Here is a 55,006-nt window from a genome sequence, read left to right on the forward strand (position 1 = left end):
GACGTCCGGCTCGTGGTTGCGGATGGCGCCGGAGGACAGCTCGACGCCGTTGCAGACGATGTCGTACTGCCAGGCGAGGATGTCCAGCGGGTCCTAGGTCTCCAGCGCCTCCAGGCCGCCCTGCGGCATGGAGAACGGGTTGTGGGAGAACTCGATCTTGCCGGTGTCCTCGTCCTTCTCGAACATCGGGAAGTCGACGATCCAGCAGAAGCGGGAGTGCTCCGGTCCGCACGGCGCTCGCGTACGCCGTACCGCGCCGCACCTGGCCGCGTCAGAGGCGCCTCTGACGCCCGGCGCCTCTTACGGCTTACGGCTTACGGCTCGAATTTGTACCCCAGCCCCCGGACCGTGACCAGGTACCGCGGCGCGCCCGGGTCCGGTTCGATCTTGGCGCGCAGGCGCTTCACGTGGACGTCCAGCGTCTTGGTGTCCCCCACGTAGTCGGCGCCCCAGACGCGGTCGATCAGCTGCATACGGGTCAGCACCCGGCCCGCGTTGCGCAGCAGCATCTCCAGGAGGTCGAACTCCTTCAGCGGCAGGTCGACCTTGCCGCCGGAGACCGTGACGACGTGCCGGTCCACGTCCATCCGGACCGGCCCGGCCTCCAGGGCCTGCGGCGAGACCTCCTCGGGCTCCCCGCGGCGGCGCAGCACCGCGCGGATCCGGGCGACCAGCTCACGGGAGGAGAAGGGCTTGGTGACGTAGTCGTCGGCTCCTATCTCCAGGCCGACCACCTTGTCGATCTCACTGTCCTTGGCGGTCACCATGATGACCGGGACGTTGGAGCGGCCGCGCAGCTGACGGCAGACCTCGGTGCCGGGCAGGCCCGGCAGCATCAGGTCCAGCAGGACCAGGTCGGCGCCGTTGCGCTCGAACTCGTCCAGGCCGTCGGGACCGGTCGCCGCGACGGCGACCTCGAAGCCCTCCTTGCGGAGCATGTACGACAGGGCGTCACTGAACGATTCCTCGTCCTCGACGACGAGCACTCGGGTCACGGAAGGACCTCCGGGGCAGGGTGAGCAGGAAGCGGATCGTTGAAGGTCTCGTACGGGCGGTCCTCTTCGTCGAGGCCCTCCGCCGACGGGTCGGAAGCGGGACGTGCGCGATCGCGCACGGCACCGGCCTCCGGGAGACGCAGGGTGAAGGTGGAGCCCTGTCCCTCAGCGCTCCACACCGTGACCTCCCCGCCGTGCGAGGCGGCCACGTGTTTGACGATGGCGAGGCCGAGGCCGGTCCCGCCGGTGGCGCGCGAGCGCGCCGGGTCCACGCGGTAGAACCGCTCGAAGACGCGGTCCCGGTCCTTCTCCGATATCCCGATGCCCTGGTCGGTCACCGCGATCTCGATCAATCCCCCAGTGCCGAAAGCCTGGGAGGTACCCCCACCGCCGTGCGCCGGGACACGGCGGCCCGCGATACCGACCCGGGTACGGGCCGGGGAGTAGTTGACGGCGTTCTCGACGAGGTTGCCGAGGGCGGCGGCGAGCTGGCCGCGGTTGCCCCAGACGTGCAGGTCGGCGGTGCCGGCGGCGGCCATGGTGATCTGCTTCGTGCCCGCCTGCTGGCGGCAGCGGTCGATCGCCTCCGCGACCAGCTCGTCCACCCGGACCGGCTCGGCGTCCTCCAGCGGGTCGTCGTTCTGCACCCGGGAGAGGTCGATCAGTTCCTGGACGAGGTTGGTCAGCCGCGTGGCCTCGTTCTGCATCCGTCCCGCGAAGCGCTCGACGGCCTCGGGGTCGTCGCTGGCGTCCATGACGGCCTCGGACAGCAGGGACAGGGCGCCGACCGGGGTCTTGAGCTCATGGCTGACGTTGGCGACGAAGTCGCGCCGTACCGCCTCTATGCGCCGGGCCTCGGTCAGGTCCTCGACCAGCAGCAGGACCAGCCGCGACCCGAGGGGCGCGACCCGCGCCGAGACCGCCAGGGCGTCGCCACCCCGGCCCGTCCCTCTGCGCGGCAGGTCCAGCTCCACCTGGCGTATCTCGCCGTCGCGGCGGGTGTCGCGGGCCATCTGGAGCATCGGCTCGACGGCCAGCTTCCCGCCCCGTACCAACCCCAGCGCGTACGCGGCCGAGCTGGCCTTGACCACGGCGTCGGCCTCGTCCAGGACGACGGCCGAGGAACGCAGCACGGACAGAACCGTGTCCACACCGGGCGGCAGGACCGCGTCGGTGTGCAACGACGTACGCGTGGGCTTGGCCTGATCCCGCTCGCTCCAGCGGAACGCCAGCATGGCGAAGACGCCGGTGCACAGTCCGGCGATCGCTGCCACTGCGGCGACGGCCGCGTCCACGTTCATGACTCCAGGTTATGCGTCGGCTGTGACAGTTCCCCAGCCGTTCGAGGGCCTGCTCGAACATACGTCGCCCAGAGTTCACCTTGGTGTCGGCGCCGGTTCATTCCGGAGGTCAGAACCGGTCGCGTTCCGGCCGGAACGTGGGAGCGTGGGGACTCCGGCCCCCACTCCGTCAAGCCGAATGGCACTTCACCACCCCGAGCGACACGTCACCACCCGAACCGAGAGAAGGTCACTGATGCGGGACGCGTACCACGAGGAGCTGGATTCGATCGGCGAGAGCCTCGTCGAGATGGCCAGGCTCGTCGGCTCCGCGATCGGGCGCGCCACCACGGCGATACTCGACGCGGACCTGAAGCTGGCCGAGGCCGTCATCGCCGCCGACGAGAAGGTCGACGACCTCCAGCGGGACCTGGAAGCGCGGGCGATAGCCCTCCTCGCCCGCCAGCAGCCGGTCGCCACCGACCTGCGGATCGTCGTCACCTCCCTGCGCATGAGCGCCGACCTGGAACGCTCCGGCGACCTGGCCCAGCACGTGGCCAAGCTGGCCCGGCTGCGCTTCCCGGACACGGCCGTACCGCGGGACCTGCACGCGACGATATTGGAGATGGGACAGCTCGCCCAGCGCCTGATGGCCAAGGCCGCCGAGGTCATCATCACCAAGGACGTCGACCTCGCACTCCAGCTGGAGCAGGACGACGACGCGATGGACCTCCTCCACCGCACCCTCTTCCAGCACCTGATGGACGACCGCTGGAAGCACGGCATCGAGACGGCCGTGGACGTGACGCTGCTGGGCCGCTACTACGAGCGCTTCGCCGACCACGCCGTGTCGGTCGCCAAGCGGGTCGTGTACCTGGTCACCGGCGAACACGCGGACGAGATCGCCCCGCCGGCCCCGGTGGAGGGCGCGTAGCAGCACCCCACCGCGCACGGCACGGCACGTACGCCCCGGTCAAGAGCCGTACAGCGGCGGGCCGTGCCACCACGCGCCGTTGATGCGCCTCGCGAGGCGGGCATCCAATGGACACCGAACGACATTCGGATGGCCCTCTCCCCGAGGAGGCAAGTCATGACGCGTTCCCCTGCACCCAACCCGGCCCCCGGCAACTGCGCCTGCGGCCCCAGCTGCTCCTGCGGCTGCCAGTCCGGCGGCCCCTGCCAGTGCGGCGGCTGCAGCTGACCGACAGCGCCCGCCACCCGCGGTCGCACCCGACTTCCGGCGGCCACCAGAACCGCATCCGCAAGACGCACGGTGCCTCGCCCGGGAGACTGCCGGGCGAGGCACCGTGGTGGTCGGCACCCGACCCTGCCGTGCCCCGCACGACGGTCCGGCAGAAGCCCCCCACCGGCGGCGAAACCGCAGGTAGGGGGCTTGTGCGCGTGGGGCTTACTTCTTCTTGCCCTGGTTCTTGACGGCCTCGATGGCTGCCTTGGCGGCGTCCGGGTCGAGGTAGGTGCCGCCCGGGTTCACCGGGTGGAAGTCGGCGTCGAGTTCGTAGGAGAGGGGGATGCCGGTGGGGATGTTCAGGCCGGCGATGTCGGCGTCGGAGATGCCGTCGAGGTGCTTGACCAGGGCGCGGAGCGAGTTGCCGTGGGCGGCGATCAGGACGGTGCGGCCGGTGGCCAGGTCCGGGACGATGCTGTCGTACCAGTACGGCAGCATGCGGACGACGACGTCCTTGAGGCACTCGGTGCGGGGGCGCAGGTCGCTGGGGATGATCGCGTAGCGCGGGTCGTCGATCTGGGAGAACTCGGCGTCGTCGGCGAGGGCCGGCGGCGGCGTGTCGTACGAGCGGCGCCAGAGCATGAACTGCTCCTCGCCGAACTCGGCCAGGGTCTGGGCCTTGTCCTTGCCCTGGAGCGCTCCGTAGTGGCGCTCGTTCAGACGCCAGCTGCGGTGGACCGGGATCCAGTGGCGGTCGGCTGCCTCCAGGGCGAGCTGCGCGGTGCGGATGGCGCGCTTCTGGACGGAGGTGTGCACGACGTCGGGGAGCAGGCCGGCGTCCTTGAGCAGCTCACCGCCGCGGACCGCCTCCTTCTCGCCCTTCTCGTTGAGATTGACGTCCACCCAGCCGGTGAACAGGTTCTTCGCGTTCCACTCGCTCTCGCCGTGGCGAAGGAGGATCAGCTTGTACGGTGCGTCGGCCATGCCTTCGAGCGTAATCCACTTCCGGCCATGGGCTCGCCGCGGCCCGGAGGCCCCGGGGGGGGTAGGGCGTGGGCATGACAGGTTGCCGGCAGTGTCGGGGTAGCGGGAGGGCGACAGGGGTGCCGGCACGGTCGCGGTGTGCTCGGGGTTGCGGGAGCGTTGGGGGGAAGCCGAAGGACGGCGACGGGACGGGGAGGGGCGGAATGGTGGGTCGTACGCGGCGTGCTTGTGTGGTTACGGGGATGGGAGTCGTGGTGGCGGGGCTGGCTTTTGCTGGTTCCGGGAGCGGGAGTGCGGCGGCCGGTTCCGGGGGTAGGGGGACGGTGGCTGGGGCTGGAGGCGGGAGGGCGGTGGCTGGGGCTTCGGGCGGGGTGCCGGTCCGTATGGTGCTGCCGGCGCCGACTGGGCCGTACGGGGTGGGGGGCGTGGCCCTTCGCTTGGTGGACGAGGGGCGGCGGGATCCCTGGGTGGTGGGGCGGGCTTGCCGGGAGCTGATGGTGAGCGTGCGCTATCCGGCCGGGGCGGCGGGTGGGTGTGCGCGGGTGCCGCAGATGTTGCCCGGGGAGGCGGCCGCGTTCGCGGCTTGGAGCAACTTTTCGAAGGTCATTCCGGAGGGGATGGCCGACTGGGGTGCCACCCGTACGCATGCGTGGCGGGGCGCGCCGGTCGCGCAGCCAGGTGGGCGGGGTTTTCCGGTGGTTCTCCATTCGCCGGGTGCGGCGGATCCGCGCGGGCTCGGCAGCACGCTCTGCGACGAGTTGGCGTCCCGTGGGTACGTCGTCGTGAGCATCGACCACACGTATGAGGCGCCCGGGGTGCAATTCCCGGACGGACGGGTCGAGTACAGCCGGATGCGGGAGGAGGCCGGGAAAGCGCAGCGGCCGGAGCAGGTCGTCGCGCTGCTGAAGAAGCTGACGGCGGTGCGGGTGGCCGACACCCGGTTCGTGCTGGACCAGTTGGGCCGGGCGGTGGTGCTGCCGCGGATGCCGGGAGGGGTGCTGGACTTGCGGGCGGTCGGGATGTTCGGGCACTCCGGAGGTGGGTTCACCGCGGCGCAGGCGATGCATGACGACCGTCGGATCAGGGCCGCGGTGAACATGGACGGCGTGATGGGCTACACCCAGCGGGACGACGATCCGGCCAACCCGTCCACGGTCGGCACGGACGGACTGGACCGCCCGCTGCTCCTCATGGGCAAGGAGGGCGACGATCACCACACGGTCGCGTCCTGGAAGGCGGTGTGGGAGCGCAGTTCGGGGTGGCACCTGGATCTCACCCTGACCGGCGCCGGGCACGCGAGCTTCACGGACGCGCAGTCGCTGGTCCCGCAGTTGGCCCGGAAGGCGGGGCTCCCGCGCGAGGCCGTCGAGGAGCTGGTGGGTACGGTCGCGCCGGAGCGCTCGGTGGCGGCACAGCGGGCGTATGTGACGGCGTTCTTCGACCGGTGGCTGCGGGGGCGGGACAGCGGGCTGCTGGACGGGCCTTCCGGGCGCTTTCCGGAGATTCGGTTCGTACGGTGAGCGGGAGCAGGAGCGGTTCGTACGGTGGCCGGAGCGCGGTTCGTACGGTGCCGGAAGCGTTCCTGCGGCGGCGCGGTGGCGTTACGCCGACGGGCGCCGGGTCAGGTGGCTGAAGGCTTCGAGGTTGCGGGTGGACTCGCCCCGCGCGACCCGCCACTCGTACTCCTTGCGGATGGCGGAGGCGAAGCCCATCTCCAGGAGGGTGTTGAAGCTGCCGTCGGCGTTCTCCAGGACCGTGCCGAGGATGCGGTCGAGTTCGTCGGGGGTGACGGCCGCGAGCGGCAGTTTGCCGACGAGGTAGATGTCGCCCAGTTTGTCGATCGCGTAACTCACGCCGTACAGACGGGTGTTGCGCTCCAGGAGCCAGCGGTGCACGGCTTCGTGGTTCTCGTCCGGGTGGCGGACGACGAAGGCGTTGATGGACAGGGAGTGCTTGCCGACGATCAGGGAGCAGGTCGTGGAGAGCTTGCGGGTGCCGGGCAGGGTCACCACGTACGTGCCGTCGGTGGGCGACTCCCACGTCAGGCCGGCCTCGTCGAGAGTCGCCTCGATCACCTGTCGTGCCGCTTCGTCAGCCATGGGGCGATCGTAGGTGACGGCGTCGTTCCTGCATCGCGGCGGTGTACACCTCGGCGGTCGCGGCGGCCGCGGTGTCCCAGCCGAAGGACCGGGCGTGCCGCGCGGCGGCGGCGCCCATCCGGCCGGCCAGTGAGGTGTCGCGGGCGAAGCGGCCGAGGGCGCGGGCGTAGTCGGCCGGGTCGTGGCCGGATATGAGGAAGCCGCTGACGCCGTCGTGCACGGCCACCGGCAGGCCGCCGACGGCGGCGGCGATCACCGGGGTGCCGCACGCCTGGGCCTCGACGGCGACCAGACCGAAGGATTCGCTGTAGGACGGCATGACCAGGACGGACGCGGCGCGGTACCAGTCGGCGAGCTGCTCCTGGCCGACCGGCGGCCGGAACCGGACCACATCGGCGATGCCCAGGCGGGCGGCCAGCTTCTGCAGCCCTTCGGGCTTGGCCAGACCACTGCCGCTGGGCCCGCCGACCACCGGGACGACCAGGCGCGAGCGCAGGGACGGGTCCTCGTCGAGCAGGACGGCGACGGCGCGCAGCAGGATGTCGGGCGCCTTGAGCGGCTGGATGCGGCCGGCGAAGAGCGGGATCAGGGCGTCCTGGGGGAGGCCGAGGCGGGCGCGGGCGGCGGAGCGGGAGGCAGCGGTGTCGGACGGGGCCTCGTCGGTCACCGGGGCGCCCGCGGAGGGCGCGGCCGGTCCCGCGGGGCGGAAGCGGTCCAGGTTGACGCCCGGGTGCACCACGGCGACCTTGTCGGCGCCGGCCTCGTAGTGCCGCATCAGCTCGGCGGCTTCCTCGTCCGTGTTCGCGATCAGCCGGTCGGCGGCGCGCACGATCTGCGTCTCGCCGATGACGCGCGCGGCGGGCTCGGGGGTGTCACCCGCGGCCAGGGCGGCGTTCTTGACCTTGGCCATGGTGTGCATGGCGTGCACGAGCGGGACGCCCCAGCGCTCGGCGGCGAGCCAGCCGACGTGACCGGAGAGCCAGTAGTGGGAGTGCACCAGGTCGTAGTAGCCGGGCCGGTGGCCCGCCCACGCCTGCATCACGCCGTGCGTGAAGGCGCAGAGCTGGGCGGGCAGCTCCTCCTTGGCCAGGCCCTCGTACGGGCCCGCGTCCACGTGCCGGACGAGGACGCCCGGGGCCAGCTCGACGGCGGGCGGCAGGGTGCCGGTCGTGGCCCGGGTGAAGATCTCGACCTCGATGTTGAGGGAGGCGAGCTTCCTGGCCAGCTCGACGATGTAGACGTTCATGCCGCCGGCGTCGCCGGTGCCCGGCTGGTGCAGCGGGGAGGTGTGCACGCTCAGCATGGCGACCCGGCGCGGGCGGCGGGCCGCGCCCGGCAGGCGCAGCCCGGAGCGGCCCGGGAACGGACCGTGGGAACGGCTGCGGAGCCTGGACACGTATTGGCTCACTGCGGGCTACCTCCTAGCCGGTACGGCCTGGGCCGGGGCGTGCGGCGCCTCCGAAGCCCGTAACAACGGAACCCGCGCATCCATTTCCCTGTGAGCCCGCTCCCTCTTCACTTTGCCAAAGCGTGACCTCGTGGGGCGGGTGGTGGCAGAAGGCACGAAGGTCGGGTCGGGGTTGATGGGTACAAGGATTGGGACGAGGCCGGTAGGGACAGAGGTTGGGCTGGGTCTGACGGGCACAGAAGTTTGACTGTGGCTAGTGGGCACAGGGGTTGGGCCGGGGTCAGTGGGCGCGAAGGTGGAGCCGGGGCCGGTGACGCATAAGGTCAGGACATGGTCCGCAGCCCGTCCGCCTCTCCCCCGCCCTCCCGCCCCCTAGGGAACGCGACCCGCGGCACCACCAACCCGAACCGGCTGCGCCGCATGGACCGCTGGATCGCCGCCACCCACGCCGCCGTACTGCGCCGCGGCCCCGCCCCCGTCGCCGTGGACCTCGGATACGGGGCCGCGCCCTGGACCGCGGTGGAACTGCTGGCCCGGTTGCGCACGGTGCGGGCCGACGTCCAGGTGGTCGGCGTCGAGATCGACCCGGCGCGGGTCGCCGCCGCGGCACCGTACGCGTGCCCGGGGCTGGCCTTCGCCCACGGCGGGTTCGAGGTGCCGCTGCCGGGGCGCCGGGCGCCGGTGCTGATCCGGGCGGCGAACGTGCTGCGCCAGTACGCGGAGGACGAGGTGCCCGCCGTGTGGGAGCGGCTGTGCGCGCGGCTGGCGCCGGACGGGCTGCTGGTGGAGGGCACCTGCGACGAGATCGGGCGGCGGCACGTGTGGGTGGCGCTGGGCCCCGAGGGCCCGCGCACGGTCACCTTCGCGGCCCGCCTCGGCGCGCTCGAAACCCCGTCCGACCTGGCCGAACGGCTGCCGAAAGCCCTGATCCACCGCAATGTGCCGGGCCAGCCCGTGCACGCGTTCCTGCGCGACTTCGACCGGGCGTGGGCGGCGGCCGCCCCGTACGCCTCGCTGGGCGCGCGGCAGCGGTGGATGCGCAGTGTCCTCGCCCTGAGCACGGCGTGGCCGCTGGCCGACGGGCCCCGGCGGTGGCGGCAGGGGGAGGTCACCGTGCGGTGGGAGGCGGTCGCGCCGGTGTGAGGTGGCCGGCCTCGGCCCGGCCGCCGCTTCGGCGAGCCGGGCCGGTCCCGCACCTCAGTGGGAGATCTGCTTGCGCGAGCTTCCGCCCGCGATCTCGATCTTGCGCGGCTTGGCCCGTTCCGCGATCGGGATACGCAGGGTCAGCACACCGTTCTCGTACGCCGCGTCCACCCGCTCGCTGTCGAGCGAGTCACCGAGGAACAGCTGCCGGCTGAACTTGCCCGCCGTACGTTCGCTCGCGATCAGCTCGGCGCCCTCGGGGGCGGTGGGGGTTCGCTCGGCGCGGACGGTCAGCACGTTGCGCTCGATGTCCAGGTCGATGGTCTCCGGGTCGACTCCCGGCAGATCGAAGTGGATCACGAACTCGTCCCCGGACCGGTAGGCGTCCATCGGCAGTGCGGCGGGACGCGCCGTCGTCCCGAGCACCTGCTGGGTGAGGCGGTCGAACTCGCGGAACGGGTCGGTACGCATGAGCATCACGGGTCATCTCCTTCCGAAGGCACTGGGTGCGATGCCCTTCTGCCTTCTGTTGTAGCTCGGAGAAGGAAAATTGACAAGCCTGGACTCAAGGTTGCTGAGGCTCAGCGGAACGATGGCGTGGGGACGCCCCCGCGCCGTACCTCGCGCCAACCGAAGAAGCCCAGGTCAGGAAGGCACCCCGGGTCCCCGCTGGAGCGCCCCCAGCAGCGCGTCCACCAGCCGCCGGTCCCGCTCCTGCGTCAGGACACGGCGGGCCCGGTCCGGCGGGAGCCACAGGAGGCGGTCCACCTCGATGCTCGGGGTGAAGCTGCCGTGGGTGGCTTCGGCGGCCCAGTAGCGGACTTCCTTGGGACGACCGTTGGCGAGGTAGTGCGTGCTGGGGAGCCGGGCGCCGGGGTGGCACTGCCACCCGGTCTCCTCGGCCACCTCGCGGAGGGCGCCGGCCAGCCAGTCCTCGTCGCGTTTGAGTTTGCCTTTCGGGTGCGACCAATCGTCATATTTCGGGCGGTGTACGAGGGCGATCTCCAGGCCGTCGGCCGTGGCGGACCGGCGCCACAGGACGCAGCCGGCCGCGCGGACGGGTTTTGCGGGCACCGACATGTCCTCCGTCATCCCTTCCGTACCGGAGAGCCCGGCTCGGGTACGGGCGCGGGGAGCCAGACCCGCCCGAACACATAGCGGGCCGCTTCGGCCTCGTGGCGCTGGTCGGCGTGCAGGACGCCGAGGGCGTAGGCGGTGGCGGGGGCGATGCGCGGGGTGCGGGCCGCCGCGGCGGCCGCGGCGGCGGCTTCGGCGGCGTCCCGGTGGCGTTCCAGCGCGCGGCCGGCTTCCGCCAGGCGCGGGTCGGTGTCGTCGGGGTCGGTCACTTCCTGGGCGTACCGGCTGAGGCGGGCCAGCAGCCGTACCTGGTGCCAGGGCCCGTCCTGCCGGGAGTCGGCGGTGAGGGCGTCGCCGTTGTACGCCTGACCCGCGCGGGCGAGCGGCAGGGCCGCGACGGCCTCGGCGAGGCGCCGGTGGGCCTGTTCGGCCAGCGGGAGCAGCGCGTCCGGCGCGGGCCGGTCGGCCGTGGCGGTGAGCGGCGCCTCCGAGGCGAGTACGGCCACGGCGTCGGCGACGGCGTGGAAGCGGGAGGAGCCGAGCGCCTGGAGGGCGGCGGAGTGCGCGCGGGTGCGGGCGAGGGTGATCTGCCGTTCCAGCAGGGCGCCGGCGCGCGCGGCCCCGGTGGACAGCAGCGCTTCGGCCGCGTCGGGGTCCGGCGCGTCCCGGGAGGCGGAGGCGGCGGGGCTGCTGAGGTCCGTGGGGGCGGTGAGGCGCTGGAGGGCTCCCAGCAGCCGGTCCAGCCGTGCCGTTCCGGCGTGTTCGCGGGCCAGGGTGCCGGACAGCCAGGCCAGTTCGCCGCGCAGATGGTCGGCCCACCTCTCGTCCGTGAGCGGGCGGAAGGTGTGCAGTGCGCCACCGATCCGCCGGGCGGCGGACCGCAGTCGGCGGGCCGCCTCACGGGCGCTCTCCGCGTCCGGGCCGCTCTCCCCGTGGGCGCGCAGGCTGCGCAGGAAGTCCGTCGCCCGGTGGTGCAGATAGGCGGCGAGGACGTCGCGGGCGGTGCGTCCGGTCAGTGCGGAGCCGTCGGTTCCGTACGGGTGCGGGCCGCTGCCGGGGGACGTCGGCCCGCCGGGCCGCGCCGGTCCGTCGGCCAGGGCGGCAGGCGCGCCGCCGGGCCCCGCGGGCTCGTAGCGGAGCGGGGGGAAGTCATGTCGCTGAGCCACGCCTGCGCCTCCGGGCGTCAATGAGCAGTTCCTGTACGTTGCGCAGCGGCGCGCCGTCCGCGTCGACCGCGTGCCGGGTCCAGTCGCCGTCCGGGCCCAGGTGCCAGGACGAGGTGGCGTCCGACGTGCCGATCTCCAGGAGACGGCTGAGGGCGGCGCGGTGGGCCGGGTCGGTGACCCGTACCAGCGCCTCGATCCGCCGGTCGAGGTTGCGGTGCATCATGTCGGCGCTGCCGAGCCAGACCTCGGGTTCGCCGCCGTTGCCGAAGGCAAACACCCGGGAGTGTTCGAGGAAGCGGCCGAGCACGCTGCGGACCCGGATGTTCTCGCTGAGCCCTTCGACTCCGGGCCGCAGGGCACAGATGCCGCGTACCCACACATCGACCGGTACACCGGCCTGGGAGGCGCGGTACAGCGCGTCGACGACGGCCTCGTCGACCATCGAGTTGACCTTGACGCGCACGTAGGCGGGCCGCCCGGCACGGTGGTGCGCGATCTCCTTGGTGATGCGCTGCACCAGGCCGTCCCGCAGGGACTTGGGGGCGACCAGCAGCCGCCGGTAGGTCTCCCGGCGGGAGTAGCCGCTGAGCCGGTTGAAGAGGTCGGAGAGGTCCGCGCCGACCTGCGGGTCGGCGGTCAGCAGCCCCAGATCCTCGTACAGCCGGGCCGTCTTGGGGTGGTAGTTGCCCGTCCCCACGTGGGAGTAGCGGCGCAGCATCTCGCCTTCCTGGCGGACGACGAGCGACAGCTTGCAGTGCGTCTTGAGGCCGACCAGCCCGTACACGACATGGCAGCCCGACTCCTCCAGCTTGCGCGCCCACTTGATGTTGGCCTGTTCGTCGAAGCGCGCCTTGATCTCCACGAGGACGAGCACCTGCTTGCCGGACTCGGCGGCGTCTATCAGCGCGTCGACGATCGGCGAGTCGCCCGAAGTGCGGTACAGCGTCTGCTTGATGGCGAGGACGTCCGGGTCGGCGGCGGCCTGCTCCAGGAACGCCTGGACGGAGGTGGAGAACGAGTCGTACGGGTGGTGCAGCAGGACGTCACGGGCGCGCAGCGCGGCGAAGATGTCGGGCGCGGACGCCGATTCGACCTCGGCGAGGTCGCGGTGGGTGCCCGCCACGAACTTGGGGTACTTCAGTTCCGGCCGGTCCAGGGCGCCGATGCCGAACAGGCCGGTCAGGTCCAGCGGTCCGGGCAGCGGGTAGACCTCGGAGTCGGAGACCTTCAGCTCCTGGACGAGCAGGTCCAGCACGGCCGGGTCGATGGACTCCTCGACCTCCAGGCGGACCGGCGGCCCGAAGCGGCGCCGCATCAGCTCCTTCTCCAGTGCCTGGAGGAGGTTCTCCGCGTCGTCCTCCTCGACTTCGAGGTCCTCGTTGCGGGTGACCCGGAACATGTGGTGCGCCCGCACCTCCATCCCGGGGAACAGCTCCTCCAGGTGGGCGGCGATCACGTCCTCGATGGGCACGTACCGCTGCGGCGCGGCCTCCAGGAAGCGGGAGAGCAGCGGCGGGACCTTGACCCGCGCGAAGTGGTCGTGGCCGCTGACCGGGTTGCGCACCACGACGGCCAGGTTGAGGGAGAGGCCGGAGATGTACGGGAACGGGTGGGCCGGGTCGACGGCGAGCGGGGTGAGCACCGGGAAGATCTGCTGGCGGAACAGCGTGAACAGCCGGGACTGCTCCTTCTCGGTCAGCTCGGGCCAGCGGATCAGGTGAATGCCCCGGTCGGCTAGCTCGGGGGCGACGTCCTGCTGGTAGCAGGCCGCGTGCCGGGCCATGAGTTCGCGGGAGCGGGTCCAGATGAGGTCCAGCACCTCACGGGGCTGGAGGCCGGAGGCGGAGCGGGTGGCGACGCCGGTCGCGATGCGCCGCTTGAGGCCCGCGACGCGCACCATGAAGAACTCGTCGAGGTTGCTCGCGAAGATCGCGAGGAAGTTGGCCCGTTCGAGGAGCGGCGTGGCCGGGTCCTCGGCCAGTTCCAGCACCCGCTCGTTGAACGCCAGCCAGCTGCGTTCGCGGTCCAGGAAACGTCCGGCGGGCAGCTCCGCACCGTCGGCGCCCGCCGCGCCGGTCTCCTCGTAGTCGTCCAGGTCCGCGTCGAGGTCGGGTTCCAGCTCGGGCACCGGCACGGCGACCGCGTGCGGGCGGTGCGCCGCTATGGAGCCCACCGACGGCTGCGCGGACGGCGGCAGGTGGGCCGCCGTCCGGGACGTGGTCGGCTCGGTCCGGTCCGTGTCCTGGGCGCTGGGCTGCTGGTTCATGGCCTTATTCTTCCGCGCCGGAGGCTCTGTCAGCCCGTCGGACGGAGCCGGTACGGGTTCCGGTACGGGGCGCAGGCGGCGGCCGGCGGCATTCGGGACAGCGGGCTGCATCCAGTGATGCTCGCAAGCGACGTTGAATCGCCGGTAACGCGGACGTGGCGGCCAGGCAAGCGGGCCGCTACTCCCCGGTGTTTACATTCCCGTGCCTTGCGTTTCAGGGGGCGCGCCCCCTGGGGCGCGCAAGGGGGCGCTCGGTCGCTCTGGCGTGCGCCCTCGGCGTGCCCACGGCACCAAGGCGCTGGTGGCCCGGCACGCGGCGGGCAACACGGCCTGGCGGGACGGCGCCCGCACGCCGCGGCACTCCGTACAGCCTGCTTCACCGGGAGCGTGGGCACCAACTCGGTCGTCGTGTCCGCGTTGAGGAGGGCGTCGGGCACGAGGCCGACCGCTCCGCAGTGGTTGCAGGGCACGCGGGCCGGGGTCTGCGTGAGATCGCTGAGGGCCGGACCGGGGCCACGGAATCACCCGTTCAGCGGGGCCGCAGCACCCGCACGGCGGGCAGGGCCGGCCGCCGAGCCCGGCGCGGGCGTGCGGGGACATCACGACGGTGGTGCCGTGCTCGGCGGCCCGGGCCGTCAACGGACCGGCGATCCCGTACAGCGGCCCGGTGATCCCGTACAGCGGCCCGTCCTGCATTCAGTCCGCCGCGGACGCCAGTCGTACGCAGCACGTGACGACGGCGCCCCGCGGGCCGGGGCCGCTGCCCGGGCCGACCTCCAGGCCGTCCGTGAGCCGGCGTACGGTCCACAGTCCCCAGCCTGTGGACTCCGCCAGTCCGGGCGGCCGTTCGGGGATGACGGACGCGTCGAAGCCCGGCCCGCTGTCGGAGACGCGGCAGCACACCAGCGTCCCCCTGCGGTAGAGCTTCAGCAGACCGCCTCCTCCCGCGTGCCGGACCGCGTTGTCGGCCAGTTCGTTGGCGGACAGCAGCAGGGCGTTGTGGCGGTTCCCGGCCAGGCCCAGGCGTGCGGCGTACTCGCCGAGCGCGACGCGCAGCCGCGGCAGGTCGGCCGAGGTGAAGTCGGCCTCCAGGCAGTGGTCGGCGGCGAGGTGCACGCTCGGCCCTGGCGGCCTCTGCGGGCCCCCGGCGGGCGAACCCTGGGTCGTCGGTCCCATGCGTCACTCGCCTTCCACGGTCAGCTGCGGGATGTCGAGCGCCCCCAGAAGCAGGAACGTGTGGGCGTGTATGCCGTCGCACCGGATGACGACACGTCTGCCGCCCTCGGCGGCCAGCCGCAGTACGGCCCGTGCGCAGTAGACGTCCAGGAAGGACAGCTCGGTGAGGTCCAGGACGACGCGCGGCTCCGCCGAGTCGGCGATACGGCGCAGGGCGTTGTTGAACGGTTCACGGGTGGACAGGTCGGCCTCGCCGACGAGCCGCAGCCCGTACGTGCCGGAGCCGGGCTCCGTGATCGGCAGGGCCAGCAGCGTGCCGGGGCGTTTCAGCAGGGCGGTGGGGTGGCCGGCCGCCGCCCGGTCCAGGACGTCGCCGCTGAACCGGGTCTCGTCGTACGTGCAGATCTCGGTGTAGTGCGCGTCGGTGAACAGGTAGTGGCAGCCCTTGCTCTCCCGCCACAGGACCCGTTCGACGTCGGCGCCGAAGGCCGCCACCCAGGCCATGTCGATGGCGCTGCGGACCGTCGGGTACCCCTCGCGCAGCGCCTCCTCGACCTCCCGCCGCAGCCCGGCCATCTGCCGTTCCACCGAGATCTCCCGCGGCCGCCACATCCGGTCCATGGTGAGCAGCTTCAACTGGCCGCGCTCCAGCGGCGGTCCGACCGGCGGGCCGTACGCCTCCAGGTGCTCCAGCACGGTGGTTTCGGGCACCTCGGGGTCCGCGAAGAGCAGTACCCGCTCCCCGCGGGTGATGCCGGTCTGCGTGAACGAGCCGATCGTGGACCAGCGCGACTCCTCGTCCGCGTAACTCGCGAAGGCGTGGTCCCCCGGCCGCAGGCGCTCCACCGGCACGATCCGGGTGTGCTCTTCGGCATGGAAGGGCAAGGAACTCTCCTACGTCTGCCGCCGTTTCGGCCCGGCCGTGCCGGCGCTCCGCATTCGGGCGCGCCGAGTGCGGGCACTCAGCCGGGAGGGTAGCGGGACGTGCGGCGCCGCCGGGCCGGAGGACGGAACGGCGGCGCCCTTGGACCGCTTCACGGCGGCAAACGATCGGTTGAGTTCGAGGTCTGTCCCCGTAGGGAAAACGTAGCGCCGAGTTCTGTACGACAGGCGAGGACGTGTTCTGTGCGCTCACGTCGCCGCGCGCTCACGACCCGACGTGCTCACGCCTTCGTACGCTCACGTCTCCGTGCGGTACATCAGGTCCGTCTCGTGCGTGGTGAACCCGAGCCGCTCGTAGACGGTCACGGCGGGCACGTTGTCCGCGTCGACGTAGAGCATCGCCGTCGGTACGCCCTGCCCCGCCAGGTGCCGCAGCCCGATCGCGGTGAGCGCCTTGCCGAGCCCGCCGCCCTGCGCGTCCGGCCGCACACCGACCACGTACACCTCGCCCAGGCCCTCCGCGGCGTGGATCTTGGTCCAGTGGAAGCCGGTCAGCCGGCCGTCCCGCTCCGCGAGGAAGAAGCCCTTGGGGTCGAACCACGGCTCGGCCTTGCGGTCGTCCAGGTCGCGCTGGGTCAGCGAGCCCTGCTCGGGGTGGTGGGCGAAGGCCGCGGCGTTCGCCTCCAGCCACGCCGCGTCGTCGCTGCCCGGCTGGAAGGTCCGTACGGACACGCCTTCCGGGAGCACCGGCTCCGCCAGCTCCAGGCCGTTCAGCGGGCGGCGCATCTGCCGCAGCTCGCGGAAGAGCGTCATGCCGAGGGTCTGGGCGAGGTGGCGGGCCGCGGCGTGGCCGCCGTGCGCCCACACCCGCAGGCGGCGGCCGGACTGCTCCAGCAGTCCGGTGCCCAGCGCGCGGCCGTGGCCGTGGCCCCGGTGCGACGGGTGCACCACCAGTTCGGCGGCGGGCGCCTCCACGGGATCGGTGTCCTCCAACTGGGCGTACCCGGCGAGCACCCCGGCCTCGTCGTCCGGCCCGCCCGGTACGTACAGCAGCAGATGCCGTACGCCCTCGCGCCGCCCGCCGCGCAGCTGGAGGCGCCCCTGTTCGGACACGGCGGGCTGCCCGTCCGTCGCCGCGGCCTGCTCGATCAGTGCGAGGGCGGCGGCGGCCGCGTCCGGCGTCAGCTCGTCCGTGACCTCGACCCGCCGGCCCGTCCGGCCCTTGTCCTGTGCTGCGTCAGTCATGCTCCGAAGGGTACGGCCCGGGCTCCGGTACACCCGATGCACACCGGTCCGTCAGCTGTCACCCCTGTTCCGCTACGCGCGTTGACCGTAGGCTGCGTCCGCTCGGACACCAGCCCACAAGGGAGACCCTCCTCATGTCACCGAGACCGCAGCGGCGGCGCACGACGCGCAGACTGACGGTAGGAGCGGCGGTGCTCGCCGCCGCCGTCGGCATCACGGCCGCGGCACCGGCCGGCGCCGAACCCGCCGCCACCGCCACCGCCGCCCACGCCCGCCACACCGGACACGGGCACGGCCACGGCGGGGGCCACGCCTCCCGCACCGTCGACGTGCAGCTCCTCTCCTTCAACGACTTCCACGGCAACCTGGAGCCCCCGCAGGGCTCCGCCGGCACCGTCGAGGAGCAGCAGGCCGACGGCAGCCGGAAGAAGATCGAGGCGGGCGGTGTCGAGTACCTGACCACCGCGCTCCGTACGGCGCGCAAGGGCCACCCGTACTCGGTCACCGCCGCGGCCGGCGACATGGTGGGCGCCAGCCCGCTGCTCTCCGGTCTGTTCCACGACGAGCCGACCATCGAGGCCATGAACAAGCTGGGCCTGGACGTCACCTCCGTCGGCAACCACGAGTTCGACGAGGGCCGCGCCGAGCTGACCCGCCTCCAGAAGGGTGGCTGCCACCCCACCGAGGGCTGCTACGAGAAGGGCAAGCGCTTCCGGGGCGCCGACTTCCCCTACCTCGCCGCGAACGTCACCGACGAGAAGACCGGCCGCCCGATCCTCAAGCCGTACACCGTCTGGAAGCACAAGGGCGTCAAGATCGGCTTCATCGGTGTCACGCTGGAGGGCACGCCCGACGTGGTCAGCGCCAACGGCGTCAAGGGCCTGAAGTTCCACGACGAGGCCGAGACCATCGACCGGTACGCCAAGGAGCTGGACCGGCAGGGCGTGAAGTCGATCGTCGCGCTGATCCACGAGGGCGGCCTGCCCGCCTCCACCGCGTACGACTACGACTGCGACAGCCCCGGGCCGGGCGCCGGCATCTCGGGGCCGATCGCGGAGATCGCCAAGAAGGTCACGCCGAAGGTGGACGCGCTGGTCACCGGCCACACCCACCAGGCGTACGCGTGCACGGTCCCGGACCCGTCCGGGATGCCGCGCACCGTCACCTCGGCGGCCTCGTTCGGCAAGCTGTACACGGACACGACGCTGACGTACGACCGCCGTACCAAGGACATCGTCCGTACGTCGGTGAAGTCGGCCGCCGCGCGCAACCACGTCGTGCACCGCGCCCAGCCCAAGGCCGCGGACATGACCGCGCTCATCCAGCGCTGGAACAAGCTCGCCGCGCCGGTGGCGGACAAGCCGGTCGGCCACGTCACCGCGGACATCCCCGGCCGCGGCGCGGCGACCCCGGAGTCGCCGCTCGGCGACCTGATCTCCGACGCGCAACTGGAGGCCACCCGGGCCGCGGACAAGGGCGGTGCGCAGCTCGCCCTGATGAACCCCGGCGGAATCCGCTCGGACCTGGCCTACAAGGCGTCCGGGAGCGAGGGGGACGGCGTCGTCACGTACGGCGAGGCGTTCACCGTGCAGCCCTTCACCAACCTGACCGACGTCGTCACCCTCACCGGCGCGCAACTGCTGACCGCGCTCCAGCAGCAGGTCGGCGGAGCGAACGAGGCGTCACCGAAGATCCTCCAGGTGTCCGAGGGGCTGACCTACACCCTGGACCTGACCAGGTCCGGCGCCGACCGGGTGGTCAAGGACTCGGTGCGGCTGAACGGCGACCCGATCGACCCCGCGAAGACCTACCGCGTCGCCATGAACGAGTTCCTGGCCGGCGGCGGTGACGGCTTCACCGTCCTCAAGGAGGGCAAGGACAAGTACGTCGGCCCGTCCGACCTGGACGCCCTGACCGCGTACCTGACGGCGCACTCCTCGGCGGCCGCGCCGCTCGCGCCGCCGAAGGCCGACCGGATCAGGGTCGTGAAGTAACGGGCACAGGCGGCTTCGCGTACGGCCCGGCGGGGTGCTGCCGCCGGGCCGTACGCCGTCCGCCCGGCACTCCCCGCCTGCGGGGCCACCCCGCCCGCCACGGGATGTCCAGAACGGACAGCGCGCCGGCACCGGCGCCTGGCTACCCTCGGCGATCGCGCATCTCTCCCCGGCCCCCACCGCTCGAAGGGCACGCCCATGCCGACGGACTCCCGTCCCCGCACGTCCCCCGCCCGCTCCCGGCTTCGCCTGGCCGCGCTCGTGCTGAGCGCGGCGCTCCTGGGCGCCGGAGCCCCCACCGCGTACGCGGCGTTGGCCGAGGAGGACCGGCCCGCGCGCACGGCCGCCGCAGCGCCCCAGAAGTCCGTGGAGGGCCGCCCGTACATCGAGACCAGCCTCCTGTTCGGCACCGCCCGCCCCGACGGGGGCCCGCAGGTCACCGACAAGGAGTTCCACGCCTTCGTCGACCAGTTCGTCACACCGCGCTTCCCCGACGGCCTCACCGTCCAGGACGGGTACGGCCAGTACCGCGACGCGCACGGCACGATCGAGCGCGAGCGCTCGTACGAACTGATCCTCCTCTACCCCACCTCCCAGTCCGGCCCCGGCAACCCCAAGATCGAGCAGATCCGCACCGCTTACATGAAGCGCTTCGGCCAGGAGTCGGTCGCCCGCATCGACGACCGCACGCGGGTCGGCTTCTGACGGGACGCCGCCCCGCCCGGCCTTTACTCCCCCTTGGCTTCCACCAGGGTGTGCGCGACCAGCGCGTCGGCATGCCCGTGCCCCATCCCGTGCTCGCCCTTGAGCCAGCCGACCAGCTCCATGTGCTTGCTCAGCGGCGACGCACGCAGGAGCTCCTTCCACTCGGCTATCGGCCGCCCGTACTTCTTCTCGATCGACGGGAAGTAACTGGCCGGTCCCTTAACAGCGTTGTCAGTCATGACCGCAGTCTGACAGCCACCACTGACAACTCCTGTGGCCTGCGCGGGAAGGAAGGCAAGCCGCTCGCGTTCCGGCTTGCCCCCCGGGCCCGGTTTCGGGTGCGGACGACCGGACCGCCGCGCGGATCAGCGGAAGTCGGCCGCGTGGTCCCGGGCCCACTGTTCGAAGGTCCGGGCCGGGCGGCCGGTGACCTGCTGAACGGTGTCGGTGATCGGCGGGGTGGTGCCGACGGTGGTGGCGAAGAGGCCGAAGAGTTCGAGCAGGGCTTCCTTGGGCAGGACCGGTGTCGCGCGCTCCTCGGCCACCTGTTCGGCGGAGACCACCTCCAGCCGGGTGGGGCGGCCGAGGACGCGGCCGATGTCGGCGACCTGTTCCGCCCTGGTGCGGGCCTCCGGGCCGGTGACCACGTACGCCTGGCCGGTGTGGGCGCCCGTACGGTCCAGGAGGGCCACCGCGGCGACGGCGGCGAGGTCGTCCTCGTGCACGGGCGAGGTCACGGCGTCCGGCAGCGGGTCGCGCACCACGCCGCTGTCCCGGATCTCCTCGGCCCACATCAGCGCGTTGGTGGCGTACGCGCCGCCGCGCACGAAGGTCCATTCCAGGCCGGAGGCCCGGACCGCGCGCTCGGCGACGCTGTGCATACGCGAGACGAAGTTGTCGTCGTCCTCCGGGCCGTCGGTGACGGCTATCGAGGAGTTGAGGACGATGCGGCGCACGCCGGCCCGCACCGCCGCCTCGACGATCGCGGGGCCCGCGTCGCCGCCGCCCGCGGCCAGGTTGAGGAAGAGCGCGTCGGCGCCGCGCAGGGCCGGGTCGAGCGCGGCCGGGTCGGTGAGGTCCGCCCGTACCGTCTCGGCGCCGGGCGGCAGCCCGGCCCGCTCGGGATCGCGGGTCAGGGCCCGTACGGAGGCGCCCTCCGCGAGGAGTCGGCCGACCAGACTCCGGCCGATGTTGCCGGTGGCCCCGGTTACTACGATCATCGCTGCGCCCTTTCAGGAGGCGTGGTACGAGTGCTGGCGTACGCGTACTGACACAGGAGTGCCGACACTGGTCAACGCCTGGCCACGGCGGGAATTCCCGGGCGCCGGCACCGGCGGGTTCCGGCCAAGCGGACGGGACAAGCCCGCGTATACCTCACTTACCGCCAGTAGGACTTGCGTTCGAGGGCCGTCACCGTGGTGGGATGTCCTGATGCGCATCCCCACACGCATACCCTCACCCTCCTCGAACCCCTCCCCCACACCGGACCCATCGGAACCACGGACACCAGCGCAGACGGCAGCGGCGGACCGGCGGTCCCCCACCGCGGCCACGCGTGACGAACAGGGCAGCACGGGCGATATGGGCAGTACGGCCGGTACAGCCGGTACCGGTGATACCGGCGGCACCGGCGACACCGCGCGGTTCGAGAAGATCAATCCGTATGCGGACCTCGCCGCCCTGGCCGACCCCGAGCCGGAGCCCGGCGCGGACGGGACGACGGGCGTCGCGCCGCTCACCCGGCGCACCTACCTCAACGAGCGCGACGACAGCGACGATCCGCTGGGCCTGGGCCTGCGCTCCGACGAGGACGACCCGCACGCCTGGACGCCGCCGAACCACCGCCGCCGCAAGCGCGGGATCAGGCGGTTCGCGGCGGTGTCGAAGACGGTGAAACTGCTGATCGCGCTCCTGGTGTGTGGGGCGTTCCTGGCGCTCTCGGACCGGTTCGCCGTGCTGTACGCGCAGAACAAGGCCGAGGAGCAGCTGAAGAACTCCCTGCACCTGAACGCCAACCCGGAAGTCGACATCAAGGGCTTCCCCTTCCTGACGCAGGTGCTCGGCAAGCGGCTCGACCGGGTGGACGTCACCGTGCCGGACCTGGCGGCCGACCGGGTGTCGCTGGCCAAGGTCGAGGCGAGCGCGCGGGACGTACGGCTCGACGGCGACCTGCCCGCCTCCCTCACCGGCGCGACGGTCGGCTCCGTGCAGGGCACCGTACTGCTGTCGTTCGACGACATGAACCGGGAACTGGGCGCCTCACAGGTCCGGTTCAGCGAACTCGGCCCCAACTCCGTACGGGCCGTGGGACAGCTCCCCATCGCCGGGCACGAGCTGCGCGTACGGGCGGAGGCGCACATCCGGCAGGCCGGGGACCGCGGGATCTCCACCGACATCGGCAAGATGCGCCTGGACATCGCCGACGTGGCCGTCTACCGGCCCGGCACCGGCAAGGAGGAGGGGCTGCGGCTGACCCGCAAGGCCGCGGCCGAGGTGAGCCGGCAGGCCGCCAAGGTGAAGTCGCTGCTGGCGGTGCCGGCCATCGCGGAGCGCCTGGGCATCCCGCAGCAGGCCATCGACGACGCGCTGCGCAACGAGAAGAAGCTGCACGAGCTGACCGGCGCGCCGCGCTTCATCGAGCAGCTCATGCAGGTCAACCTCGTCGATGTCGTGGTCGACCACCCGTGGCTGCTCCAGAAGGTCGGCATCGACCCGAAGATCCTGGGCGCGCTGTCCGGGCTGACCAAGCCGCAACTGGCGGACCGGCTGTCGCTGTCCTTCCGGCTGCCCGACACGCCGGGTGACGTGCGGCTGCGTGACATCTCCGTGGAGAAGGACGGCATCCGGGTGCGGATCACCGGCTCCGGGCTGCCGATCGGCAGCGCGGCGAAGGGCAAGAAGTAGCCGGTGGCCACGGGGCGGGGGCCCGCGGCCACCGGCCACCGGCTACGGCAGCTCCGGCGGCGGGGCAGCCGCCCCCGGCAGGCTCAGCACCGCCTCCGTGCCGCCGCCCGCCGGCGCCCGCAGCTCGACGCTGCCGCCCGCCTGGTAGGCCGTACGGGCCACGATCGACAGGCCGAGGCCGCTGCCCGGCAGGCTGCGGGCGGACGGCGAGCGCCAGAAGCGTTCAAACACGTGCGGCAGTTCCTCTTCCGGGATGCCGGGGCCGTGGTCGCGTACCCGCAGCTCGCCCTTGTGCAGCGCGACCTCGACGGCGCCGTCCGCCGCGCTGAACTTGACCGCGTTGTCCAGCAGGTTGACCACCGCGCGCTCCAGGGCCGCCGGTTCGCCCCGTACGTACCAGGGGTCCAGCTCGGCGGTGATGTCCAGGGAGGGGCCGCGCAGCCGGGCGCGGCGCAGGGCCGAGTCCACGACGTCGTGCAGCGCGACCACCGGTACGGAGGCCGCGCCGCCCGGCCGGGCTTCCGGTGTGCGGGAGAGTTCCTGGAGGTCGCCGATGAGTGCGGCCAGCTCCCCCATCTGCGCCTTCACCGAGGTCAGCAGCGCCTGTTTGTCCTCGGCGGGCAACTGCCGGCCGGACTGTTCACTGCGTACCAGCAGGTCGATGTTGGTGCGCAGCGAGGTCAGCGGCGTCCGCAGTTCGTGCCCGGCGTCCGCGATCAACTGCTGCTGGAGGTCCCGGGAGGAGGCCAGCGCGGCGGTCATGGAGTTGAAGGAGCGCGAGAGGCGGGCGATCTCGTCCTCGCCCTCGGCGGGGATGCGGATCGTCAAGTCCTCCGTACGGGCGACGTGTTCGACGGCTTCGGTGAGCCGGTCCACGGGTTTGAGTCCGGCCCGGGCCACCCACAGGCCCGCGGTGGCGGCGCCGAGGACACCGACGCCGGTGACGATCAGCAGGATCAGGGCGAGCTGGTTGAGGGGGTCGGTGACCGGGTCCATGGGGGTCGCGACGGAGATCGCGACCTGCGGGCCGAACCGGTCGGTCAGCGGGCCTCCGTAGGAGCGGGTGAGGACCCGCATCTCCTTGCCCTCGTCGGTCCGGGTGGTGTGGAACGACTGCTTGGACAGACCCCTGGCCACGTCCACGTCCGCCTTCTGCGCGGGGATGGCGGTCTTCGACCACGACGTGCAGACGTTGCCGTCGGGGGTCACGATCTGGATCGTGTAGTCGGTCGGCACCCCCAGCCAGACGTTGCCGGGCAGCGAACCGGTGCACTTGTCGCCCAGTGCCTGCACGATGCTGGCCGACACGGTCTGGTTGGCCAGCGTCTCGTCCAACTGCTCGGTCAGCCGGTCCCGGGTCACCAGCCAGCAGGCGGCCGCCGAGGCGGCCACGGCCAGCGCGACGGCGACCGCGGTGAGCAGGGCCAGCCGGGAGCGGAGCGGCAGCAGCCGGTAGCGGTGCACGACGCGCTCCTTCAGGCGCCGCCACGCACCGCCGCTCGGGGCGGTACCGCCCTGGGCGGGCACGTGGCTCATTCGGCGCCGCCCTCGGAGCGCAGCACGTACCCGACGCCGCGCACCGTGTGCACCAGCCGCGGTTCGCCGCCCGCCTCCGTCTTGCGGCGCAGGTACATCACGTACACGTCGAGGGAGTTGGAGGTCGGTTCGAAGTCGAAGCCCCAGACGGCCTTGAGGATCTGCTCCCGGGTGAGCACCTGGCGCGGGTGCGCGAGGAACATCTCCAGCAGGGTGAACTCGGTACGGGTCAGCTCGACCTGCCGCCCCCCGCGGGTCACCTCCCGCGTCGCCAGGTCCATCCGCAGGTCGGCGAAGGTCAGCGCCTCCCCCTCGGCGGGCTGCGCGCCGGCTGCCGCCGCGTACGAGGTGCGGCGCAGCAGCGCGCGGATACGGGCCAGGAGTTCGTCCAGTTCGAAGGGTTTGACGAGGTAGTCGTCGGCGCCCGCGTCGAGCCCGGTGACCCGGTCGCCCACCGTGTCCCGGGCGGTCAGCATCAGGATCGGTACGGTCACGCCGCTCGCCCGCAGCCGCCGGGCGGCGGTCAGCCCGTCCATCCGGGGCATCAGCACGTCCAGCACGATGAGTTCGGGGTCGTAGGAGGCGACCTTCTCGACCGCGTCGAGTCCGTCGACGGCCTGCTCGGTCCCGTAGCCCTCGAAGGCGAGGGAGCGCTGCAGCGCCTCCCGGACGGCGGGCTCGTCGTCGACGATCAGGATGCGGGCGGGCTGGTCACCGTGCTCGGCGGGACTCATCGCTGTGACTACCTCGGGTGTGGGTGTGGGCGGCTGACCGGGGGTTCCGCGGTCCAGCATGTCAGCCTCGCACGCCGGCGGCCGGGGTACGTCGCTCGGCACGGTCTCGTCGGTGGTCCGCACGGCGCCCGGTGCGCGGGGGTCGGCGCCGGGGTGGGCGGGCGCGCCGGTCATCTCCGGGCGGCGGCCCGGGGCGGCCGGGCCGTACCCGCCGCGCTGCCCCGCTTGGGGCGCGGCCGCGCGACCGCCGCGACCTCGGTGGGACGCCCGGCGCGGGCCGGCCGCACCCGGGCGTCGGCCTCGGCCAGGTCGAGGGCCAGGTCCAGGTCGGCGGGGCCGGTACGGGCGTCCGCGCCGTGGTCGACGGTCAGCACGCCCGCGCTGTGCCGCTTCGCGCCCGCGCTCCAGGCGATGACGGCGGCGACGGCACGGCGGGCGCGGTGGACCGGGACGGTGATCTTGCTGGCCATGGGGGTCCTCTCGTGCGTGAGGTTCGGGGCGGGGGAAGGAGAGGGAAGGGGAGAGGAGGGGGGGCCGCCGTCTCAGCTCTTGTTGCTGCCGCCCGCCCGCAGGTTGTCGAGGTCCGCCTTGACGGTGTTGATCGGGATGGCGAAGCCGAGGCCGACGCTCCCCGCCGAGCTGCTGCCCTGCGCGGAACTGGGCGAGTACATGGCCGAGTTGATGCCGATGACCTGGCCCTTCATGTCGATCAACGCGCCGCCGGAGTTGCCGGGGTTGAGCGCCGCGTCGGTCTGGATGGCCTTGTACGTGGTCTTCGACTGCCCGGTGTCGCCGTTGTACTGCTCGCCGCCGAACTCGAACGGCCAGCCCGGCCCGCCCCGCTGCGGCTGCCGCTCCTGGCCGTCGTCCTTGGGGACCGTCACATCGCGCTTGAGGGCGGAGACGATGCCGCTGGTGACCGAGCCGGTGAGCCCTTCGGGGGAGCCGATGGCCACGACCTCGTCGCCGACCGCCAGGTTGTCGGAGTTGCCGAGCGAGGCGGTGGTGAGGTTCTTGGCGCCCTTCACCTTGATCAGGGCCAGGTCCTTGTCCGGGTCGGTGCCCACCACGTCGGCCTGCTTCTTGGTGCCGTCGCTGAAGGTGACCTCGACCGAGGAGGCGCCGGCCACCACGTGGTTGTTGGTGATGATCTCGCCGTCCGGGGTGATGACCACGCCGGAGCCGGTGGACTCGCCGCTCGCCGTCCGCGCCTTGATCTCGACTATCGCGGGGGTGACGGCCTTGGCCACCGCGGAGACGCTGCCGCTGCTCTTGGCGGAGCCCGCGTTGACGGCCGGGGTGGTGGTGTTGGTCTGCGGCCGGTCCGTGGCGCTGCCGATCAGGGCGGCGCTGCCGCCGCCGATCAGACCGGAGGCGAGCGCCACGGCGGCGATCAGGGCGACGGGGCGGCGGGCCCGGCGGCGCGGCGCGGGGGCGCCGGTGCTGTCGGGGCCGTCCGGTCCACCCGGACCGCCCGAGCCGCCGAAACCGGCGGTGCCGCCGGGGGTGCCGGGGCCCTCGGGGGTGCCGGCCGCCGGCTGCGGCGCGGCGTACGGCGGGTGGGGCGGCGGAGGCGGGTAACCCGTCCCGCTCGTCCCGCCCTGCGCCTGCGGCCCGTGGGCGTAACCCTGGTGCTGAGGAGTCTCGTCGCCACTGCGGCGGTAGGTTTCGGTCATGTACCCGACTGTGCGAGCCGACCATGAGAACCGTCTGAGAACGCCCTGAGAGGCCCGACAGAAGTAGGTATGCCCGGTGTAAGGAAGATCAGCCGCGGGCGGCGCGCTCGGCGGCCGGCACCGCGCCGGCGGCGGCCGGGCCGCAGCCGCACGACCCCCGGACCACCAGTCTGGCCGGGAACAGCCGCAGCCGCTCGCGCCGCGATCCGACCACCCGCAGGCCGTCGTCCAGCACCAGGTCGACCGCCGCCCGCGCCATCGCCTCCCGGTCGGAGGCGACCGTGGTCAGCGGCGGGTCGGTCAGCGCGGCTTCCTTGACGTCGTCGAATCCGGCCACCGCCAGTTCGCCCGGTACGTCGATGCGCAGCTCGCGGGCGGCCCGCAGGACGCCGATCGCCTGGTCGTCGGTGGCGCACATGATGGCCGGCGGCCGGTCCGGACCGGCCAGCAGGTCCAGAGCGACCCGGTAGGCGTCGTAACGGTTGTACGGCGCCTGGAAATAACGCCCTTCGAGCGACTTTCCGGACTCCTCCATCGCCCGGCGCCAGCCCTCCAGGTGATCGGTCACCGGGTCGCCGGACTTCGGGGTCTGCTCCGTGCCGCCGAGGAAGGCGACGTACGGATGACCGTGCTCCAGCAGGTGCCGGGTCGCCAGTTGCGCGCCGCCGACGTCGTCCGTCATCACGGCCACGTCGTCGATGGCGTCGGGCCGCCGGTGCAGCAGCACCACCCGGGCGTCCCAGGCGTCGATCTCGGCCGCCGCGTGCTCACTGGGCCCCTGGCTGATCAGGATCAGCCCGGCCACCCGCATCCCCAAAAAGGCGCGCAAATAGTGCACTTCGCGCTCGTCGAGATAGTCGGCGTTGCCGACCAGGACCATCTTTCCGCGCTCGGCGGCAGCCTGCTCGACGGCGTGTGCCATCTCCGCGAAGAACGGCTGCCGGGTGTCCGGCACGATCAGTCCTATGAGGTCCGTACGCCGGGACGCCATCGCCTGGGCGACCCGGTCCGGGCGGTACCCCAGCTCCTTGATCGCGACGAGCACCCGCTCGCGCGTGGCCGGGGCGACCGGCCTCGGTCCGTTGTTGATGACGTAACTCACCACGGCGGTCGAGGTACCCGCCAGTTTTGCCACATCATCCCGCGTCACCTTGGCCACGCGCGGCAGTCTACGCGGGTGGCCTCAACTCTTGGCAGGCCGAGCCACGGCGGCTTCCCTCCCGGCGCCGGCGCGCGAGGGCGCGGAACGGCGCACGCCCGCGCCCGCGCCGTCCTGCGGACCGTCGCCGTTCACCGCGGCCCGGCCGCCGCGCCGCCCCTGCGGCTCCTTGTCCTCCGCCGCGCGCTCGGGCTTCTCCGGCGTGACGAAGCGGTAGCCGACGTTGCGTACGGTGCCGATCAGCGACTCGTGCTCGGGCCCCAGCTTCGCCCGCAGCCGACGGACGTGCACGTCCACGGTGCGGGTGCCGCCGAAGTAGTCGTAGCCCCAGACCTCTTGGAGCAACTGGGCGCGGGTGAAGACCCGGCCCGGGTGCTGCGCCAGGTACTTGAGCAGCTCGAACTCCTTGAAGGTCAGGTCCAGGACCCGGCCCTTGAGCTTGGCGCTGTAGGTCGCCTCGTCCACCGACAGATCGCCGTTGCGGATCTCCATCGGGCTGTCGTCGACGGTGATCTGCTGGCGCCCCATGGCCAGCCGCAGCCGGGCCTCGACCTCGGCCGGGCCCGCGGTGTCGAGCAGCACGTCGTCGATGCCCCAGTCCGCGGTGACGGCGGCCAGACCGCCCTCGGTCACCACCAGCACGAGGGGGCAGCCGGGGCCGGTGGACCGCAGCAGTTGGCACAGCGACCGTACGTGCGGCAGGTCGCGCCGCCCGTCGATCAGTATGACGTCGGCCCCGGGGGTGTCCACCAGGGCCGGTCCCTCGGCGGGGGCGACCCGCACGCTGTGCAGCAGCAGGCCGAGCGCGGGGAGCACCTCCGTCGAGGGCTGGAGGGCGTTGGTCAGCAGTAGCAGCGAGCTCATCGCCGATCACCCGCCCGGGTCCCGGCCGGCCGTTTACTGCCCTTGGTGTCCTGCACGCTTCGCTCGCCCATTGCGTCTGGTTCCTCCTCGGTCCCTGCGAACGGGGCCCCTCCCATGCCCGCTCCTGGCCATGGGGGCGTATGCGGCACTGCTTCGTACGGGTGGCTCCCGAGCCCCGTTCAGGGCCCTGTGGAGCGCCGGTGCGCTCATCCGCGCGTGAACGCGGGTGAAAGCACAAAAGGACCCGGGGGCAACGCTGCCCGGATCCTTCTTGCCCAGCAGAATAGCCCACATGACTTCCGGACCCGAGGCGGATTTTGCGCGATCTTGTGTTCCGTCGATCACTTCGAGTGGCCGGCGCACGTCGTTGTTGACGGCGGACGGGGTCCGGATCGACGCCGCTCACCTGCCGTCGCACGCCCCCTCGGGCACCCCTGCGGACGGTCTGGCCGTCGTCCTCGCGCACGGCTTCACCGGGGCGCTGGAGCGGCCCGCGCTGCGCCGGGCGGCCGCGGTCTTCGCCCAGCGTGCGGGCGTGATCACGTTCTCCTTCCGGGGCCACGGGCGGTCCGGCGGGCGCTCCACGGTCGGCGACCGCGAGGTGCTGGACCTGGCCGCGGCGGTCGGCTGGGCGCGCGCCCTGGGCTACCGCCGGGTCGCGACCGTGGGCTTCTCGATGGGCGGCTCGGTCGTGCTGCGGCACGCCGCGCTCTACGGAGGGGCGCGCGAGGGGCGCACGGATGCGCATACCGACACGGTGGTGTCGGTGAGCGCTCCCGCGCGGTGGTTCTACCGCGGTACGGCTTCGATGCGCAGGCTGCACTGGGTGGTGACGCGGCCCACGGGGCGCCTGGTGTCCCGCCTGGGGCTGCGCACCCGTGTCCACCCGGAGGACTGGGACCCCGTGCCGCTCTCCCCCGTGGCGGCCGTCCCGCGGATCACGCCCACCCCGCTGCTCGTCGTGCACGGCGACCGGGACCCGTACTTCCCGCTGGACCACCCCCGGATGCTCGCCGCGGCCGCCGACCCGGCGACCAGCGCGCTGTGGCTGGAGCGCGGCTTCGGCCACGCGGAGAACGCGGCGCCCCGGGAACTCCTCGAACGGATCGCGGCATGGACGGCCGAACGGGTGGCGGAACAGGCGACGTGACCACGGCGGCGGCCCGTACCGTGAGAGGTACGGGCCGCCGCCGGGTGCTACGGGCCGTCGACAGGACCGTCGCGCACGGACCGTCGGCCGGGCTTCAGCCGCGGGCGCTCACTCCGCCTCCGCCAGCGGCTCCGCGAACTGCGCCGCGTACAGCTTCGCGTAGGCGCCGTCCGCCGCCAGCAGGGCGTCGTGCGTGCCCTGCTCCACGATCGCGCCGGACTCCATGACCAGGATCAGGTCCGCGTCACGGATGGTGGACAGCCGGTGCGCGATCACGAAGCTGGTGCGGCCGGTGCGCAACCGCGCCATGGCGTGCTGGATGAGCACCTCGGTGCGGGTGTCGACCGAGCTGGTGGCCTCGTCCAGGACCAGGATCGCCGGCTCGGCGAGGAACGCCCGGGCGATGGTGATGAGCTGCTTCTCGCCCACCGAGACGTTGCCGCCCTCGTCGTCGATGACGGTGTCGTACCCGTCGGGCAGGGTCCGCACGAAGCGGTCCACGTGGGTGGCCTTGGCCGCCTCGATGATCTTGTCCATCGAGGTGCCCTCGGGAGCGCCGTAGGCGATGTTCTCGGCGATGGTGCCGCCGAAGAGCCAGGTGTCCTGGAGGACCATGCCGATGTGGGAGCGCAGCCCCTCCCGGGTCATCGCCTGGATGTCCACGCCGTCCAGGGTGATCCGGCCGCCGCGCACCTCGTAGAACCGCATCAGCAGGTTGACCAGCGTGGTCTTGCCGGCGCCGGTCGGGCCGACGATCGCCACCGTCTGGCCCGGGTGGACGGCGAGCGACAGGGCGTCGATGAGCGGCTTGTCGTCCTCGTAGCGGAACGAGACGTCCTCGAAGACGACATGGCCGCTGACGTGCCCGGGGCGCTGCGGCCGGGCGGCGTCCGGCTCCTGCTCCTCGGCGTCCAGCAGCTCGAAGACCCGCTCCGCCGAGGCGACGCCGGACTGCACCATGTTGGCCATGGAGGCGACCTGGGTGAGCGGCTGGCTGAACTGCCGGGAGTACTGGATGAACGCCTGCACGTCGCCGATGGACAGCGCGCCGGACGCGACGCGCAGACCGCCGACCACCGCCACCAGGACGTAGTTCAGGTTGCCGATGAACATCATCGCGGGCTGGATGATCCCGGAGATGAACTGGGCCTTGAAGCCCGCCTCGTACAGCGCCTCGTTCTGCCGGCGGAACAGCTCGGCGGACTCCTTCTGGCGGCCGAAGACCTTCACCAGGGAGTGGCCGGTGTACATCTCCTCGATGTGCGCGTTGAGCTTGCCGGTGGTCTTCCACTGCTGCACGAACTGGGGCTGCGCCCGCTTGCCGACCTTGGTCGCGACGAGGATGGAGACCGGCACCGTGACCAGCGCGACCAGGGCCAGCAGCGGCGAGATCCAGAACATCATCGCCAGCACACCGACGATGGTCAGCAGCGAGGCGACGATCTGGCTCAGGGTCTGCTGGAGCGTCTGCGCGATGTTGTCGATGTCGTTGGTGGCGCGGGAGAGGACCTCGCCGCGCGGCTGCTTGTCGAAGTAGCGCAGCGGCAGCCGCGCCAGCTTCTCCTCCACCTGCTCGCGCATCCGGAAGACGGTCCGCTGCACGACACGGGTGGCGATCCGGGCCTGCACGAAGCCGAAGAACGAGGCGCCGAGGTAGATCAGGAAGACCCACAGCAGGACCACGCCGACCGCGCCGAAATCGATGCCCACGCCGGGCACGACCGGCATCGTGCCGAGCATGTCGGCCAGCCCGTTCTCGCCCTGCGCCCGCAGGTGCGCGACGGCCTCGGCCCGGCTGATGCCGCCGGGCAACTGCCGCCCGACGACGCCCGCCATGATCAGGTCGGTGGCGTGGCCGAGGACCTTGGGGGCGACCACGTTCAGCGCGACGCTGAGCAGCCCCAGCGCCAGCGCCACCCAGATGACCGCCCGCTCGGGCTTCATCTGCCGCAGCAGCCGCAGGCTGGAGCCCTTGAAGTCCATGACGTTCTCGGTGGGCTGGCCGCCCATCATGCGCGCGGGCCCGGCGGCCGGCGCGGGGCCGCGCTGCTGCGGGGCCTTCTGGCTGCTCACGCCGCCTCCTGCTCGGTGAGCTGGGACAGGACGATCTCCCGGTAGGTCTCGTTGTCCGCCATCAGCTCGGTGTGCGTGCCGGTGCCGACCACCCGGCCCTCGTCCAGGACGACGATGCGGTCGGCGCCGCGGATCGTGGAGACGCGCTGGGCGACGATGACGACGGTGGCCCGGCCGGTCTCCCGGGCCAGCGCGGCCCGCAGCGCGGCGTCCGTGGCGTAGTCCAGGGCCGAGAAGGAGTCGTCGAAGAGGTAGATCTCCGGCTTGCGCACCAGCGCCCGCGCGATGGCCAGGCGCTGCCGCTGCCCGCCGGAGACGTTGCCGCCGCCCTGGGCGATCGGCGCGTCCAGGCCGTCCTCCATGCGTTCGACGAAGTCCCGGGCCTGCGCGATCTCCAGCGCGTGCCACAGTTCCTCGTCGGTGGCGTCCGGGTTGCCGTAGCGCAGGTTCGTGGCGACGGTCCCGGAGAAGAGGTACGGCTTCTGGGGCACGAGGCCGATGGCGGTGGCCAGCGTCTCGGGGGCGAGGGTGCGGACGTCCACGCCGTCCACCAGGACCGCGCCGCCCGTCGCGTCGAACAGCCGCGGCACCAGCCCCAGGAGGGTGGATTTGCCGCTGCCGGTCGAGCCGATGACGGCGGTGGTCTCGCCGGGGCGGGCGACGAGCGAGACGTCCTTGAGGACCGGCTCCTCGGCACCCGGGAAGCGGAACTCGACGTTCCGGAGTTCCAGTTCACCGTGCCGGCGCAGCTCGGTGACCGGCTGCTCCGGCGGGGTGACGCTGGTGTCGGTGGCCAGCACCTCCTGGATGCGCTCGGCGCAGACCTCGGCGCGCGGCAGCATCATCACCATGAACGTCGCCATCATGATCGACATGAGGATGTACATCAGGTAGCTGAGGAAGGCGGTCAGCGCGCCGATCTGCATGCCGCCGCTGTCGATGCGGTGTCCGCCGAACCACACGACGGCCACGCTCGACACATTCACCACCAGCATGACCAGCGGGAACATCAGCGACATCAGCCGGCCGGCGCGCAGCGACACGTCGTACAGGTCGTGGTTGGCGCCCGCGAAACGCTCGCGCTCGTACCCGTCCCGGACGAAGGCCCGGATGACCCGTATCCCGGTGATCTGCTCGCGCAGCACCCGGTTGACGGTGTCGATACGGTCCTGCACCCCGCGGAACAGCGGGCGCATCCGCCGGGTGACCAGCGAGACGAGGATCGCCAGGACCGGGACGATGACCAGGATCAGACCGGACAGCGGTACGTCCTGGTTGAGCGCCATCACCACGCCGCCGACGCACATGATGGGCGCCGCCACCATCATCGTGAACGTCATCAGGACCAGCATCTGGACCTGCTGCACGTCGTTGGTGGTGCGGGTGATCAGGGACGGCGCGCCGAACCTGCCCACCTCGCGGGAGGAGAAGGACTGCACCCGGTCGAAGACCGCGGCCCGGATGTCACGGCCCAGTGCCATGGCTGTGCGGGCACCGAAGTAGACGGCGCAGACCGAGCAGGCGATCTGCAGCAGGGTCACGGCGACCATGACGCCGCCGAGGCCCAGGATGTAACCCATGTCCCCCTTGACGACACCGTTGTCGATGATGTCGGCGTTCAGGGTGGGCAGGTAGAGGGTGGCCAGCGTCTGGACGAGCTGGAGCAGCACGATCAGGGATATGGGGCGCATGTGGGGCCGCAGATGCGCCCGCGCCAATCGGACCAACACTGTTCGAGCCTATGCGAGCCCTTGCCCGCGGCAATCGAATTTCCCTGTACCACTTGAACGAAGCAGGAGGTTTTGCCAGAACTTGTCCGGACAGCCGCCGAAGTTGCCCGGAACGGCACCCGCCGCGGCGTACGCCATCATGGAGGCCCCTGACGACGCACGACGAACGACGATGAAGATGAAGAGGCCGCCGTGACAACAACTGGCACCGTGCGCTACTGGGCCGCGGCGAAGGCCGCCGCCGGCACCGCCGAGGAGCCGTACGCGGCGGCGACACTCGCCGAGGCACTGGCCGCGGCACGCGAGCGGCACGCCGCGAACCCCGAGTTCGCCCGCGTCCTGCTGCGCTGCTCGTTCCTGGTGGACGGCGACCCGGTCGGCGGCCGCGACCACGCGGCCGTCCGGCTGGCCGAGGGCGGCACCGTCGAGGTCCTGCCGCCGTTCGCGGGAGGATGAGCGAGACCATGAGCGAGAACCAGCCGCAGAATCCCTACGGGTCCTACGACCCGTACCAGCCGCAGGACCAGCGGCAGCAGCCGCAGCAGCCCGCGCACCCGCAGCAGCCCGCGGCCGATTCGCAGGCGCCGTACGACGCGCACGGTTCCTACGGGTCCGGCGACGCGTACGGGACACCGGCGCCGCAGTCGTACGGCAGTCACGGCGGCACGTACGGCCAGGCGCCGCAGCAGGGCTACGGGCAGCAGCCGTACGAGCACCAGGCATACGGAACCCCGGCGTACGGCCAGCAGCAGCCCCCGCAGCAACACCCCCAGCAGACCTACGACGCGTACGGGCGGCCGCAGCAGACCGCCTGGCCAGCGGCGGCCGGACAGCAGCAGCAGACCGGCCAGTACGGGCAGCAGAGCCAAGCCGGTCAGTCCGGCCAGTACGGGCAGCAGAACCAGTACGGGCAGCAGGGACAGACCGGCCGGTCCGGCCAGTACGCCACCGGGCCGGACGGCCGTCCCGCCCAGGGACAGCACGCGTCCGGGGCCGGCTCGTACGGCTCCTCCTCGCACGGCTCCTCCCCGTACGGATCCGACGCGTACGCCACGGGCGGCGGCCAGGACGATCCGCAGACCCAGATCTGGACGGCACCGACCTGGGACACCGGCGTCCAGTTGCCCGTCGTGGGCGGCCCGGACCCGGCGAACCCCGGCCCGTCCGCACCGGACCGGTCCGCCGAAGAGACCGCGTACCTGCCGAAGCAGACCCCGGAACCGGCCGCCGCCCGCGCCCCGCAGCCGCAGCCCCGGGCCCAGTCCCGGCACCGGGCCGCGCCGGAACCCGAGCGGTCCGCGGCCGAGCCCGCGCCCGACCTGTCGCGGCTCGCGCCCAACCAGCGCGCCCGTGCCGAAGGCCGCTCGCCGATCATCCCGCCCGGTCTGCGGCCCGCCGCCCTCACCGCCGTCCTGGCCCTGCTCCTCGCCCTCGCCGCGCCGCTGCCCCGAGTGGCCCTGATGGTGCCGGTGGTACTCCTCCAGGCCGTCACCGCAGCGGGCTGGTTCCGCCTCAACGGCATGTGGCCCGCCCGGCAGGGCATCGCCCTCGCCTTCCTGGCGGGTGTGACCACCGACGTCGCGCTGCTGGCCACCGAACGTGACCAGGCGCCCGTGGTCGCCATCGGCACCCTCGGCGTCTGGTGCCTGTTCGTCCTCGTCCTCCAACTGCGCAACCGCAGCAGCGCGGACGAGCGGATGTACGCGCTGACCGCCGGCCTCACCTCCAGCGCCCTGGTGGTCCTGGCCGCCGGGCAGCTCGCCGCCACGGCGCACGCCGTGACGGTGGGCTGTGTCGCGGTCGCGGTGACCGCCCTCGCCCGCGCGCTGCCGCTGCCGTCGGCCGCCTCACTGGTCGTCGCCCTGCTCGGCGGCGCCGGCGCGGGCATCGCGGTCGGCCAGCTCACCGGTCTGGGCGCGTCCGGCGCTCTGCTGGGCCTGGTGGCCGGCGGCTGTGCCCTGATCGGCCTCCGGGTGGCCAGCTACGACTACCCGTCCCGCTTCGTGCACATGACGGCGGGCGTCGCCCTGCCGTTGACCCTGGCGGCCCCGGCGATCTACGTGCTGGGGCGGGCGCTGGCCTGAGCGCCGGCTGTCATGGGCGGGCCCGGTGACGATCCCGGGCCCGCCTCCGGCCGTTCGTCGGCCGTTCGTCGGGCTGACATCGGGCTGGCGTGCGTCGGGCTGGCGTGCGTCGGGCTGGCGTCGGCTGCGCGCCCTACTGGGCGATCGCACACGTTCCCCCACCGGGGGCCTACCCAGGCGTAGCCGCGCCGAAGCCCCGAAGCTCACGCGGCGTGACACCGCGAGACACCCCGGAACACCCCGGAACACCGCGGAACACCCCAGGACACCGCGGGACACCGCGAGACGCCCCGGGACACCCCGGTCACCGGCCGGAAAAGGCACCTCCCCCATTCGTCCGGTTAGGCTCGCACGCAGCAGACCGGGGGCCTGACCCGGAAAAACCGGGCCGATTTCGGCCCCACGCCTGGGGGTAGTGGTTCGATGCGCGCACTGCGAGTGCTGTTGGTGATCGTCGTGATACTCGGCGGCCTGTTCGTGGCCGCCGACCGGATCGCCGTGAACTTCGCCGAGGACAAGGCCGCTGACAAGATCCGCAGCAGCCAGGGCCTGGACCGTACGCCGGAGGTGTCCATCACCGGCTTCCCGTTCCTGACCCAGGTCGCGGGCCGCAGCCTGGACCGGGTGGACGCCAGGATCGACGGCCTGAACGCCACCGCCGAGGGTCACACCCTGCGCATCCAGGAGCTGTCGGCGCAGTTCCACGACGTGAAGCTGACCAGCGACTACACCTCGATCGAGCGCGCCGCGAGCGCCACCGGCGAGGCCCGGATCTCGTACGCGGACCTGACCACCGCCTCGGGCAGGAACATCAAGGTGAGCTACGGCGGCGAGAAGAACGGCAAGAGCCAGGTGAAGATCTCCCCGAACCTGCCGAACCTGCCGATGCTGAACTCGCTGGAGGTCACCGGCACGGTGAGCACCGTGAACGGCGACACCGTCCGGCTGCGTGCCGACACCCTCCCGGCCCTCTGCTCCCAGCTCTCCGCCTGCCGCGACCAGGTCCGCGCACAGACCGACCACGAGTGGAAGCTGAACCGGCTGCCCGGCGGCCTGAAGCTGGACAAGGTGGTCGCGACGCGGGAGGGCCTCTCGATCTCGGCCAGCGGCAAGGACGTCAAGCTGCCCGGCTGATCCGCCCGGCACACCGCCCGGCCGGGGCTCCCCCCACCCCCGGCCGCCGGAAACAGGTCGAATCGCCACCCATCGCCCGGCCGTCCGCACACTGAGACACCTCGTCCCGCACGCCAGACCCCGACCGGCGCGCGGGCCGCGGCGGTACGGTCCGCACGCCCCTCGCACCACCCCTCCGTACCACGATACGGACCGGCACGTCTCAGCATCCGACACGCCGGTGACACGTCCCGCCGCCCCTCCCTACGATCGGTCGCATGCAGAGCTCTCTGAGCGGTTCCCGTTCGCGGGGACAGGCGATCCTCACGAAGCGGCGGGCAGTCGACCTGTGCCGCGTCGCCGCCATGCTCTGTCGCACTGCCTGACGGGCGGTCTCTTCCCCCGTCTCCGCCCGGCCCGCTGAGGCCACACCTGCCACTTCCCCACGCAGCGCCGCGTCCCTCGCCGCAGCGCGCACCGGCGTACGCGTGCCCCGTAACTGCCCCGGAGGAGAACAACATGAGCCGTAGCGACGTCCTGGTGGACGCCGACTGGGTCGAGGCCCACATCGACGACCCGAAGGTGGTCATCGTCGAGGTCGACGAGGACACCTCGGCCTACGACAAGAACCACATCAAGAACGCCGTCCGCATCGACTGGCAGAAGGACCTCCAGGACCCGGTGCGCCGCGACTTCGTCGACCAGGCGGGCTTCGAGAAGCTGCTCTCCGGGAAGGGCATCGCCAACGACGACACCGTCGTCCTCTACGGCGGCAACAACAACTGGTTCGCCTCGTACGCCTACTGGTACTTCAAGCTCTACGGCCACGACAGCGTCAAGCTGCTCGACGGCGGCCGCAAGAAGTGGGAGCTGGACTCCCGCGACCTGGTCGACGGCTCGCAGGTGCCGAACCGCCCGCAGACCGACTACAAGGCGAAGGCCCAGGACACCTCCATCCGCGCCTTCCGTGACGACGTCGTCGCCGCGATCGGCAACCTGAACCTGGTCGACGTGCGCTCCCCCGACGAGTTCAGCGGCAAGCTGCTCGCCCCTGCGCACCTCCCGCAGGAGCAGTCGCAGCGCCCCGGCCACGTGCCGAGCGCCCGCAACATCCCGTGGTCGAAGAACGCCAACGACGACGGCACCTTCAAGTCGGACGACGAGCTCAAGGCGCTCTACGAGACCGAGAACGTGGACCTGGCGAAGGACACCATCGCCTACTGCCGCATCGGCGAGCGCTCGGCGCTCACCTGGTTCGTGCTGCACGAGCTGCTCGGCCAGTCCAACGTCAAGAACTACGACGGCTCCTGGACCGAGTACGGCTCGCTGGTCGGCGTGCCGATCGAGCTCGGCGCCGCGAAGTAGGCGCACCGCCTTCCCGTTCCCCTCACCCCACCTCACCAAGGACGACTCATATGTGTGGAGCAAAGGCCGGCGGCCCGGACGCTTCGACCGCCAAGCCGGGCGAGACCACGATCCAGGGCAGCGTGACCCGCGACGGCCAGCCCGTCACCGGCTACGTGCGCCTGCTGGACAGCACCGGCGAGTTCACCGCCGAGGTCCCCACCTCGGCGACCGGGCAGTTCCGCTTCTACGCGGCCGAGGGCACCTGGACGCTGCGCGCCCTGGTCCCGGGCGCGACCGCGAAGGACCGTACCGTCGTCGCGCAGCACGGTGGCCTCGCGGAGGTCGCGATCGCCGTCTGACACGGTACGAGTACGTACGGCCGACGGGCCGCACCCCAGGGGGTTGGACGCCTTGGCCGGGGTGCGGCCCGCCGCGCTTCCCAGCCACCCCGGCCGGATCTACGGTGGAACCATGTCCGCGCACCAGCGTCCGCCCGCGCAGCGCCGGCACCGCCGGTACTTCGCCCTGATGGGCGTCTGTCTTGCCCTCTTCGTCCTGGCGTGGGGCGTGGTACGGCTGTGGTCCGTGCCGGCGGCCGTGGCGATGTGCGTGGTCGCCATGGTCATCCCGCCGTTCGCGGCGATCGTCGGCAACCGGCGGGAGCCGGGTGAGCGCTGGTGGGACGAGTCGGGCGACCCGGAGTCGGACCGGTGGTGGCGTGAGATCGACGACCACGGGCCCGGGCCGGGCTCCGGGTCCGGCTCCGGCTCGGGCCGCCGCTGAGCCACGTCCCGGGCCGTCGGCCGGGCGGCGCCCCGGGCAGCCGCCGGGCCGCCGCCCGGACCGCCCCGGGCCGCCGCGCCCTCAGTAGACGAGCGCCTGCACCCCGTCCGGCATGACCTCGCTCACGAAGACCTGCGCCCCGGCGATCCGGGCGCCCTCGATGAGGTCCTTCTCCTCGATGTCCCGGCGGGCCGCGCACTGCGTGCACACGGTGATCGTGCCGCCGCCCGCCACGATCGAGTCGATCAGATCCGGCAGCGGCGCCGCGTGCGGCAGCTCGAACTCCGCCGCGCGCCCCGGCAGCGCGAACCACGCCGACTCCCCGGTCAGCCACAGCGAGACGTGCACCCCGCTGGCCACGGCCACCGCCGCCACCGTGAACGCCTGCGAGCACCGCTCGGGGGCGTCCGCCCCCGCCGTCACCTTGATCACCAGCTTCTTCGCCATACGGCCACTTTAGAACGCTTGCCAACGCAACCATTCGGCCCCGCAGTTGGTCAGTTGTCCGACCAGCACACGATCTTTCTGGGGGCCACGTGCAGCCCGACCGTCCTGACCAGCCACCCCGCCCGGGGTTATGGCGCCGCCTGGCGCACCGTGCGGGCGGTACGCGCCCGCTGATCGCCCTGGGCGCCGCGCTCGGTGTCGTCGGGGGCGTGGCCACGGGCTACGCCGTCCAGTACGGACGGCCGCCGACACCGTTGCCGCCGTTGGCCGCGGGCGTGGCGGCCCAGTCGGCGCAGGGGACCGGGGAAGCGGCGCCACGGCCTGCGGCTGCGCCGTGGTCCGACGGTGATCTGGACGTGCTGCTCGCCCCACGTCCGGCCGGGGCGCGGCCACAGGTCTTCGGCCGTCACCGGCTACGGCTGGACGAGTTCGCCGCGGACTACACCGGGCCCGGCGAACACTTCAAGGCGCTGGTCACGAGCGGCTTCCAACGGGTCGCGCACGACATCTGGGGCCTCGGCGACCTCACCGTCCGGACCGATCTCGTCCAGTTCCGCGACATGTGGGACGCGAGCGCTGCGCGGTATGTGCGGGAGGGGCGGGAGAACAGTTCGACGCGGCACGCGCACGAGGTGAAACTGGCCGGGACCGCCTCCGGCGCGCTGCACGTGGAGGCAGAGGCGCGGGAGTTCCCGGGCAGCGCGCCCCTGTACACCGCCCGCGCGCTGGCCCGGCGTGGCACGGTCGTCATGGACATGACCTTCCAGGACACAAAGCCCCTCGACGAGGCCGCCCTGCGCCCCCTGGCCCAGCGACAACTCGACAATCTCATGAAGGCCCCGGCCCAAGCCCCGCCCCGCACCATGGGCGATCCGCAGGCCACCGGCGCGGGAGCCACCGCGCTCCGCGCCGAGCTGCTGCCCGCCCCGGGAGGGCCCGCGTACGGGCCCGATCCGGGCTCCTTCCGCAACGACAGCACGGTCGGCGCCGAGCAGTCCGAGCTGCTGGCACGGCAGCTGTCCGCCTGGCTGCCCGACGGGCGGCGGGACGCCTTCTTCTCCGCGCTGCGGCGCCGGGGCGTCGTCGAGTCGGCCGTACGCACGTACCGGGCGCCCGGCCAGATCCTGGAGGTGCAGCTCCTGCGCCTGAAGCCGGGCGCCGCCGGCGGCCTCCCCGCCGCCCTCGTGGGCGACGGAGTCCGTACCGGGCCGCGTGCGGCGGACCACCCCGACGCGCGCTGCGTCCTGCCCGCGGAGTCCGGCCCGGAAGGCATGGCAGCGATGCTGTGCGCCGGGGAAGTGCGAGACCGCCTGGTCGTCCTGACCGCCTACGGGCCCGAAGGGCTGGACACCTCGCGCGGGGCCCGGCACCTGTCCCAGCAGCTCCGACGGTCCGGCACGCACGGAGGCACCGCATGACCGACAGCAGCTCACTGACCGTGGACGGCCCCGCCGGCCCGGCGGACCCCGGCACACCGCCTGCCGCCGGCCGCCCGCGCCACCTCCGCCGGTCCCTCCCACGCGTCGCGGCGGCCCTCGTGGTCTGCGGCCTCCTCGGCACCGGCATCGCCTACGGGATCACCGCGGCGGACCGTACCGACCTGCCCGGTCTGGGCACGCCGGGCGACGGCCGCTGGCCGTACCCGGAACAGCACCGGCCACCGCTCCCCCACGGCGCGCCCGCCCCCTTCGCGAAGACGCCCGGCGCCACCGCCGGCGGTCCCTCCGGCGTCCACCACGCCGACCTCGGCGGTCTGCGCCTGACCGCTCCCGAGGGTGCCGCGGTGGACCTCGACAAGACCGGCGGGAAGGACGCGCCGGACACCGCCGCCTTCACCGCGGAGTACGAGGCTCCCTCCGGCGACCTGCTGCGACGGCACCTGGCCGACTACGCCCCGCGCCGTACCGCCTCCCGCGGCTGGACCATGCCGGACGGCACCCGGGCCCGGGTCCACCTGGTCCAGTTCGAGAGCGCGGCGGTGGCCCAGTACTTCCGCCTGACGGTGCTGAACGACTGGAAGGGCACGGTCGTCAACCTGCGGGACGCGCGGACCGTCGTACGGGACGACGGTTACGAGTCGGCCGTGCAGGCGCGGCCGGGCGACGTCCTCGACTCCGCTGTGGAGGTGTACCGGCAGACCGGCTCCGGAGGCGCCCGCTCCGTGCGGTACGCCTACCTGTTCGCCGGCGACACCGTCGCCCTCGTCGTCCACTCCCGCCCCGGCGGCACCGTACCGACGGCCTTCTACCAGACCGTCGCCCTCCAGCAGCAGCTCCTGAGCTGAACCGGCGGCGCCGGGTGTCCCGGGTGCGTCAGGCGCCCGGGGCTCCCGGCGGGACCGACCTCACAGCGCCACCACCGAGCACGCCGACTAGACTCGCTTCCGGTCCGTAACACCTCACTCCGTCCGAGGAGCGCGCTCGTGCTTGAGGCAGTCTTCACCACCCTGCTCGTCCTGGTCGCCGTCGGCGTCGTCGCCTTCGCCGGGCTGACCTGGAAGAAGCTGTACCAGGGCCAGCGCTGAGAACCCCGAACACACCAGACTTCCCCGACACAGATCGCCTGAGCTGATGATCGAGATCCCGTCCGACCTGAACCCGGCCCTCGTGCCCCTCGCCTTCCTGCTCGGCAACTGGGAGGGTGCCGGCGTCGCCGACTTCCCCGGTTCCGAGAAGTGCAACTTCGGCCAGGAGGTCACCTTCACGCACGACGGCCGTGACTTCCTCGAATACACCTCGCACAGCTGGGTGCTCGACGGCGAGGGCAAGAAGGTCGCTCCGCTGGAGACCGAGTCCGGCTACTGGCGCATCGACAAGGACCGCAAGGTCGAGATCGTGATGATCCGCGACGGCGGCGTCGCGGAGGTCTGGTACGGCGAGCTGGCCGACCAGAAGCCGCAGATCGACCTGGCCACCGACGCCGTGGCGCGGACCGCGGCCTCCGGCCCGTACAGCGGCGGCAAGCGCCTGTACGGGTACGTGAACAGCGACCTGATGTGGGTCGGCGAGAAGGCCACCCCCGAGGTGCCGCTGCGTCCGTACATGTCGGCGCACCTGAAGAAGGTCGTCGACCCGCGCGAGTGGGCCAAGGACATCAAGGACCTGCCGGACGACGGCATCGCCTTCTTCAAGTAGACAAGCAGACCTCCACAGGTCGCAGAGCGCCCCGGCGGGGGAAGTCCGGTGAGAGTCCGGCGCTGACCCGCAACGGTGTGCGGAACCGCGTGTTCCGCCAGCCCGATCACCCGCGGGGGCGCCGGTTCCTGATCAACTCGCCGTGGACTGCGAGGGGACACCGCCGCGGGCCTCGCGCCACGCGCCGTCACCCCGGACCGTACGGACGCGGCCCGAGCCGAAGGCGTACGCCCCTTGGCCGCCCCAGCCCGTACCGCCGCCTCCGCCTCCGCACCCGTCGGGCCCGACGGTGACCGGCCCCGTACCGGCTCGCCGCTGCCCACCGTGCCGCTGGCCGCCGGGCTCGCCGTCGTGCTGCTCGCGTCCCTGGTGTGCGGCGTCGGCCTCGGCGCCTCCGGTGTCGGGTGGGGCGAGGTGCTGCGCCACCTCGGCGCCGGGCTGAGCGGCGGGACCATCACCTCCGACGAGGTCTCCGCCTACACCATCGTGTGGGAGCTGCGCTTCCCGCGCACGCTGCTGGCCGCCGTCGTCGGCGCCGGGCTGTCCGCCATCGGCGTGGCCGTCCAGGCCCTGGTGCGCAACGCCCTCGCCGACCCCTTCGTGCTCGGCATCTCCTCCGGCGCCGCGGTCGGCGCCAACGCCGTCCTGCTCTTCGGCTCGCTCGGCGCCCTCGGCGTCTGGGCCCTGTCCACCGCCGCCTTCGGCTCGGCGCTGCTGGCCATGGTGCTGGTCTACGCGGCGGCCCGCAGCGCGCACGGCCTGACCCCGTTGCGCCTGGTCCTGACCGGCTCCGCCATGTACTACGGCTTCTCCGCCCTCTCCACCCTGATGGTCTTCGCCGCCGACCGGGGCGAGGCGGCGCGGTCCGCCATGATGTGGCTGCTCGGCAGCCTCAGCGGGGCGGGCTGGGGCTCGCTGCCGGTCGCCGCGGTGGCGGTGGCCGGGGCGCTGCTGTACCTGATGCTCTCCGCGGGCCGGCTGAACGCGCTGGCCATGGGCGACGAGTCGGCCGCCGCGCTCGGCGTGGACCCCGGGCGGCTGCGCCGGGAGCTGTTCGCGGTCACCGCGGCCGTCACCGGCGCGGTGGTCGCGGTCAGCGGGGCGATCGGCTTCGTGGGGCTGATGGTGCCGCACGTGACGCGGATGCTGGTGGGCGCCGGGCACCGCCGGGTGCTGGCGGTGGCGCCGCTGCTGGGTGCGGTGCTGATGGTGTGGGTGGACATCCTGTCCCGGGTGCTGCTGGCGCCCGTCGAGCTGCCGGTCGGAGTGATCACCGCGGTGCTCGGGGTGCCGGCTTTCGTGCTGCTGATGCGGCGGCGCGGCTACACGTTCGGAGGCGGGGTCTGATGCGGGTCCTGATGCAGTGCCCGGTGCGGGGCCCCATGCGGTGTCCGATGCGGGGCCACGGCGGTACGTACGGAGGCGGTGCCTGATGCGGATCGACATCGACGCGGTGTCCGTGGACGTGGCCGGCGCGCGGCTCGTGCACGACATCACCCTGCACGCGGACAGCGGCCGGGTCGTCGGGCTGGTCGGACCCAACGGCAGCGGCAAGTCCACCCTGCTGCGCTGCGCCTACCGCGCGCTGCGCCCGGCCGCCGGGACGGTACGGCTGGACGGCACCGACCTGCACGCCATGGGCGTACGCGAAGGGGCCCGTCACCTGGCCGCGCTGCCCCAGGAGTCGGCGACCGAGTTCGGGTTCACGGCCGCCGAGGTCGTCGCGATGGGGCGGCTGCCGCACCAGCGCGGGTCGGGGCGGCCGAGCGCCGCCGACCTGCGGGTGTGCGAGGACGCGCTGGACCGTACCGGCGCCGCCCACCTCGCCGGGCGGGCCTTCCTGAGCCTGTCCGGCGGCGAGAAGCAGCGGGTGCTGATCGCCCGCGCGCTGGCCCAGGAGCCGCGGGTGCTGGTGCTGGACGAGCCGACGAACCACCTCGACATCGCGCAGCAGCTCGAGCTGCTGGCGCTGGTCCGGGACAGCGGGCTGACGGTGCTGACCGCGCTGCACGACCTGAACCTGGCGGCCGTGCACTGCGACGAGCTGTACGTCATCTCCGGCGGGCGCATCGTCGCCTCCGGCGCGCCGCACGACGTGCTGGGCCCGGAGCTGCTGGCCGAGGTGTTCGGGGTGCGCGCGCACCGCGTACCGCATCCGGAGACCGGCGTCGTCCAACTGCTGTTCGACCGCCTGCCCGCCCGTACCGACGCACCGACCACCTCATGAGGCCCCCCATGCGTACCCGCCACCGCTCCGCCGCCCTGCTCACCGCCCTCACGCTCGCCGTGCTCACCGGCTGCGGCGCGCACGTCGCCGAGGACGGGAAGAAGGGCGCCGCCCAGGCGTCCGGGCCGGGCGGCGGGTCCGGCCACTACCCGGTCACGATCGAGAACTGCGGGACGCGGACCACGTACGACAAGGCGCCGCGGCGGGTGGTCACCAACGACGTCGGGATCGCCGACATCATGTTCGCGCTCGGCCTGGAGGACCACATGGCCGGGTACGTCATGCCGGAGTACCGGGGCAGGATCGACGCCGTCGCCTGGAAGGACGCGTACGGCAAGGTGCCGTGGCTCTCCAAGAAGACGATCACCAAGGAGATCGCCCTGGACGCCAAGGCCGACCTGGTCTTCGCGGGCTGGAACTACGGCTTCGGCGAGGACAGCGACGTCACCCCGGCCTCCCTGAAGAAGCTCGGCATCGGCAGCTACGTCCTGACCGAGTCGTGCCGCAACGGATCCGACGGCGGCCAGGGCAGCGCACGCGGCGTGATGCCGCCGCTGGACGCGCTCTACACCGACCTGAAGACCCTCGGGAAGATCTTCGACGTCGAGGACCGGGCGGACGCGCTGATCGCCACGTACCGCAAGCAGATCGCCGACGCGCAGGCCAAGGCCCCCAAGGACGGCGCACGGCCCACCGTCTTCCTCTACGACGGCGGCCAGGACAAGCCGATGACCTCCGGCCGCTTCGCCGGGCCGCACGACATCATCACCAAGGCCGGCGGCGACCACGTCATGAAGGACCTCAACGACTCCTGGACCACGGTCGGCTGGGAATCGGTGGTCGAACGCGACCCCGACGTGATCGTCATCAACGACTACGGCACGCCGACCGCCGAACAGAAGAAGGCGTTCCTGAAGTCGTACGGGCCGCTGAAGAACGTCTCGGCGATCAAGAACGACCGCATCTTCGTACTGGACTACGCCGACCTGGTGGAGAGCCCGCGCAACCCGGCAGCCGTCGCCGCGCTCTCCGGTTACCTGCGGAACGTAGGCGGCCACTGAACGTCCTCCTACACTGTCGGTGTGGTGAGCAGCGACTGGCAGAGCGACCTCCGCAAGCGCGGGTACCGGCTGACCCCGCAGCGGCAGCTCGTGCTGGAGGCGGTGGACAAGCTGGAACACGCCACCCCCGACGCCATCCTCACCGAGGTGCGCCGGACGGCGGGCGGCGTGAACATCTCCACCGTCTACCGGACACTGGAGCTGCTGGAGGAGCTGAAGCTGGTCAGCCATGCCCACCTCGGGCACGGCGCGCCCACGTATCACCTCGCGTCCCGGCACCACCACATCCACCTGGTGTGCCGGGACTGCTCGGAAGTGATCGAAGCCGATCTGTCGGTGGCCGCACCGTTCACGGCGACGCTGCGGGAGACGTTCGGCTTCGACACGGACCTGAAGCACTTCGCGATCTTCGGGCGCTGCGCGGCGTGCACCGGCACCGGCACCGGCGCGGCGCGGACACCGGACGGCGGGCCGCCCGCCGAGGGCGGGTCGGGGCCTGTCGCGTAGCCGGTCGTACGCTTGGGGTATGCCGCGCCCACGTGAAGCCAGTCCGCTGCTGTCGCTGCCCGGTGCCGTCCCGGCCGAGGCCCCCGACGAAGGGGTCGCCGCACACTACGGCGACCTGTTCCGCGAACAACGCACCCTCGCGGACGGCCACGGCCTCGTCGACCTCTCGCACCGCGGCGTGGTCACCGTCAGCGGCCCCGAGCGGCTGAGCTGGCTGCACCTGCTGCTGACCCAGCACGTCACCGACCTCGCCCCCGGCCATGCCACCGAGGCCCTGATCCTCTCCGCCAACGGCCACATCGAGCACGCCCTCTACCTCGTCGACGACGGGGAGACGACCTGGCTGCACACCGAGCCGGGCGACGAGGAGGCGCTCATCGCCTACCTGGAGAGCATGAAGTTCTTCTACCGCGTCGAGGTCGCCGACCGTACGGACGACTACGCGGTCGTCCACCTGCCGGCCGGTTCCATCGCCGAGGCGCCGAAGGACGCCGTCGTCCGGGAGACCCCGCACGGCCGGGACCTGTTCCTGCCCCGCGCGGACCTGGCGGCCTTCGCCACGGCCAACGGCCCCGCCGTCGGCACGCTGGCCCTGGAGGCGCTGCGCGTCGAGGCGCACCGGCCACGCCTGGGCCGGGAGACCGACCACCGCACCATCCCGCACGAGCTGGGCTGGATCGGCACCGCCGTGCACCTCCAGAAGGGCTGCTACCGCGGCCAGGAGACGGTGGCCCGCGTCCACAACCTGGGGAAGCCGCCGCGCCGCCTGGTCTTCCTCCACCTGGACGGCAGCGAGGTGCACCTGCCGCCGCACGGCGCGCCCGTACGCCTCGCCGCCGACGGTGCCGACGGGCGCCAGCTCGGCTTCGTCACCACCTCGGCCCGCCACCACGAGCTGGGCCCCATCGCGCTGGCCCTGGTCAAGCGCAACGTGCCCGTCGACGCGCCGCTGCTCGTGGAGAGCACCGCGGCGGCGCAGGAGGTCGTGGTCGAGCCGTAGGGCAGCCGGGAGGGAGCCGCGGCGGTCGAGCCGCGGCTCAGACCTCCAGGAGCACCGTGAACGGGCCGTCGTTGGTCAGCGAGACCTTCATGTCCGCGCCGAAGCGGCCCGTCGCGACCTCCGCGCCCAGCGCGCGGAGCCGCGTGACGACCTCGTCGACGAGGGGTTCGGCCACCGGGCCGGGGGCCGCCGCGTTCCAGGTGGGCCGACGGCCCTTGCGGGCGTCACCGTAGAGAGTGAACTGACTGATCACCAACAGGCCCGCACCCGTGTCCGAGCAGGACTTCTCGCCGTCCAGAATGCGCACCGACCACAGCTTGCGGGCGAGCTGCGCCGCCTTCTCCGGGGTGTCGTCGTGCGTCACTCCGACCAGCACGCACAGCCCTTCCCCGACGATCTCCCCGACCGTCCCGCCGTCCACCTCGACGCGTGCGCCGTCGACCCTCTGCACCACAGCTCGCATACCGCCCATGATGCACGGCACGCCCGGGCCTCCGACAGCCGTACCCTCCCGGGGCCGTTCGGGTGCCATGGCCATGGCTGGCCCTGCGGACGGCCCGCCCGCAGTGGCACGATGCGTGCACGCGGTGCGTCGCGCGGACAACGTGCCCGCACGGCCGCACCGGACGAGGGGACGGAACGACTCATGAGCACTGCCGGTCCCGGGCACACCCCCGGACCCGTACCGATCGCCCGTACGGCGCCGACGGCGGCCCGTACGACCCCGCCGGCCCCGGCACCCGCCGGGCCCGCCCGCACGGAGGACGGCCCCATGTTCCAGGCAGGCACGGCGCCGCACCGGCCACCGCTGCAACGCGACCGCTTCCGCCCGGTCCCGCGGCCCGACCTGCACCGGCTGGGCCTGCCCGACCTGCGCGTCCTGCGGCGCGAGGCGCAGCAGGAGGAGGCCGACCTGAGCTATGTGCGGCGGCTGCTGCAGGGCCGGATCGACATCCTGCGGGCCGAGAGCACCCGCCGTACGGCCCCGCACTCGCCCCTGCTGGACCGGCTGCCGGAGATCCTGACGGACGGGCCGTCCCAGCACCGCTCCTCGGCCCGCCATGTGACGCTCGGGATGCCGCACAGCGAGGAGTACCGCCAGCTCGCGGAGCAGATGCTCGGCGAGGTGGAGCTGTCCGACCTCACGGCCCGCACGGACCAGGAGCTGCACGACGCGATGGGCCGCCTGGTCCGCTACGAGCAGCAGGTCTCCCGGCGGCGCCAGGCGTTGCAGCGCACCGCGGACGATTGCAGTGCCGAGATCGCCCGCAGGTACCGTGAAGGTGAAGCACAAGTAGACGACCTGCTCTCCTGACCCGGCGGCCGCACCGTTCCGGGGGGATCGCGGGTCACTCCCCGGAAGGCCCCCGATGAGCTCCTCCACCGTTACCGAAGGGCCCGCCCTGCCCGGTATGTCCCCTGTCCTCGCCGAGGTCGTGCGTTCCGGCTTCGTCGAGGGCCGGCACCGCGGCTCCCTGGTGGTCCTGGCGGCGGACGGCAGTGTGGAGACCGCGCTCGGCGACATCACCTCCCCGGTCTTCCCGCGCTCCGCCAACAAGCCGATGCAGGCCGCCGCCATCCTGCGGGCGGGCCTGGACCTGTCGGGTGAACGGCTGGCGCTGGCCGCCGCCAGCCACTCCGGCGAAAGCTTTCACCTCGACCTCGTGCAGAAGATGCTCAGCGAGCACGGCCTGGCCCCCGAGCTGGTGCAGACCCCGCCCGACCTGCCGCTGGACCCGGTGGAGGCGGAGACGTACCTGGCGTCCGGGCGGGTGCGCGAGCCGCTGACCATGAACTGCTCCGGCAAGCACACCGCCATGCTGGCCGCCTGCGCCGCCAACGGCTGGCCGCTGGACTCCTACCTCCACCCCGACCACCCGCTCCAGCAACTGGCCCTGGAGACGGTGCGCTCCGCCAGCGGCGAGCGCGTCGAGCACATCGGTACGGACGGCTGCGGCGCGCCGCTGATGGCGATATCGCTGACCGGCCTGGCCCGCTCGTTCCGGCACTTCGTGCTGGCCGACGCCGGCACGCCGGAGCGACGGGTGGCCGACGCGATGCGCGCCCACCCGGAGTACGTGGCGGGCACCCGCCGCCCCGACACCTGGCTGATGCAGGCGCTGCCCGGCGTGCTGTCCAAGATGGGTGCGGAGGCCGTGCAGGCGGTGGCGCTGCCGGACGGGCGAGCGCTGGCGTTCAAGGTCGACGACGGCGCCGGCCGCACGCTCGGCCCGGTGCTCGCCCGGGTGCTGCGCCTGATGGGCGTCGAGTCGCCGGTGCTGGAGCGCATCGAGGAGGTGCCGCTGCTGGGCGGCGCCGAGCGGGTCGGGGAGATACGCGCGGCGTTCTGAGGGGGCGGTGCCGGGCCTTCGAGGGGTGCGGCGCCGGGCTTTTTGGGGCCCGCTTCCGGGGGCGGCGCCCGCCTTCCGGGCGCCCGGCCCGCCCGCGAAAATGCCGCGACGGCGGTACAGCACCGTGGCTACCGTACGGGCATGAGCATCGAGCTGCGCAAGGTCGGCGACGCGGACATCCCCGGTTGGATGCGAGCCGTGACCGTGGGCTTCCTGCGGCCGCCCGAGGTGTCCAAGGAAGAAATCGAGTTCCGCCGCGGCAACTACGTCCCGGACCGCACCCAGGGCGCGTACGAAGACGGCCGCTGGGTCGCCACGTTCCGCAGCTTCCCGCAGGAGCTGACCGTGCCCGGCGGCGCTCGCGTGTCCGCCGACGCCGTCACGTCCGTGACGGTCTCGCCCACCCACCGGCGGCGCGGGCTGCTCACCCGGATGATGACCGACGACCTGCGGGCCGCCAAGGAGCGCGGGGACGCCCTCGCCACACTCATCGCCGCGGAGTACCCGATATACGGGCGGTACGGCTTCGGTCCCACCGCCTGGGCCACCGAGTGGCACATCGACGTGGCACGGGCCGCGCTGGACCCGCGGCACGCGGGCCCGGACGACGGCGGCCGGGTCGACTTCGCCGACGCCGCCGAGGTCCGGGAGATCGGCCCCGCGCTGCACGAACGGTTCCGCGCCGGGCAGCCCGGCGCGGTCGACCTGCCCGCCGTCTGGTGGCAGGTCCAGACGGGCGTCGTCCCGCTGCCGCACGTCCCCGCGAGCCGGCGCTTCCACGCCGTCCACCGGTCCGCGTCCGGCGAGGTCGAGGGCCTGGTCACGTACCGGACGACCGACGTGTGGGAACACCAGATGCCGCAGAACACCCTCACCGTCGACCGCCTGACCGCGACCACCCCGGCCGCCGAGCGGGCCCTGTGGCTGTTCCTGTGCTCGATCGACTGGGTCCTGCACGTCAGGACCGGCCTCCGCCCGCCCGACGACCTGCTGCCGCACCGCCTCGGCGACCCGCGCGCGGCGCGCACGGTGCGGCACTCCGACTACCTGTGGACCCGGCCGCTGGACATTCCCCGGCTGCTGGAGGCGCGTACGTACCCGGTGGCCGGCTCCCTCGTCCTGGAGGTCAGGGACGCAGCGGAACTGGCCGACGGACGCTACCTCCTGGAGGCCGGACCGGACGGCGCCACCTGTACGCGTACGGACCGCGCCGCGGACCTCACCCTGGACGTGGGCGCCTTCGCGTCGCTCTACCTGGGCGACGAGTCCGCGGTACGGCTGGCCGCGCTGGGCCGCGTCGACGAGGAGCGGCCGGGCGCCCTGACGACCGCCGGCCTCCTGCTGCGCACGGCACGCCGGCCGTGGTGCCCGGACGAGTTCTGAGGTACCCGGGCAGAGCCCCGGCGCGCGCCGGGGCCGCCCGGCAGGTGTGCTGAATAGGGTGGCGGGGACAAGTAAAGGCCCAGGCGGGAGTTGCAGGACACCGCCGCACCACCCGAGCAGGAGGCCGGCGACCATGAGTGACGCGAACACGGAGCCGCAGAGTCCCGACACGACCGAGCACGCGCACGACCCCGAGGTGCTGCAGCTCGCGGGCAAGGTCTTCGATCTGGCACGGCACGGTGACACCGGCACCCTCGCCGCGTACGTGGACGCCGGCGTGCCCGCCAACCTCACCAACGACAAGGGCGACACCCTGGTGATGCTCGCCGCCTACCACGGCCACGCCGACGCGGTGGCGGCCCTGCTGGAGCGCGGCGCCGACCCGGACCGCGCCAACGACCGGGGCCAGACGCCGCTGGCCGGCGCCGTCTTCAAGGGCGAGGACGCGATCGTCCGCCTCCTGGTGGCGCACGGCGCCGACCCGGCCGCGGGCACGCCGTCGGCGGTGGAGACGGCCCGGATGTTCCAGAAGACGGACCTGCTCACGCTCTTCGGGGCGGAGTGACGCGGGTGGAGTGACGCGGGCGGAATGACGCGGGGCGGCCGGTGCGCGGACGGCCGCCGGGAGGGCCGGGGCCGCCGGGAGGACCGGGGCGGCCGCCGGGCGCGATGGCGCGGGTGAGCCCAGGGCCAGGCATTGACATCAACTTTGGTTGAGGTTTTAGCGTCTGGTCCCGGAGCCGACCACCGGCTCCGCTCCACCGCTTTCAGGAGGACCCGCCATGCCCGAGCGCCCCTTCACCCTCGCCGTCATCGTCGCCAGCACCCGCGAGGGCCGGTTCGCACCCGTCGTCGCGAACTGGTTCACCGCACACGCCGGCCGCCGCGACGACGTCGTCGTCGACGTGCTCGACCTCGCCGACATCGGCCCGTACGAACTGCGGTACGGCAGCGAGGAGATGGCGTCCTACGCCAAGCGCGTCGGCGCCGCGGACGCCTTCGTCGTCATCACCCCCGAGTACAACCACTCCTTCCCCGCCCCGCTCAAGCACGCCGTGGACCTGCTGCACCAGGAGTGGCAGGCCAAGCCGGTCGGCTTCGTCTCGTACGGCGGCATCTCCGGCGGCCTGCGCGCCGTCGAGCAACTGCGTCTGGTGTTCGCCGAGTTGCACGCGACGACGGTGCGCGAGACGGTCAGCTTCCCGATGGCCGGCAGCCTCTTCGACGACGACGGGACGCTGCGCGAGCCCCTGGACGCCGACCGGGCCGCCACCGTGCTGCTGGACCAACTGGCCTGGTGGGCCCAGGCCCTGCGAGAGGCCCGGGAGGCCCGCCCGTACGGAGGGTGAGAACAGGCGCCCGGCCCCGCCCTTCGCGCTCGGCACGCACCCGCACGGGGGTCGGGCACGCGCTTGAGCGCGAAGGCCGGAGGGCTCCCGTCCCCCGTACGGGAGCCCTCCGGCCCGGCGCCCTCACCCCGCCCGGCACTCGCTCACGCTCTCTCCTCCCCGTACCGCTCCCGGGCGGCCGCCAGCGACCGCTCGAAGCCGCGCTGCGTGGCGTCGCACCAGTGCATCAGGTCGGCCAGCACCCGCTGGAGTGTCTCGCTCGGGCTCGCCCGCCAGCCCTGCCCGGAGAGCGTGTACGTCTCCAGCGCCGCCCCCGCGCGCGCCACCCGCTCGTCGTTCCCGGTCATACCGCGCCCCTTTCCGTCGCCGTCGCGATCCAGCGTACCAATGCAACCGCATCGAAAAAACCACGGCAACCTGATTCCGCCCCACCCCTCACTCCCGGTCCGGTATCCACGCCCCGTGGAAACCGACCGGCACCCGCACCGGCAGATGCACCCGCGCGACCGCCTCCCCCGTGAAGTCCCCCGCGTCGAGGATGACGAGGTCCGTGGCATCGCGGTCCGGGTCGAACACGTACGCCATCAGCCAGCCCTCGTCCTCGGCGGTGTCCGGACCGGCGGGCACGAACACGGCCTCCCCCACGCCGCCCTGCGGCGCGAAGCGGCGCACCTCGCTGGTGCCGCGCTCCAGGTCGTACTTCACCAGGCCCGCCCCCACCCGCTCGATTCCCGGGAAGTGCGCCACCCGCACGTCCGCCGCCCCGGACTCCAGCACCGTGTACCCGTACCGGTGCGGCAGCGTGAGCCGCCGGGGGTCCACCCGCGGCAGCTCCACCGGCCGGTCGTCCACCCGCGCACGCCGCACCCGGCCCGCCCGGAGGTCCACCGTCCAGCGCTCCAGCACGGGCGGCGACCCGTCGGGTCCCGTGCGCCCCTTCGCGAACAGCCGGTCGTAGCGCACCAGATGGACGACGATCAGGCCGCTGCCGTCCGCCGTCTCGTACGCGTTCATCGGATGGAAGACGAAGCACGGGTCGATCTCCAGCCACCGCACGTCCGACGCCGTGCCCTCCCGCGGCAGCACACCCAGCCGGGCCGGACGCCCCGGCTCCCACACGTACGGGAAGGAGGGCCCGATGCCCACCCCGCCCGGGTTGAAGACCACCGGCAGGTCGTAGAGCAGCACATGCCGCTCGGTCAGCGAGAAGTCGTGCATCATCGGCCGGCCGTCGACCGGAACGTCCACACGCCGCCGGATCCGGCCGTCCGTCCCCGCGACCAGGTACTGCACGTACGGCCAGGCCCAGCAGTACGCCACACAGTGCAGTTCGTCGGTGTCCGGGTCGACGGTGGTGTGCGCGGCGAGCCCGCCCGGCAGCGTCCCGGCGAAGTCGAAGGGACCCACCGTGTCCAGGTCGCCGTCCAGCTCGTACGGCAGCGCGCCGCCCTCGACCAGCGCGAGGAGGCGTCCGGCGAAGCGCGTGACGTGGGTGTTCGGGGCGAAGTCCATGTCCAGGTGGCGCGGCCCGTGCAGGATCTTCTCGCCCAGCCGCAGCGCCATCGCGTCGGACCGCACCCAGCGGCTGCGGTACCACTCGGCCCGGCCGCCACGCAGCCGCAGGCCGTGCAGCATCCCGTCACCGCTGAACCAGTGGTACGCCGCCGGGTCGTCCACCCCCAGCGGATTGGGCCCGTTGCGCACGTAGCGCCCGTCCAGCTCCTCCGGGACCCGGCCGGTCACGGCCAGCTCGTACGCGGTGGTCTCCTCCCGTACCGGGGCGAACAGCCCCCGCATGTACGGATTTCCGGCACCCGCCATAGCCGCCCGCCTTCCCGGCCCCGCCCCGTGGTGACCCCCCGGTCACCACCTCCCGCGGTGGCACCCCGCCTCCACACTCCAGCCCCGGCACCGCCACGTCGAGACCGGCGGCAGCGCGACGGGCGCGAAAGGCGCCACGCGCGCCCCGGGCGGCGCACCGCCGCTCCTGCCCCTCTCCCCCGGCTTCGGGTAAGGTGACCAGCCCACACACAGTGGACGACCGAGGAGGTGAGACCCATTACCGCTGTCCAGGCCGGGTGCTCTCACCTCACGGCTGTACGGTCCCTCCGAGGCAGGTGACCGCGAGAGCGCCCTTCGGTACCCCGAAAGGCTCGAACGCGTATGTCACTTCCGCTGCCCGCCACCACCGCCGCCCCGTCCCCCGCCGGACTCGTCACCAGACTCCGCGCGGCCGGCTGCGTCTTCGCCGAGGACGAGGCACGGCTCCTCGTCTCCACGGCCCGCACCCCGTCCGACCTCATCGCCATGACGGCCCGCCGTATCGCCGGATTCCCCCTGGAACAGGTCCTCGGCTGGGCCGAGTTCTGCGGCCTGCGGATCGCCGTCGACCCCGGTGTCTTCGTCCCCCGCCGCCGCACCGAATTCCTCGTCGGCCAGGCCGCCGCGCTCGTCCGGGCCCGGGACACGGCCGGGCCACGGCCCGTCGTCGTCGACCTGTGCTGCGGTACGGGCGCGGTCGGCGCGGCACTGGCCGCGGCCGTGAACGGGCCCGCACCGGGCCCCCCGGGCGCCGCCCCTTCCTCGGCGCCGCCCCGCATCGACCTGCACGCCACCGACATCGAACCCGCCGCCGTACGGTGCGCCCGCCGCAACATCCGCCCCGGCACCGGCCAGGTGTACGAAGGCGACCTGTACGCCCCGCTGCCGCCCGCCCTGCGCGGCCGCGTCGACCTCCTCGTCGTCAACGCCCCCTACGTACCGACCGACGCGATCGGCCTGCTGCCCC

General features: G+C 72.7%; 54 protein-coding genes, 1 pseudogene and 1 riboswitch (1 of these 56 cut by a window edge). Of the genes and pseudogenes, 28 read left to right on the plus strand and 27 right to left on the minus strand.

Translation table 11 applies throughout. The annotated features are described in order from the left end of the window. The 3 genes and pseudogenes from AB0A97_RS36775 to AB0A97_RS36785 all read right to left on the minus strand — a co-directional run. A pseudogene (locus AB0A97_RS36775) lies at positions 1-213 on the minus strand (amino acid--tRNA ligase-related protein); the annotation flags it as partial. A 101-nt stretch (positions 214-314) separates the two neighbouring features. Beyond that, on the minus strand, positions 315-995 hold the full coding sequence (locus AB0A97_RS36780; RefSeq protein WP_361158840.1) for a response regulator transcription factor: 681 nt from the start codon (positions 993-995) through the stop codon (positions 315-317). Next, positions 992-2,296, minus strand: a complete 1,305-nt coding sequence (locus AB0A97_RS36785; RefSeq protein WP_361158842.1) for an ATP-binding protein — start codon at positions 2,294-2,296, stop codon at positions 992-994. The genes AB0A97_RS36780 and AB0A97_RS36785 overlap by 4 nt, the downstream gene beginning before the upstream one ends. Before the next feature lie 235 nt (positions 2,297-2,531). On the opposite strand from AB0A97_RS36785, the gene phoU reads away from it, so the two are divergent. Further along, entirely contained in the window at positions 2,532-3,209 is a 678-nt protein-coding gene (phoU, locus tag AB0A97_RS36790; RefSeq protein WP_361158845.1) for a phosphate signaling complex protein PhoU, read from the plus strand. A 474-nt stretch (positions 3,210-3,683) separates the two neighbouring features. On the opposite strand, the gene AB0A97_RS36795 is transcribed toward phoU, so the two are convergent. Further along, entirely contained in the window at positions 3,684-4,445 is a 762-nt protein-coding gene (locus tag AB0A97_RS36795; protein ID WP_361158848.1) for a phosphoglyceromutase, read from the minus strand. Positions 4,446-4,828: 383 nt separating this feature from the next. Here AB0A97_RS36795 and AB0A97_RS36800 point away from each other — a divergent pair, with 383 nt between their 5' ends. Then, positions 4,829-5,965: a hydrolase gene (locus AB0A97_RS36800; RefSeq protein ID WP_361158851.1), complete on the plus strand. Its 1,137-nt coding sequence runs from the start codon at positions 4,829-4,831 to the stop codon at positions 5,963-5,965. Between the two features lie 81 nt (positions 5,966-6,046). Here AB0A97_RS36800 and AB0A97_RS36805 read toward each other — a convergent pair whose 3' ends face one another. Beyond that, positions 6,047-6,544, minus strand: a complete 498-nt coding sequence (locus AB0A97_RS36805; protein ID WP_361158854.1) for a YbjN domain-containing protein — start codon at positions 6,542-6,544, stop codon at positions 6,047-6,049. After that, entirely contained in the window at positions 6,537-7,952 is a 1,416-nt protein-coding gene (locus AB0A97_RS36810; protein WP_361158856.1) for a glycosyltransferase, read from the minus strand. Before AB0A97_RS36810 ends, AB0A97_RS36805 begins: the two co-directional genes overlap by 8 nt. A 330-nt stretch (positions 7,953-8,282) precedes the next feature. On the opposite strand from AB0A97_RS36810, the gene AB0A97_RS36815 reads away from it, so the two are divergent. Beyond that, the gene (locus tag AB0A97_RS36815; RefSeq protein WP_361158859.1) at positions 8,283-9,095 is read left to right on the plus strand and encodes a class I SAM-dependent methyltransferase; all 813 of its coding nucleotides are present in this window, start codon (positions 8,283-8,285) and stop codon (positions 9,093-9,095) included. Positions 9,096-9,149: 54 nt separating this feature from the next. Here the strand turns inward: AB0A97_RS36815 and AB0A97_RS36820 are convergent, their stop codons facing one another. From AB0A97_RS36820 to mshD, 7 genes are all read right to left on the minus strand, one after another. After that, the gene (locus AB0A97_RS36820) at positions 9,150-9,572 is read right to left on the minus strand and encodes an Hsp20/alpha crystallin family protein (protein ID WP_361159056.1); all 423 of its coding nucleotides are present in this window, start codon (positions 9,570-9,572) and stop codon (positions 9,150-9,152) included. Positions 9,573-9,740: 168 nt separating this feature from the next. After that, positions 9,741-10,175, minus strand: a complete 435-nt coding sequence (locus AB0A97_RS36825) for an NUDIX hydrolase (RefSeq protein ID WP_361158861.1) — start codon at positions 10,173-10,175, stop codon at positions 9,741-9,743. Between the two features lie 8 nt (positions 10,176-10,183). Further along, the gene (locus AB0A97_RS36830) at positions 10,184-11,188 is read right to left on the minus strand and encodes a CHAD domain-containing protein (protein ID WP_361159059.1); all 1,005 of its coding nucleotides are present in this window, start codon (positions 11,186-11,188) and stop codon (positions 10,184-10,186) included. A gap of 133 nt (positions 11,189-11,321) precedes the next feature. Then, the gene (locus tag AB0A97_RS36835; protein ID WP_361158863.1) at positions 11,322-13,604 is read right to left on the minus strand and encodes an RNA degradosome polyphosphate kinase; all 2,283 of its coding nucleotides are present in this window, start codon (positions 13,602-13,604) and stop codon (positions 11,322-11,324) included. A gap of 696 nt (positions 13,605-14,300) precedes the next feature. Beyond that, entirely contained in the window at positions 14,301-14,780 is a 480-nt protein-coding gene (locus AB0A97_RS36840) for an ATP-binding protein (protein WP_361158866.1), read from the minus strand. Between the two features lie 3 nt (positions 14,781-14,783). Then, the gene (locus AB0A97_RS36845; protein ID WP_361158869.1) at positions 14,784-15,665 is read right to left on the minus strand and encodes an MEDS domain-containing protein; all 882 of its coding nucleotides are present in this window, start codon (positions 15,663-15,665) and stop codon (positions 14,784-14,786) included. Positions 15,666-15,959: 294 nt separating this feature from the next. Further along, positions 15,960-16,907 (minus strand): mycothiol synthase, encoded by a 948-nt coding sequence (mshD, locus tag AB0A97_RS36850; RefSeq protein ID WP_361158872.1) that lies wholly within the window; start codon positions 16,905-16,907, stop codon positions 15,960-15,962. Positions 16,908-17,041: 134 nt separating this feature from the next. Here mshD and AB0A97_RS36855 point away from each other — a divergent pair, with 134 nt between their 5' ends. Together AB0A97_RS36855 and AB0A97_RS36860 are read left to right on the plus strand one after the other, a co-directional pair. Next, the gene (locus AB0A97_RS36855; RefSeq protein ID WP_361158874.1) at positions 17,042-18,901 is read left to right on the plus strand and encodes a bifunctional metallophosphatase/5'-nucleotidase; all 1,860 of its coding nucleotides are present in this window, start codon (positions 17,042-17,044) and stop codon (positions 18,899-18,901) included. A gap of 198 nt (positions 18,902-19,099) precedes the next feature. Further along, on the plus strand, positions 19,100-19,606 hold the full coding sequence (locus tag AB0A97_RS36860) for a DUF3574 domain-containing protein (RefSeq protein ID WP_361158876.1): 507 nt from the start codon (positions 19,100-19,102) through the stop codon (positions 19,604-19,606). Between the two features lie 23 nt (positions 19,607-19,629). Here the strand turns inward: AB0A97_RS36860 and AB0A97_RS36865 are convergent, their stop codons facing one another. Together AB0A97_RS36865 and AB0A97_RS36870 are read right to left on the minus strand one after the other, a co-directional pair. Then, positions 19,630-19,845 carry a DUF4287 domain-containing protein gene (locus AB0A97_RS36865; protein WP_361158879.1) on the minus strand — a complete coding sequence of 72 codons (216 nt, stop codon included), beginning with the start codon at positions 19,843-19,845 and terminating at the stop codon, positions 19,630-19,632. Positions 19,846-19,971: 126 nt separating this feature from the next. After that, positions 19,972-20,826, minus strand: a complete 855-nt coding sequence (locus tag AB0A97_RS36870) for an NAD(P)H-binding protein (protein WP_361158882.1) — start codon at positions 20,824-20,826, stop codon at positions 19,972-19,974. Between the two features lie 361 nt (positions 20,827-21,187). On the opposite strand from AB0A97_RS36870, the gene AB0A97_RS36875 reads away from it, so the two are divergent. Beyond that, positions 21,188-22,510, plus strand: a complete 1,323-nt coding sequence (locus tag AB0A97_RS36875) for a DUF2993 domain-containing protein (protein WP_361158884.1) — start codon at positions 21,188-21,190, stop codon at positions 22,508-22,510. 42 nt (positions 22,511-22,552) lie between these two features. On the opposite strand, the gene AB0A97_RS36880 is transcribed toward AB0A97_RS36875, so the two are convergent. From AB0A97_RS36880 to AB0A97_RS36905, 6 genes are all read right to left on the minus strand, one after another. Then, entirely contained in the window at positions 22,553-24,046 is a 1,494-nt protein-coding gene (locus AB0A97_RS36880) for a HAMP domain-containing sensor histidine kinase (protein WP_361158887.1), read from the minus strand. Further along, positions 24,043-24,780, minus strand: a complete 738-nt coding sequence (locus AB0A97_RS36885; protein WP_361158890.1) for a response regulator transcription factor — start codon at positions 24,778-24,780, stop codon at positions 24,043-24,045. The genes AB0A97_RS36880 and AB0A97_RS36885 overlap by 4 nt, the downstream gene beginning before the upstream one ends. Before the next feature lie 170 nt (positions 24,781-24,950). Next, positions 24,951-25,250, minus strand: coding sequence for a hypothetical protein (locus AB0A97_RS36890; RefSeq protein ID WP_361158893.1), 300 nt, complete (start codon positions 25,248-25,250; stop codon positions 24,951-24,953). 72 nt (positions 25,251-25,322) lie between these two features. Beyond that, positions 25,323-26,456, minus strand: coding sequence for a trypsin-like peptidase domain-containing protein (locus AB0A97_RS36895; RefSeq protein WP_361158896.1), 1,134 nt, complete (start codon positions 26,454-26,456; stop codon positions 25,323-25,325). Between the two features lie 88 nt (positions 26,457-26,544). Further along, complete coding sequence (locus AB0A97_RS36900) at positions 26,545-27,615, minus strand: LacI family DNA-binding transcriptional regulator (RefSeq protein WP_361158898.1); 1,071 nt, start codon at positions 27,613-27,615, stop codon at positions 26,545-26,547. Positions 27,616-27,639: 24 nt separating this feature from the next. Next, positions 27,640-28,479, minus strand: coding sequence for a response regulator transcription factor (locus AB0A97_RS36905; RefSeq protein WP_361158901.1), 840 nt, complete (start codon positions 28,477-28,479; stop codon positions 27,640-27,642). A 292-nt stretch (positions 28,480-28,771) separates the two neighbouring features. Here AB0A97_RS36905 and AB0A97_RS36910 point away from each other — a divergent pair, with 292 nt between their 5' ends. Next, on the plus strand, positions 28,772-29,629 hold the full coding sequence (locus tag AB0A97_RS36910; protein ID WP_361158903.1) for an alpha/beta fold hydrolase: 858 nt from the start codon (positions 28,772-28,774) through the stop codon (positions 29,627-29,629). A gap of 108 nt (positions 29,630-29,737) precedes the next feature. Here AB0A97_RS36910 and AB0A97_RS36915 read toward each other — a convergent pair whose 3' ends face one another. Continuing rightward, on the minus strand, positions 29,738-31,639 hold the full coding sequence (locus tag AB0A97_RS36915; protein ID WP_361159062.1) for an ABC transporter ATP-binding protein: 1,902 nt from the start codon (positions 31,637-31,639) through the stop codon (positions 29,738-29,740). Between the two features lie 59 nt (positions 31,640-31,698). Continuing rightward, positions 31,699-33,432, minus strand: a complete 1,734-nt coding sequence (locus AB0A97_RS36920) for an ABC transporter ATP-binding protein (RefSeq protein WP_361158905.1) — start codon at positions 33,430-33,432, stop codon at positions 31,699-31,701. Positions 33,433-33,624: 192 nt separating this feature from the next. On the opposite strand from AB0A97_RS36920, the gene AB0A97_RS36925 reads away from it, so the two are divergent. From AB0A97_RS36925 to AB0A97_RS36955, 7 genes are all read left to right on the plus strand, one after another. Then, positions 33,625-33,888 (plus strand): MoaD/ThiS family protein, encoded by a 264-nt coding sequence (locus AB0A97_RS36925; protein WP_238783586.1) that lies wholly within the window; start codon positions 33,625-33,627, stop codon positions 33,886-33,888. Positions 33,889-33,896: 8 nt separating this feature from the next. Further along, complete coding sequence (locus AB0A97_RS36930; protein ID WP_361158907.1) at positions 33,897-35,516, plus strand: hypothetical protein; 1,620 nt, start codon at positions 33,897-33,899, stop codon at positions 35,514-35,516. Positions 35,517-35,939: 423 nt separating this feature from the next. Then, positions 35,940-36,650 carry a DUF2993 domain-containing protein gene (locus AB0A97_RS36935; RefSeq protein WP_361158909.1) on the plus strand — a complete coding sequence of 237 codons (711 nt, stop codon included), beginning with the start codon at positions 35,940-35,942 and terminating at the stop codon, positions 36,648-36,650. A 257-nt stretch (positions 36,651-36,907) separates the two neighbouring features. Next, positions 36,908-37,015 carry a putative leader peptide gene (locus AB0A97_RS36940; RefSeq protein WP_361158912.1) on the plus strand — a complete coding sequence of 36 codons (108 nt, stop codon included), beginning with the start codon at positions 36,908-36,910 and terminating at the stop codon, positions 37,013-37,015. A 133-nt stretch (positions 37,016-37,148) separates the two neighbouring features. Beyond that, positions 37,149-37,994: a sulfurtransferase gene (locus AB0A97_RS36945; RefSeq protein WP_361158914.1), complete on the plus strand. Its 846-nt coding sequence runs from the start codon at positions 37,149-37,151 to the stop codon at positions 37,992-37,994. Between the two features lie 50 nt (positions 37,995-38,044). Beyond that, positions 38,045-38,335: a DUF1416 domain-containing protein gene (locus tag AB0A97_RS36950; RefSeq protein ID WP_361158917.1), complete on the plus strand. Its 291-nt coding sequence runs from the start codon at positions 38,045-38,047 to the stop codon at positions 38,333-38,335. 112 nt (positions 38,336-38,447) lie between these two features. Continuing rightward, entirely contained in the window at positions 38,448-38,759 is a 312-nt protein-coding gene (locus AB0A97_RS36955; RefSeq protein ID WP_361158919.1) for a DUF3099 domain-containing protein, read from the plus strand. Between the two features lie 81 nt (positions 38,760-38,840). Here the strand turns inward: AB0A97_RS36955 and AB0A97_RS36960 are convergent, their stop codons facing one another. Continuing rightward, positions 38,841-39,206 (minus strand): DsrE family protein, encoded by a 366-nt coding sequence (locus AB0A97_RS36960; RefSeq protein ID WP_030021046.1) that lies wholly within the window; start codon positions 39,204-39,206, stop codon positions 38,841-38,843. An 89-nt stretch (positions 39,207-39,295) separates the two neighbouring features. Between AB0A97_RS36960 and AB0A97_RS36965 the strand changes: the two genes are divergently transcribed. From AB0A97_RS36965 to AB0A97_RS37000, 8 genes are all read left to right on the plus strand, one after another. Next, positions 39,296-40,624, plus strand: coding sequence for a hypothetical protein (locus AB0A97_RS36965; RefSeq protein ID WP_361158923.1), 1,329 nt, complete (start codon positions 39,296-39,298; stop codon positions 40,622-40,624). Next, positions 40,621-41,490: a hypothetical protein gene (locus AB0A97_RS36970; protein ID WP_361158925.1), complete on the plus strand. Its 870-nt coding sequence runs from the start codon at positions 40,621-40,623 to the stop codon at positions 41,488-41,490. The genes AB0A97_RS36965 and AB0A97_RS36970 overlap by 4 nt, the downstream gene beginning before the upstream one ends. Before the next feature lie 286 nt (positions 41,491-41,776). Beyond that, positions 41,777-42,340: an FABP family protein gene (locus AB0A97_RS36975; RefSeq protein ID WP_030592261.1), complete on the plus strand. Its 564-nt coding sequence runs from the start codon at positions 41,777-41,779 to the stop codon at positions 42,338-42,340. Then, positions 42,336-42,473, plus strand: a riboswitch (cobalamin riboswitch). It overlaps the preceding gene by 5 nt. A 182-nt stretch (positions 42,474-42,655) precedes the next feature. Then, entirely contained in the window at positions 42,656-43,687 is a 1,032-nt protein-coding gene (locus AB0A97_RS36980) for an iron ABC transporter permease (RefSeq protein WP_361159066.1), read from the plus strand. Between the two features lie 85 nt (positions 43,688-43,772). Then, the gene (locus AB0A97_RS36985; protein ID WP_361158929.1) at positions 43,773-44,567 is read left to right on the plus strand and encodes an ABC transporter ATP-binding protein; all 795 of its coding nucleotides are present in this window, start codon (positions 43,773-43,775) and stop codon (positions 44,565-44,567) included. Between the two features lie 8 nt (positions 44,568-44,575). Further along, complete coding sequence (locus tag AB0A97_RS36990; protein WP_361158931.1) at positions 44,576-45,628, plus strand: ABC transporter substrate-binding protein; 1,053 nt, start codon at positions 44,576-44,578, stop codon at positions 45,626-45,628. A 21-nt stretch (positions 45,629-45,649) separates the two neighbouring features. Continuing rightward, entirely contained in the window at positions 45,650-46,135 is a 486-nt protein-coding gene (locus AB0A97_RS36995; RefSeq protein WP_361158934.1) for a transcriptional repressor, read from the plus strand. A 19-nt stretch (positions 46,136-46,154) separates the two neighbouring features. Continuing rightward, complete coding sequence (locus AB0A97_RS37000) at positions 46,155-47,135, plus strand: folate-binding protein (RefSeq protein WP_361158937.1); 981 nt, start codon at positions 46,155-46,157, stop codon at positions 47,133-47,135. A gap of 37 nt (positions 47,136-47,172) precedes the next feature. Here AB0A97_RS37000 and dtd read toward each other — a convergent pair whose 3' ends face one another. Next, positions 47,173-47,598, minus strand: coding sequence for a D-aminoacyl-tRNA deacylase (gene dtd / locus AB0A97_RS37005; protein ID WP_361158940.1), 426 nt, complete (start codon positions 47,596-47,598; stop codon positions 47,173-47,175). Positions 47,599-47,781: 183 nt separating this feature from the next. Here dtd and AB0A97_RS37010 point away from each other — a divergent pair, with 183 nt between their 5' ends. The 5 genes from AB0A97_RS37010 to AB0A97_RS37030 all read left to right on the plus strand — a co-directional run bounded on the left by AB0A97_RS37010 (position 47,782) and on the right by AB0A97_RS37030 (position 52,218). Continuing rightward, positions 47,782-48,450 carry an ABC transporter substrate-binding protein gene (locus AB0A97_RS37010; protein WP_361158943.1) on the plus strand — a complete coding sequence of 223 codons (669 nt, stop codon included), beginning with the start codon at positions 47,782-47,784 and terminating at the stop codon, positions 48,448-48,450. A 55-nt stretch (positions 48,451-48,505) separates the two neighbouring features. Further along, positions 48,506-49,486 carry an asparaginase gene (locus AB0A97_RS37015; protein WP_361158946.1) on the plus strand — a complete coding sequence of 327 codons (981 nt, stop codon included), beginning with the start codon at positions 48,506-48,508 and terminating at the stop codon, positions 49,484-49,486. A 141-nt stretch (positions 49,487-49,627) separates the two neighbouring features. Continuing rightward, positions 49,628-50,869, plus strand: a complete 1,242-nt coding sequence (locus AB0A97_RS37020) for a GNAT family N-acetyltransferase (RefSeq protein WP_361158948.1) — start codon at positions 49,628-49,630, stop codon at positions 50,867-50,869. Between the two features lie 133 nt (positions 50,870-51,002). Next, complete coding sequence (locus AB0A97_RS37025) at positions 51,003-51,434, plus strand: ankyrin repeat domain-containing protein (protein ID WP_361158950.1); 432 nt, start codon at positions 51,003-51,005, stop codon at positions 51,432-51,434. A 217-nt stretch (positions 51,435-51,651) separates the two neighbouring features. Next, positions 51,652-52,218, plus strand: coding sequence for an NAD(P)H-dependent oxidoreductase (locus tag AB0A97_RS37030; protein ID WP_361158953.1), 567 nt, complete (start codon positions 51,652-51,654; stop codon positions 52,216-52,218). A 143-nt stretch (positions 52,219-52,361) separates the two neighbouring features. Here the strand turns inward: AB0A97_RS37030 and AB0A97_RS37035 are convergent, their stop codons facing one another. Together AB0A97_RS37035 and AB0A97_RS37040 are read right to left on the minus strand one after the other, a co-directional pair. Beyond that, entirely contained in the window at positions 52,362-52,565 is a 204-nt protein-coding gene (locus tag AB0A97_RS37035) for a hypothetical protein (RefSeq protein ID WP_361158956.1), read from the minus strand. Positions 52,566-52,653: 88 nt separating this feature from the next. Continuing rightward, on the minus strand, positions 52,654-54,039 hold the full coding sequence (locus AB0A97_RS37040) for a carotenoid oxygenase family protein (protein ID WP_361158958.1): 1,386 nt from the start codon (positions 54,037-54,039) through the stop codon (positions 52,654-52,656). Between the two features lie 342 nt (positions 54,040-54,381). Here AB0A97_RS37040 and AB0A97_RS37045 point away from each other — a divergent pair, with 342 nt between their 5' ends. Further along, on the plus strand, positions 54,382-55,006 hold the 5' portion of the coding sequence (locus AB0A97_RS37045; protein ID WP_361158961.1) for a putative protein N(5)-glutamine methyltransferase. 254 nt of this gene lie beyond the right edge of the window; the window shows 625 of its 879 coding nt (coding positions 1-625); its start codon is at positions 54,382-54,384; the stop codon falls past the right edge of the window.

This window comes from Streptomyces sp. NPDC045470 (assembly GCF_040646595.1).
Lineage (GTDB): Bacteria > Actinomycetota > Actinomycetes > Streptomycetales > Streptomycetaceae > Streptomyces.

What these genes read in the sequence shown, in the direction of transcription:
- AB0A97_RS36785 (WP_361158842.1), bottom strand. Translation starts at nt 2,296, where the DNA reads ATGAACGTGGACGCGGCCGTCGCCGCAGTGGCAGCGATCGCCGGACTG.
- phoU (WP_361158845.1), top strand. Translation starts at nt 2,532, where the DNA reads ATGCGGGACGCGTACCACGAGGAGCTGGATTCGATCGGCGAGAGCCTC.
- AB0A97_RS36795 (WP_361158848.1), bottom strand. Translation starts at nt 4,445, where the DNA reads ATGGCCGACGCACCGTACAAGCTGATCCTCCTTCGCCACGGCGAGAGC.
- AB0A97_RS36800 (WP_361158851.1), top strand. Translation starts at nt 4,829, where the DNA reads ATGGTGCTGCCGGCGCCGACTGGGCCGTACGGGGTGGGGGGCGTGGCC.
- AB0A97_RS36805 (WP_361158854.1), bottom strand. Translation starts at nt 6,544, where the DNA reads ATGGCTGACGAAGCGGCACGACAGGTGATCGAGGCGACTCTCGACGAG.
- AB0A97_RS36815 (WP_361158859.1), top strand. Translation starts at nt 8,283, where the DNA reads ATGGTCCGCAGCCCGTCCGCCTCTCCCCCGCCCTCCCGCCCCCTAGGG.
- AB0A97_RS36820 (WP_361159056.1), bottom strand. Translation starts at nt 9,572, where the DNA reads ATGCTCATGCGTACCGACCCGTTCCGCGAGTTCGACCGCCTCACCCAG.
- AB0A97_RS36825 (WP_361158861.1), bottom strand. Translation starts at nt 10,175, where the DNA reads ATGTCGGTGCCCGCAAAACCCGTCCGCGCGGCCGGCTGCGTCCTGTGG.
- AB0A97_RS36835 (WP_361158863.1), bottom strand. Translation starts at nt 13,604, where the DNA reads ATGAACCAGCAGCCCAGCGCCCAGGACACGGACCGGACCGAGCCGACC.
- AB0A97_RS36840 (WP_361158866.1), bottom strand. Translation starts at nt 14,780, where the DNA reads ATGGGACCGACGACCCAGGGTTCGCCCGCCGGGGGCCCGCAGAGGCCG.
- mshD (WP_361158872.1), bottom strand. Translation starts at nt 16,907, where the DNA reads ATGACTGACGCAGCACAGGACAAGGGCCGGACGGGCCGGCGGGTCGAG.
- AB0A97_RS36855 (WP_361158874.1), top strand. Translation starts at nt 17,042, where the DNA reads ATGTCACCGAGACCGCAGCGGCGGCGCACGACGCGCAGACTGACGGTA.
- AB0A97_RS36860 (WP_361158876.1), top strand. Translation starts at nt 19,100, where the DNA reads ATGCCGACGGACTCCCGTCCCCGCACGTCCCCCGCCCGCTCCCGGCTT.
- AB0A97_RS36865 (WP_361158879.1), bottom strand. Translation starts at nt 19,845, where the DNA reads ATGACTGACAACGCTGTTAAGGGACCGGCCAGTTACTTCCCGTCGATC.
- AB0A97_RS36870 (WP_361158882.1), bottom strand. Translation starts at nt 20,826, where the DNA reads ATGATCGTAGTAACCGGGGCCACCGGCAACATCGGCCGGAGTCTGGTC.
- AB0A97_RS36875 (WP_361158884.1), top strand. Translation starts at nt 21,188, where the DNA reads ATGGGCAGTACGGCCGGTACAGCCGGTACCGGTGATACCGGCGGCACC.
- AB0A97_RS36880 (WP_361158887.1), bottom strand. Translation starts at nt 24,046, where the DNA reads ATGAGCCACGTGCCCGCCCAGGGCGGTACCGCCCCGAGCGGCGGTGCG.
- AB0A97_RS36885 (WP_361158890.1), bottom strand. Translation starts at nt 24,780, where the DNA reads ATGAGTCCCGCCGAGCACGGTGACCAGCCCGCCCGCATCCTGATCGTC.
- AB0A97_RS36890 (WP_361158893.1), bottom strand. Translation starts at nt 25,250, where the DNA reads ATGGCCAGCAAGATCACCGTCCCGGTCCACCGCGCCCGCCGTGCCGTC.
- AB0A97_RS36895 (WP_361158896.1), bottom strand. Translation starts at nt 26,456, where the DNA reads ATGACCGAAACCTACCGCCGCAGTGGCGACGAGACTCCTCAGCACCAG.
- AB0A97_RS36905 (WP_361158901.1), bottom strand. Translation starts at nt 28,479, where the DNA reads ATGAGCTCGCTGCTACTGCTGACCAACGCCCTCCAGCCCTCGACGGAG.
- AB0A97_RS36910 (WP_361158903.1), top strand. Translation starts at nt 28,772, where the DNA reads ATGACTTCCGGACCCGAGGCGGATTTTGCGCGATCTTGTGTTCCGTCG.
- AB0A97_RS36915 (WP_361159062.1), bottom strand. Translation starts at nt 31,639, where the DNA reads ATGGGCGGCCAGCCCACCGAGAACGTCATGGACTTCAAGGGCTCCAGC.
- AB0A97_RS36930 (WP_361158907.1), top strand. Translation starts at nt 33,897, where the DNA reads ATGAGCGAGAACCAGCCGCAGAATCCCTACGGGTCCTACGACCCGTAC.
- AB0A97_RS36935 (WP_361158909.1), top strand. Translation starts at nt 35,940, where the DNA reads ATGCGCGCACTGCGAGTGCTGTTGGTGATCGTCGTGATACTCGGCGGC.
- AB0A97_RS36940 (WP_361158912.1), top strand. Translation starts at nt 36,908, where the DNA reads ATGCAGAGCTCTCTGAGCGGTTCCCGTTCGCGGGGACAGGCGATCCTC.
- AB0A97_RS36945 (WP_361158914.1), top strand. Translation starts at nt 37,149, where the DNA reads ATGAGCCGTAGCGACGTCCTGGTGGACGCCGACTGGGTCGAGGCCCAC.
- AB0A97_RS36950 (WP_361158917.1), top strand. Translation starts at nt 38,045, where the DNA reads ATGTGTGGAGCAAAGGCCGGCGGCCCGGACGCTTCGACCGCCAAGCCG.
- AB0A97_RS36955 (WP_361158919.1), top strand. Translation starts at nt 38,448, where the DNA reads ATGTCCGCGCACCAGCGTCCGCCCGCGCAGCGCCGGCACCGCCGGTAC.
- AB0A97_RS36960 (WP_030021046.1), bottom strand. Translation starts at nt 39,206, where the DNA reads ATGGCGAAGAAGCTGGTGATCAAGGTGACGGCGGGGGCGGACGCCCCC.
- AB0A97_RS36970 (WP_361158925.1), top strand. Translation starts at nt 40,621, where the DNA reads ATGACCGACAGCAGCTCACTGACCGTGGACGGCCCCGCCGGCCCGGCG.
- AB0A97_RS36975 (WP_030592261.1), top strand. Translation starts at nt 41,777, where the DNA reads ATGATCGAGATCCCGTCCGACCTGAACCCGGCCCTCGTGCCCCTCGCC.
- AB0A97_RS36985 (WP_361158929.1), top strand. Translation starts at nt 43,773, where the DNA reads ATGCGGATCGACATCGACGCGGTGTCCGTGGACGTGGCCGGCGCGCGG.
- AB0A97_RS36990 (WP_361158931.1), top strand. Translation starts at nt 44,576, where the DNA reads ATGCGTACCCGCCACCGCTCCGCCGCCCTGCTCACCGCCCTCACGCTC.
- AB0A97_RS37000 (WP_361158937.1), top strand. Translation starts at nt 46,155, where the DNA reads ATGCCGCGCCCACGTGAAGCCAGTCCGCTGCTGTCGCTGCCCGGTGCC.
- dtd (WP_361158940.1), bottom strand. Translation starts at nt 47,598, where the DNA reads ATGCGAGCTGTGGTGCAGAGGGTCGACGGCGCACGCGTCGAGGTGGAC.
- AB0A97_RS37010 (WP_361158943.1), top strand. Translation starts at nt 47,782, where the DNA reads ATGAGCACTGCCGGTCCCGGGCACACCCCCGGACCCGTACCGATCGCC.
- AB0A97_RS37015 (WP_361158946.1), top strand. Translation starts at nt 48,506, where the DNA reads ATGAGCTCCTCCACCGTTACCGAAGGGCCCGCCCTGCCCGGTATGTCC.
- AB0A97_RS37020 (WP_361158948.1), top strand. Translation starts at nt 49,628, where the DNA reads ATGAGCATCGAGCTGCGCAAGGTCGGCGACGCGGACATCCCCGGTTGG.
- AB0A97_RS37025 (WP_361158950.1), top strand. Translation starts at nt 51,003, where the DNA reads ATGAGTGACGCGAACACGGAGCCGCAGAGTCCCGACACGACCGAGCAC.
- AB0A97_RS37030 (WP_361158953.1), top strand. Translation starts at nt 51,652, where the DNA reads ATGCCCGAGCGCCCCTTCACCCTCGCCGTCATCGTCGCCAGCACCCGC.
- AB0A97_RS37035 (WP_361158956.1), bottom strand. Translation starts at nt 52,565, where the DNA reads ATGACCGGGAACGACGAGCGGGTGGCGCGCGCGGGGGCGGCGCTGGAG.
- AB0A97_RS37040 (WP_361158958.1), bottom strand. Translation starts at nt 54,039, where the DNA reads ATGGCGGGTGCCGGAAATCCGTACATGCGGGGGCTGTTCGCCCCGGTA.